Genomic DNA, 57,671 nt, shown 5'->3' with positions numbered 1-57,671 from the left:
CGGCGCGCGCTACCTGTTCCTCGGCCGTGACGATTACCCGCCGCTGCTCGCCGAGCTGTCGGACGCGCCGCCCGTCCTCACCATCCGCGGCGACCTGTCGCTCGCGTCGCGGGACACGGTGGCGATGGTGGGTGCGCGCAACGCTTCCGCCGCGTCGTGCCGCTTCGCACGCGGCCTGGCGCAGGAGGTCGCACAGGCGGGCGCGGTCGTCGTCTCGGGGCTGGCACGCGGGATCGACACCGCCGCGCATGAAGGTGCCGGCCGCGCGACGATCGGCGTCATTGCGGGCGGGATCGACGTCGCCTACCCGCCCGAGAATGCGCGACTGCAGGACCGCATCGCCGCAGACGCACTGCTGGTCGCCGAGATGCCGCCCGGCACCGAACCGCGCGCGCGCCACTTCCCGCATCGCAACCGCATCATCGCGGCGCTCTCGCTTGGCACCGTGGTGATCGAGGCAGCGCCGCGTTCGGGATCGCTCATCACCGCGAGACTCGCGGGCGAGGCGGGACGCGAGGTGATGGCGGTGCCCGGCCACCCGAGCGACCCGCGCGCGCAAGGGTGCAACGGCCTGATCCGCGACGGCGCGGTGCTGGTCCAGTCGGCCGCCGACGTGCTCGAGCAGATCCGCCCGATCGACCTGCGCGCGCGTGTCAGATCGCCCTTGAGCGGCTGGGGAGCGCCGCCGCCCGAGGACGCGAGCGAGGCCGAACGCCGTCGCGTCACCGGCCTGCTCGGTCCGGTGCCGGTCGGCGTCGACGAACTCGTCCGTCAGGCCGGGCTCGCCCCCGCGGTGGTGCAGATGGTGCTCCTCGAACTCGAACTCGGCGGACGGCTCGAACGCCACGCCGGCGGCCGCGTCAGCCTGTGCTGAGCGCCCGCGATACCGCGCCGCGCTGGGTCGGCTGGTGGTTTCGCGGCGCGGCGATCTACGGCGCGGTGGCGCTCCTTGCCAGCCTCGCCGCGCCCGGCGCGATCGTGCTGCCGCAACTCGCCTTCACGCTGACCGCGCTCGCCTTCCAGATCGTCTTCTGGATGGTCGGCAGCGATCCGGTGCGATACCGCCCGCTGATGCTCGCGGGCGTCGCGGAGAAGCTGGCGTTCGGCGTGCCCGCGCTCCTCCTCGCCGCCGGATCGACCACCGCGATCTTCGGCGCGATCGATCTCGCGCTCGGCGCGGGTTTCCTCGTCGCCTGGTTCGCGACGCCCGCACGCGCTGCTTGACGCCGCAGCGTTCGCCTCGCCACCCTCGCGCATACGTGTGAAGCTCCCTAGTTAGGCCCCAATGCAACTCGTCATCGTCGAATCGCCCGCCAAGGCGAAAACCATCGAAAAGTATCTCGGCGCCGATTATCGCGTGCTCGCGAGCTACGGCCACGTCCGCGACCTGCCGCCCAAGGACGGGTCGGTGAACCCCGACGAGGGGTTCGCGATGGAGTGGGAGAATTACGCCGACAAGGCCAAGCAGCTGAAGGCGATCGCCGACCTGTCGAAGACCGCCGACCGCCTGATCCTCGCCACCGACCCCGATCGCGAGGGTGAGGCGATCAGCTGGCACGTGCAGGAAGTGCTCGCCAAACGTCGCGCGCTGCCCAAGGCGGTCGAGCGCGTCACCTTCAACGCGATCACCAAACAGGCGGTGACCGAGGCGATGAAGGCGCCGCGCGCGCTCGATACCGACCTGATCGACGCGTATCGCGCGCGCCGCGCGCTCGACTATCTGGTCGGCTTCACGCTCTCGCCCGTGCTGTGGCGCAAGCTGCCCGGCGCCAAGTCCGCGGGTCGCGTCCAGTCGGTCGCGCTGCGGCTGATCGTCGAGCGCGAGCGCGAGATCGAGACGTTCGTCGCGCAGGAATATTGGTCGGTGACGGCAGCGCTGGAGCACGACGGCACGCCCTTCACCGCGCGGCTGTCGCAGTGGGAAGGGCGCAAGCTCGACCGGCTGTCGATCGGCACCGAGAGCGACGCCATGCGCGCCAAGGCCGATGTCGAGGCGGGTCGCTTCACCGTGCAATCGGTCGAGACGCGCCCGGCGACGCGCAACCCGCCGCCGCCGTTCACCACCTCGACGCTGCAGCAGGAGGCGGCGCGCAAGCTCGGCTTCTCCGCCGACCATACGATGCGGATCGCGCAGCAGCTCTACGAGGACGGCGCGATCACCTATATGCGCACCGACGGCGTGCAGATGGACGGCAGCGCGATTTCGGCCGCGCGCGGCGCGATCGCCAATCGCTATGACGGCAGCTACGTGCCCGACAAGCCGCGGCAGTATCAGGCCAAGGCCAAGAACGCGCAGGAAGCGCACGAGGCGATCCGCCCGACCGATTTTTCCAAGGATCGCGTCGGATCGGGCGACCACGCGCGCTTGTACGAACTGGTGTGGAAACGCGCACTCGCCAGCCAGATGGCATCGGCGCGGATGGAGCGCACCACGATCGAGTTCGCCGATGGCACCGGGCGCCACGTGCTGCGCGCCACCGGTCAGGTCGTGCTCTTCCCCGGCTATCTCGCGCTCTACGAAGAAGGGCAGGACGACAGCCAGGACGAGGATGCACGCCGTCTGCCGCGGATGCGTGAGGGCGACGCACCGGCCAAGAAGTCGGTCGACGCCGAGCAGCATTTTACCCAGCCGCTTCCGCGTTACTCGGAGGCGAGCCTGGTCAAGCGTATGGAGGAGCTCGGCATCGGTCGCCCCTCCACCTACGCGTCGATCATCAAGACGCTGAAGGACCGCGCCTATGTCCGGGTCGAGAAGAACCGCTTCTTCGCGGAGGAGAGCGGCCGGCTGGTGACGGCGTTCCTCGAGCGATTTTTCCCGCGCTACGTCGGCTACGACTACACCGCCGAGCTGGAGGAAGAACTCGACGACGTGTCGGGCGGCCGCGCGCAGTGGCAGGCGGTGCTGGAAAGCTTCTGGCGCGACTTCAAGCCGCGCACCGCCGAGGTGATGGAGCAGAAGCCGTCGGAGGTGACCGCCGAACTCGACACCTTCCTCGCGCCCTATCTGTTCCCCGACAAGGCGGACGGCAGCGATCCGCGCGCATGCCCCGCGTGCCAGGCGGGCAGTCTCGCGCTGCGCGGCGGGCGTTTCGGCGCGTTCATCGCCTGCTCCAACTATCCCGAATGCAAATACACCCGCCGCTTCGCGCAAGGCGGTGACGCCGCCGAGTCGACCGGGCCCGAGATGCTCGGCAAGGATCCGGAGACGGGTCTGGAGGTCGAGCGCAAGTCGGGTCGCTTCGGTCCGTACATCCAGCTCGGCGAAGGCAAGGAGGCGAAGCGCGCCTCGATCCCGAAGGACGTCGAACTCGACCTGGAGATGGCGCTGAAGCTCTTGAGCCTGCCGCGCACGATCGGGCAGCATCCCGAGACGGGGCAGGACATCACCGCGGCGATCGGGCGCTACGGGCCGTATCTGGCGCACGCGGGCAAGTATGCGCGGCTCTCCTCAACCGCGGACGTGTTCGAGACCGGCATGAACGCCGCGGTGGTGAAGCTCGCCGAGGCGGCAGCGGGCGGCGGGCGTCCGCAACGCGGCGCGGCGCGCGAGCCATTGAAGGTGCTGGGCGCACACCCGCGCACCGAAGCCGAGCTGAAGCTGATGGAAGGGCGCTACGGCCCCTATGTCACCGACGGCACCACCAACGCGACGCTGCCGAAGACGATCACGCCCGAGCAACTGACGCTGGAAGAGGCCGCGCAACTGATCGACGCGCGCGCCGCGATGGCACCGGCGAAGAAAAAGGCACCGGCGAAGAAGAAGGCCGCGCCGAAAAAGGCCGCGGCAAAGGCGGACGACGCGAAGCCCGCAGCGAAGGCGACGGCGAAGAAGCCGGCAGCGAAGAAAGCGGCGACCAAGAAGCCGGCCGCGAAGAAGGCGAGCATCTGAGCGAACGGGTGTCGGGCGGCCAAGGTCCGGCACCTACCCGCTGCCGTCATGCTGAACGCGTGTCAGCCTCCATTGCGCCCCACGCGGCTCCGTCACCACCGGCACGATGGTCCCTGAAACTAGTTCAGAGTGACGCCGGTGTTGGAAGAAGCGTGGGAGAGATGACGGGTGCCCCGCTTACGCCGCCCGGCGCTGGAGCACCGCGATCACGTCGCGCGCGGCGCGCTGCGCGGTCGCGATCTCGCGCGCGGTCATGTCTTCCGACACCTCGGCGCGCGCGCTGGGCGCCGCGTCATGGCCCCAGGCGGCGGCGAGGTTGAGCCACTTGTGCGCCTCGATCAGATCAAGTGCCGCACCCGACGTGCCGGTCGAGTAAGCGATCCCGACGTCATAGGCGGCGTGCGCATCGCCGGCGCGTGCCTTGGCGATCCGGCGGTCGAGCAGTGAAGGCGCATGTGAAAGAACGGTCATCGGTTTGCCCCCGATATCAGCGTTGATGCTGAACGAAGGCTATCACCCGATTCGGCTCACCAAATGGTTAACGCGTTAACGGTGATCGTTCAGCCATCCGTTGAACCAACCGGCTCGATCGCCAGATTGTCGATCAGCCGCGTCGCGCCCAGTCGCGCCGCCGCGAGCAATTGCCGCCGCCGCGCCGAATCGGGTTGCGGCCGAAGCGTTTCGGCATCCACCAGCGACACATAGTCGACGCTGAACCCGGCGGTGGCGAGATAGGCCGTCGCATCGGCCAGCGCCTTGTCGACCGGCGTGCCGCCCGTGATCGCGCGCGCCGCGATGCCGAGCGCACGTGGCAACGCCACCGCCTTCGCGCGCTCGTCGGCGTCGAGGTAGACGTTGCGGCTCGATAGCGCGAGCCCGTCGTCCTCGCGCTGCGTCGGTACGCCGGTGACCTCGATGGCGAAATCGAGATCGGCGACCATGCGCCGGATCACCGCCAGTTGCTGGAAATCCTTTTCGCCGAAATAGGCGCGCGTCGGCTGGACCTGATTGAACAGCTTGGCGACCACGGTCGCGACGCCGTCGAAATGGCCGGGGCGCGCCGCGCCGTCCAACCCTTCGCTGACGCCCGCGACCGAGATGGTGGTCGCGAACCCTTCAGGGTACATCGCCTCGACCGGGGGCAGCCACAGAAGGTCGCAGCCCGCCTCCGTCAGCATCGCGATGTCGCCCGTTTCCTTGCGCGGGTAGCGCGACAGGTCCTCGTTCGCGCCGAACTGCTTGGGATTGACGAAGATCGACGCGACCACGGTCGTCCCCGGCCGCCGCGCGGCCTCCACCAGCGCGATGTGCCCGGCGTGGAGCGCGCCCATCGTCGGCACCAGCGCGACCTCGCGCCCCGCGGCGCGCGCGGCAGCGACCGCGGCGCGCAATCCGCCGAGTTCCCGATACACGTCCACGCTTTAACCCCCTCGTATCCCTGCGCCGCGGCTTCTATGATGGCGCCAAACAGCAATCAATCAGGGAAGTCGCGCGTTGTCTGACCAGGCCGAGACGCACATCACCGGGCCGGCCGAGGCCGAGCCGTCCCCCGCCGCTCCGCCGGCGAAACCCGCGTCGGCGCCGGCCGCGGGGCCGCACGTCATCGTGTTCGCCAACGAGAAAGGCGGCACCGGCAAGTCGACCACCGCGGTCCACACCGCGGTCGCGCTCGCCACGCGCGGCGCACGCGTCGCGTGCATCGACCTCGACCATCGCCAGCGCACGTTGGGGCGTTACCTCGACAATCGCGCCGACACGGTGAAACGCACCGGACAGGCGCTGCCGATCCCCGATCACGCCACCGGCGACGGCCGCGCCGACGGCAATTTCGAGGATCTGTTCGCGCAATATAGCGACGGCTACGATTTCCTGGTGATCGACACGCCCGGCCGCGACGATCCGTGCGCGCGGACCGCCGCGGCGCTCGCCAACACGCTGGTCACGCCGATGAACGACAGTTTCGTCGATTTCGACCTGATCGGGCAGGTCGACGCGGAAACCTTTAAGGTGAAGCGGCCCAGCTTCTATTCCGAGCTGATCTGGGACGTGCGCAAGGCCCGCGCCAAGGCCGACGGGACGACGATCGACTGGGTCGTGCTGCGCAACCGCCTGGCTTACGTCGACGCGCGCAACATGCGCCGCGTGTCGGAGGCGCTCGACCAATTGTCGCGCCGCGTCGGCTTCCGCATCATTCCGGGGCTGGGCGAGCGCGTGATCTACCGCGAACTGTTCCCCGCCGGGCTGACGCTGCTCGACAACAAGTCGTTCGGCGGCATGGGGTTGAGCCACGTCGCCGCGCGGCAGGAATTGCGCGAGATGATGGCGGGCTTCGCACTGCCCGAGACCGCCAACGGTACGACCGCGTCGAGCGCCGCTGCGTGAAGTGGATCGTCGCCGCACTGGTGATCTGGGCGGTGTGGTGGCTGCTGAAGAAACCGCCGTCGCGCCGGCCGAGCGCGGTCGCGACGGCGCGCCGGACGCTGGGCGTCGGCGCCGACGCCGATGCCGACACGATCCGCGCCGCGCACCGGCGACTGATCGCCGAGCTTCATCCCGACCGCGGCGGTTCGGCGGAGGAGGCACGCCGCGTCAACGCCGCGCGCGACCTGCTGCTGCGGCGACAGGAAGCCGCGCGCTGACGGTTGGTCGCACGCGTCATTGCCGCTAGCGTCGGGCGGATGACGCACCGCTTCCACCCATCCATCCTGCGCGATTATGACATCCGCGGCACCGTCGGCGAGACGTTGGGCGAGGCGGACGCTTATGCGGTTGGACGCAGCTTCGCGACCCGGCTTCGCCGTGCCGGCGGGCGCCGTGTCGCAGTGGGGCGCGACGGACGTCTGTCCTCGCCCGCGCTGGAGGCAGCGCTGGTCGATGGGCTCACCGCCAGCGGGGTCGACGTCGTGCGGATCGGCCTCGGTCCATCGCCGATGCTCTATTACGCCGAAGCAACGCTGGAGGTCGACGCCGCCGTCCAGGTCACCGGCAGCCACAATCCGGCCGCCGACAACGGGTTCAAGCTCGTCCTGGCGCACGACAGCTTCTTTGGCGACGACGTGCGCGATCTGGCGCGGTTGGCGAAGGCGGGCGACTGGGAGCACGGTTCGGGCACCGTCAGCGACGCCGCCGTGATGGAGGATTACGTCGGCCGCCTGTTCGCAGGATATGCGGGCGGCAGCTTCCGCACCGGCTGGGACACCGGCAACGGCGCCGCGGGTCCGGTGATCGAGCGGCTGACGCAGCTGCTGCCAGGCGAGCATCACCTGCTCCATACCGCCGTCGACGGCACCTTTCCCCACCACCACCCCGACCCGACGATCCCCACCAACCTCGCCGACCTGATCGCGCTGGTGCGGCGCGAGCGGCTCGACTTAGGCTTCGCGTTCGACGGCGACGGCGACCGCATCGGCGCGGTCGACGCGCGCGGGCGGATCGTGTGGGGCGACCAGATCCTCGCCCTCCTGGCCGAGCCGCTGCTGCGCGAGCAGCCGGGCGCGTGCGTCGTCGCCGACGTGAAATCGAGCAACACGCTGTTCGACCGCGTCCGCGCGCTCGGCGGACGCGCGGTGATGGCGAAGTCGGGCCACAGCCAGATCAAGGCGCGGATGAAGGCGGAGCGCGCGGCGATCGGGGCCGAATTGTCGGGCCACATCTTCTTCGCGCACGATTATTACGGCTTCGACGATGCCGCTTACGCCGCGGTCCGGCTGATGCGCGCGATCCATCTGTCGGGTTGCTCGCTCGCCGAGCTGATCGACCGCTTGCCGCCGACCTGCGCCTCGCCCGAGCTGCGCGTGGCGGTGGCCGAGGATCGCCGCCTCGCGATCGTCGACGAGGTGCGCGCGCGTGTCCTGGCCCAAGGCGCAGCGGAGGGTGGGGACGTGGACGTGACCGACGGGCTGCGCGTCTCGACGCGCGACGGCTGGTGGCTGCTGCGCGCGTCGAACACGCAGGCCGCGGTCACGCTGCGCGCCGAGGCCGCGGACGAGGCAGGGCTGGAGCGGCTGCTCGCCGACATCGACCGACAGCTTGAGCAGAGCGGCGTGTCGCGCGGCTGAGCCGGGTTCACGCGCCGGCGGACACCATCCACGACAGGTCGATCGCGGCGAGCCGGTCGACGTATTTCGCCGCGCGCTTTAACCGCGTCTCGTCGGACAGCGTCACGCGCGTGCCGGTGCGCACGATCAGCCCCATGTCCTCCAACTGGCGCAGCATGCGGTTGACGTGCACCGCGGTCAGCCCGCTCGCGTCGCCGATCTCCTCCTGCGTCAGCGGCAGCGTGAAACCGCTCGCCACGTCCTCGCCGGTACGGCGTAGCCGGTCGCGCAGGTCGAGCAGCACCGCCGCGATCCGCGCCTGCGCCGAGGTGCGCCCCAGCCCCGCGAGCCGGTCGGTCATCGCCGCGCGCTCGGCCTGATCGATCGCGGTCAGCGCCAGCGCGAGCCGCGGGTGCCGCGCCAGCACGTCGGCGACCTGGGTGCGGTCGAACAGGCACACGACGCTCTCGCACAATGCCGCGACGCTCTCGGGCGAGTTGGAGTAAGCGAGCGCGGACGCGCCCGTCACGTCGCCCGGGAACAGGAAGCGCAGGATCTGCCGGCTGCCGTCGTCGGTCAGCACGTAGCTCATCAACATGCCGCTTTTCAACACGAACAGGTCGCTAGTGCGGTCGTTCTCGCGCACCAGCACCGCGCCGCGCCGAAGCGAGCGCGTGCGCCCCTGCAAGGCGGTCAGGGCTTCGCGCTCGGACAAGGACAACGGAAGAAACTCGTCGATTCGATCGACGAAGGAACGTACCCGCACGCAGTCGAAACCCCTTGTTATTCTTGCCGCTTATGAGCCACGCGGCGCCCCACGCATTAAAATCGATCAAGGGTGAGCAATCCTGTCGGTATTTCGCGCGGATCCTTAGACGTCGCCTGGTCGTAGACGCGCCCGATCGGTGCGCGACGCTTGGCGGCGGCGGGTCGGCGCGATAGATGAAGCGGGATGGACCGTATCCTTATTCGCGGCGGCAATCGGCTGTCGGGCAATCTCCCCATCTCGGGCGCGAAGAACGCCGCACTCACGCTGATGCCGTGCGCGATCCTGACCGACGAGCCGCTGACGCTGCGCAACCTGCCCCGGCTCGCCGACGTCGACGGCTTCGGCCACCTGCTCAACCAATTGGGCGCTTCGACCCGGATCGAGGGGTCGCGCCCCGACGAGTTCGGCCGCGTGATGACGATCCGCGCCGGGCAGCTCACCAGCGCGGAGGCGCCCTATGACATCGTGCGCAAGATGCGCGCGTCGATCCTGGTGCTCGGCCCCATTCTCGCGCGCGCGGGCGAAGCGCGCGTGTCGCTGCCCGGCGGCTGCGCGATCGGCAACCGCCCGATCGACCTCCATCTGAAAGCGCTGGAGGCGATCGGCGCGAAGCTGGAGATGAGCGCGGGCTATGTCACGGCTTCCGCACCCGGCGGACGGCTGTCGGGCGGCAGCTATCGCTTCCCGGTCGTCTCGGTCGGCGCGACCGAGAATGTCGTCATGGCCGCGGTGACCGCCGCCGGCCCGACCCGGATCGAGAATGCCGCGCGCGAGCCCGAGATCGTCGATCTGTGCCGCTGCCTCGTCGCGATGGGCGCGTCGATCCAGGGTATCGGGACCGAGACGCTGGAGATCGAGGGCGTGCGCGAGCTGCACGGGGCGACCTATTCGGTCATGCCCGACCGGATCGAGGCGGGCAGCTACGCGTGCGCCGCCGCGATTACCGGCGGCGACGTGACGCTGACCAACATCGGCGCGGACGAGATGGGCGCGACGCTGGACGCGCTGCGCGAGGCCGGCGTCGAGGTCGAGATCGGCCGCGGCACGATCCGCGTCGCCGCGCCGAACCGCCTGCGCCCGCTCAACATCACCACGGCGCCCTTCCCCGGCTTCGCGACCGACATGCAGGCGCAGTTCATGGCGATGCTGTGCCGCGCCGACGGCGCCAGCGTGCTGACCGAAACGATCTTCGAGAACCGCTACATGCACGTACCCGAGCTGGCGCGGATGGGGGCCGACATCCAGGTGCGCGGCCGCACCGCCGTCGTCCAGGGCGTCGACCGCCTCGTCGGCGCGCCGGTGATGGCGACCGACCTGCGCGCGTCGATGAGCCTCATCATCGCCGGCCTTGTCGCGGACGGCGAGACGCAGGTGAGCCGTATCTACCACCTCGACCGCGGTTACGAGCGGCTGGAGGAGAAGCTGTCGGCGGTCGGCGCCGATATCGAGCGCGTCGGCGACGGCTGAGGCAGTTTGGGGATCGACGGGCTAGGCCTCCGCCGGTTCCCACAATTCGATCGGATTACCCTCGGGATCGTGCAGGCGGGCAAAGCGCCCGATGCCTGCCTCGTCCCATTCGGCACGCGTCTCCACCGCGATGCCGGCATCGCGCAGTGCCGCAATCATCCGATCGATCGCGTCAACGCGGAAATTTAGCATCCACTGGCGATCCGCTGAGAAATAATCGCTGTCGGCAGGGAATGGCGCGAACACGACCGGGCCGCCGCCGGTGCGCCAGAACCACGGATCGGGCTTGGCGCGCGCGGACGCGATGTCCGCCGTCATGCAGCCCGCGCCGACGTTCAGGTGAGTCCGGTACCAATCGGACAACCGCTCCGGGTCGGCCGCCCGAAAGAAGATGCCGCCGATGCCCGTTACCGCCATCCCCGCCCCCTCGCGTCACCTGCCGCGCGGAAAGTGCGCTCGGGTCATCGCCGACGCAAGCGCGGAAAGGGTCGTGATCTAGTTCACACCGCCTGCGCCGCCGCCCAGCCGCTCGCCCACGCCCATTGGAAATTGTAGCCTCCCAGCCAGCCGGTCACGTCCACCGCCTCGCCGATCGCGTACAGGCCGGGCAGGTGGCGCGCTTCCATCGTTTTCGACGACAGACCCGCGGTAGCGATGCCGCCGACCGTCACCTCGGCCTTGGCGAACCCTTCGGTGCCGTTCGGGTGGAAGCGCCAGTCGGCGAGCCGACGCTCGGCATCTTCGAGCACGCGATCGGTCGCGGTCCCCAGTTCGGTGATGCCGATCATCTCGGCGAGCGCGTCGCTCAACCGTCCCGGCAGCGGCAGCACCGACGCGAGCGTGCTTCGCGGGCGCGCGCGCTTGGCCTCGCGCAGCCAGCCGGGCGCAGCACCCGGCACGAGGTCGATCGTGACCGCCTCGCCCGGACGCCAATAGGACGACACCTGCAGGATCGCGGGGCCGCTCAGGCCGCGGTGCGTGAACAAAGCCGCCTCGGCAAACGAAGCGCCGCGCCCCTTCGCGGGCAGCGAGCCCGCCACCACCGGCGTCGCGACACCCGACAGCGCGCGGAACAGCGCCTCCTCGCCCGGCAGCGTCAGCGGCACCAGCGCGGGGCGCGGCTCGACCACCTTCAACCCGAACCGTCGCGCCAGATCATAGGCGAAGCCAGTCGCGCCAAGCTTCGGGATCGACGGCCCGCCGGTCGCGATCACCAGCGAAGGCGCCACGTAGCGCCGCCCGTCGTGCTCGACCGTGTAGCGCGCGTCGGCATGGCCGATCTCGCCGAGCTGACCGCCCAGCCGCAACGTTACCGCGCCTTTGTCGCACTCGTCCAGCAGCATCGACACGATCTGCCGCGCGGAGCCGTCGCAGAACAACTGCCCCAGCGTCTTCTCGTGCCACGCGATCCCGTACCGCTCGACCAGCGCAAGGAAATCGGCCGCGGTGTAGCGGCCAAGCGCCGACTTGGCGAAATGCGGGTTGGTCGACACGTAGCGATCGGCCACCGCCTCGCGGTTGGTGAAATTGCACCGCCCACCGCCCGAGATGACGATTTTGCGCCCCGGCTCGTGCCCGTGGTCGAGCACGACGACGCGCCGACCGCGCTGTCCCGCCACGGCCGCGCACATCAGCCCGGCGCCACCGGCGCCGAGCACGATCGCATCGAATTGTTCCATGGCGCCCGCCTGCCACACATCGCGCGGCGAGGCGAGGCGGATCGCGTTCAGCCGATCGCCACTGCGGCGCGGTCGATCTCGGCGGTCGCCGCGGCATAGTCGGTGCAGCTACCCGACCAATTCTGGTACACGCGCCCGTTCGCTGCCTTGTACCAACTGCGACAATGCGGATCGGCCCACACCGTCTGCGCGAGCGTCTGCGCGATCGCGTCGTTGAAGCGCGCCTGCCCCTCCGCGGTGACGCGCACCGTGCGGGCCCCGTCGCTGTCCGCCGCCGCCAGCGCGCGCAGCATGAAGCCGACCTGCTGCTCGATCATGAAGCTGATCGAATTATGCCCCAGGTTCGTGTTGGGACCATAGAGCATGAACATGTTGGGGAAACCGTACGCCATGATCCCCAGATACGCCTCGGGCCCGTCGGACCATGCCTCGGCGAGCGTGCGGCCGCCCTCGCCCACCACCTCCATCGACCAGTTCCACGCCGTCGTTTCGAACCCGGTCGCGAAGATCAGCACGTCGAGGTCGTGAAAGCCGTCGGCGGTGCGCACGCCGCCCGCCTCGATCCGCGCGATCGCGCTCGTCTCCAGCGTGACGTTGTCGCGGCACAGCGCGGGATAGAAATCGTCGCAGATCAGGATGCGCTTGCACCCGATCGGGTAATCGGGGGTCAGCTTCGCGCGCAGCGCCGGATCGGCCACCTGCGCCTCGAGATGGTCGAGCGCGGTGCGGGTAAAGGCGGCGCGCCCCTCGGGCGTCCACTTGAACGCCTGCCAGAAAAACGTGTCGGCATTGTCGAAGATCATCGCCCGGCTCGCCGCACCCAGCCGCATCGCGACCTCCAGGTTGGTCGCCATCAGCGCCTTTGCCTCGGGCGTGACCGCGGTGTCGTTGCGCGGGATGATCCAATTGGGCGTGCGCTGGAACACGACGAGGTGCGCGGCCTGTCTGGCGACTTCGGGGATCAACTGCACCGCGCTCGCCGCCGATCCGACGACACCGACCCGTTTGCCGGTAAGATCGAGACCATCGGGCCATTCGGCGGCGTGGAAGGTCTGTCCGGCGAAGTCGCCCAGGCCCGCGATGTCGGGCAGTTGCGGGCGCGAGAGTTGCCCGAGCGCGGGGACGATCGCGTCGAATGTCTCGCGCGCACCGCATTCGGTCTCGACCGCCCAGGTCGCGCTTGCCTCGTCCCACACCGCGCGCGTGACGCCCTCGTTCAGCCGCAACACCTCAGCGAGCCCGAACTGTTCGACCAATGCCTCGGTATAGGCATGGATTTCGGGCCCGCGCGCGTAATGGTGGCTCCAGTGCGGGTTAGGAGCGAAGCTGAACTGGTAGAGGATCGCGGGCACGTCGCACGCGACCCCGGGATAGCGGTTGGCGCGCCACGTGCCGCCGACCGCGTCGGCATGCTCGAACAGCGTGACCAAATGGCCCGCCGCGCGCGCCTGGATCGCCGCGCATAGCCCGCCCATGCCGGCGCCGATCACCGCGATCCGCTTGGTCATGCTCGCTCTCCATCACCCGCGGTCTGCCGCCGCCCGATCAGGATGGCGGCAAACACGCGGGCGGGAAAGCGTTAAGTCACGCGGTTGTGCGTCAGATCGCCGCCAGCGCGTTGGCGAAGTCGGCAATCAGGTCGTCGGCATCCTCGACCCCGATCGAGATGCGCACCAGATTGTCGGTGATCCCCAGCGCCTGCTTGCGCTCGTCGGCGACCGACAGATGGGTCATGCCCGCCGGGTGGCTCGCCAGCGTCTCGGTCCCGCCGAGCGACACCGCGAGCTTCGCGATCTTGAGCGCGTCGAGGAAGCGGAACGCCTCGGCCTCGCCGCCTTTCAGGTAGAGCGAGAAGGTCGATCCGCCGCCGGTGCAGTTGCGGCGGTAGATGTCGGCCTGCCGCCCTTCCGGCCCCTCGGTGCTGCCCTCGGAGAGGAAGCCGAGATAGCCGACGCGCTCGACCTGCGGCTGGTCGCGCAGCCACGCGCACACCTTGGCCGCATTCTCACCCGCGCGGCTCATGCGCAGTTCCAGCGTTTCCAGGCTGCGCAGCAGCATCCACGCGGTGTTGGGGTCGCAGATCGTGCCAATCGTGTTGCGCATCGCGCGGATCGTGTTGATCTGCTCCTTCGACCCCAGCACGCCGCCCGCGACCAGATCGGAGTGCCCGCCGGCGTATTTGGTGAGCGAATAGACGACGATGTCGGCGCCGTGCTTCAGCGGCTGCGACCAGAGCGGCCCCAGGAAGGTGTTGTCGATCGCGATCGGCGGCTTGCTCGCATGGTCGGCGAACACCGCGTTGCGGCTCGCGGCGACCGCCTCGACGTCGACCAGCGCGTTGGTCGGATTGGCGGGGCTTTCGAGATAGATCAGCGCGACGTTTCCGCCCGCGGCGGCCTTCTGCATCACCGCGTCGATCTCCTCGCGCGTGGCGCCCGCGGGGAAGTCGAGCCAGTTGATCCCGAACTTGCCCAGCACGCGCGCGATCAGCGTCTCGGTTGCCGCGTAGAGCGGCCCCGAATGGACGATCGTGTCGCCGGGCTTGACCATCGACAGGAACAAGGTCGCGATCGCCGACATGCCGCTGGAGAAGGCGAGCGCGTCCTCCGCGCCTTCCCAGATGCCGAGCCGATCCTCGAGAATCTCCTGGTTCGGACCGTTGAAGCGCGAGTAGACGAGGCCTTCCGCACCGCCCGGCCGCTTGCCGGTCACGCCCTCGAAGTGCCGCTTGCCCGCCGCTGCATTGGGGAACACGAAGGTCGAGGTCAGGAAGACCGGCGGCTTCAACGACCCTTCCGACAAAGCGGGGTCGTAGCCGTGCCCCATCATCAGCGTTGCGGGCTTGAGCGTGCGCCCGCCGATCGCGTCCACCTCCGGCTTGGGGGAGATACGCTGTTCGACGCCGGTCATGTCGGCTTCGGTCTGGTCGGGCATTACGTTCCTCTCTCGCAGCGGCAGGCCGCTAGTGGCCGCCCGCTCAGGGTTTGGTGTACGGCGTGAAATCGCCGAGCGCGCAGCTGCCGGTCGTGATCCCCGGCGGCAGTTGCACCGTGGTCGCGATGTCGCCGCTGCACGCGCGGGTCTGATACTGCCGCGAGACGAGCGCGTCACCCTGTGCCACGCGTTCGCACCCGCCGTTGGTTTCGTTGACGTACACGAGCTTGTCGCTGATGCGGTAGATCAGCTTGTTGCCATAGGCGCTGAGTTGCGACTGGCGAAAGCGGGTGTCGATGCACGACTGCGGCTTGCCCGGCACCTTGCCCGCGATCAGTTTCTGGTAGGCGAGTTCGGGCGTGTCACGCTTGGCAAGCGCGGCGCCGCCCGCACCCAGCCCGACGCCCGCGACCAGCACTATCAACGGCAGTTTGCGCATCGCATCCACTCCTCGTCTGTTTGCTGCCAAACGCTTCTAACCGCGAAAAGAATCCTTGGCCTCGCGCAACCGCTTGAATTTGCCGGCATCGCCCGCGCGCATGAACGGATTGGTCGCCCCTTCCTCGGCGATGGTGGTCGGAACGGTCGGCTCGCCCGCGGCGCGCAGGCGGTCGACCTCGGCCATGCGCGCGACCAATGCCTCGTTGGCAGGCTCGACCGACAGCGCGAAGCGGCCGTTCGACTGCGTATATTCGTGCCCGCAATAGACGCGCGTCTCGCCGGGCAGGTCGGCGTAGCGGCGGAAATTGTCGAACATCTGCTCAGGGCTGCCCTCGAACAACCGCCCGCACCCGAGCGCGAACAAGGTGTCGCCAGTGAAGATCGCGGCGTCGTCGGCGAGGTAAAAGGCGATGTGCCCCGACGTGTGACCTGGCACGTGCATCACGCGCGCCTTGTGCGCACCGATCGACACCGTGTCGCCCTCGGTCACTCCGCGGTCGAGCGCGCCGATCTTCGCGCGCTCGGCCTCGGGACCGATCACCGTCGCGCCGGTCGCCGCGACGACGCCGGCATTGCCGCCGACGTGATCGGGGTGCCAGTGCGTCGTCCAGATCGCGTTGATCGTCCAGCCACGCGCGGCGGCGGCGTCGAGCACCGGCTGCGCCTCGCCCGGATCGACCACGATCGTCTCCCCACTGTCGGTGTCGTGAACCAGCCACGAATAATTGTCCGACAGGACGGGGACGCGGACGATCTCCAGCCCCGATGCGGGCGCGCCCGTCACCGTTACCAGCTCCCGGTGTTGGGCATCGACTTCCACGGCTCGGCGGGCGCTCGCGCACCGCCTTCCTGCAGCAGTTCGATCGAGATGCCGTCGGGCGACTTCACGAACGCCATGTAACCGTCGCGCGGAGGGCGGTGGACGATATGGCCCGCGTCCTGCACCCGCTGGCACGTCTCGTAGATGTCGTCGACGTAGTAAGCGAGGTGGCCGAAGTTGCGCCCGCCGGTGTATTCCTCCGGCGTCTCGCCCTCGTTCGGCCAATTGTAGGTCAGCTCCACCTCGGCGCGCGCGCGCTCACCCGGTGCGTTCATGTCCTCGGGCGTTGCGAGGAAGATCAGCGTGAAGCGACCCGCCTCATTTTCCATCCGGCGCACCTCCTTCAATCCCAGCACTTCGAAAAAGGCGATCGTCTTGTCGGGATCGGCGACGCGGATCATCGTGTGGAGGTATTTCACTTCTTCGGGTCTCCTGCGAACTGGGTGAGGGCGTTGGCGGCTGAACGCCCGGCGGGCGCATCGGGTGCCAGCCGCGCGGCTTCCTTCCACGCTGCCTGCGCACGCTCCGCCTCACCCGCCGCCGCGGCGATGTTGCCCGCCTCAAGCTGGACCGACGCGTCGTCGGCCGAGCGGCGGAGCGCCTGCGCGATGTCGAGTTTCGCGCGCGGCAGGTCGCCCATCCGCCGCGCCAGCGTCGCCGACAGCAGCCAGGCGAGCGGATCGTCCGCGGCATCCTTCACCGCCAGATCGAGGTCGACGCGCGCCGCCTTCATGTCGCCGGTCGCGACCAAGGCGCGCGCGCGGTCGAGATATGCCTCGCCGCGATTGAGGTCGGTCAACGTGCCTGCCGCGAGTGCGGCATCGAGCGCGGCGCGCGCCTTTGCCGCATCACCCGCAGCGAGCCAGGCGTTGCCCGCCTGCGCCCAATAATCCGCCGCACGCGCTTCCTTCGCCAGTTCGGCATTGCGTGCCGCCGCGGTGAAGGCGGTTGCCGCGCCGGCGTAATCGTCCTGACCCGCGAGCGCGACGCCGCGACACGCCTCGCCCGCGCGGCCGAGCGTGCGTGCGGCCTGCTCCGCGCCGGCGGGATCGGTGCGCGCCTGCGCGACGCAGGCGTCGAGTTGCTGCGCCGGCGACGTCGGGGGCGTGCCCGCGGCTTGCGCGGCGAACAGGGCGAGGAACAGGATCATGGCAGCACGTCCTCCACCGCGCGGATCAGCAGTGCGACGTCAGTGTCGCGCGACAGGCGGTGGTCGCCGTCCTTGACCAGCCACGTCTGAACGTCGCTTGACGCGAGCATCTCGGCCAGGCGGCAGGTGCGATGCCATGGCACGTCCACGTCCTTCTGCCCTTGCAGGAACCGCACCGGACAGGTGATGGCGATCTCGCCGAACATCAGCCGGTTGGCCTCGCCCGACTGCCAGAATCGCCGCGTATAGACGGTCGGCGCGGGGCCGTAGGGGTTGGGGCGCTCCAACCGCCCGTGCTGGAGCAGATACATCTTCTCGTCGGCCGAGAAGCCCCAGTCGGTGAAGTCGGGCGCGGGCGCGATGCCGACCAGCGCGTGGACGCGCTCGGGCCGGGCCTTTGCCGCCAGCAGCATGATCCACCCGCCCATCGACGACCCGACCAGCACCACCGGTCCCTCGACCGCGTCGTCGATCATGGCGAGCGCATCGTCGCGCCAGTCGGCGAGGCTCTGTTCCTCGAACTTGCCCTCCGACGCGCCGCAGCCGGCATAGTCGAAGCGCAGAAAGGCGCGGCCGTGCGCCTTTGCCCAGGCCTCCAGCGCGACTGCCTTGGTGCCGGTCATGTCGGACGCATAGCCCGGCAGGAACACGATCGCGGGCCCGCGCCCTTCGGTCAGGTGGTAGGCGAGCCGCGGCCGCTCGACGGCGTGAGGGGGGTGGTCGGACATGCCGCCAACATAGTCGCGCACGCGGTCACGCGCAAAATGCGGCGCGCCACGCTTGCCTGAAGAAGGCTCAGTCGCGCTGCCGCAGCATCTCCACCATATCGGCCGCGAGCAGGCTGAGCGTGTCGTCGCGCGCGCCCATGACGACGATGCGATCGCCCGCCCTCGCCTCCGCCACCAGATGCGCCGCCGCCGCCGCGCGATCGGGTATGTGGAGCGCCTGCCGCCCGCCGAGCGTCACGTCGCGGACGATGTCGGCGCTGGTCACCTCGCGGTTGGTGGTACCGCCGTGATAAACGGGGTCGGGCATGACGAGCAGGTCGTCCGCCGCCAACGCGCGCGCGAACATCGCGACGAGCTCGGTGCGCATCACCTTCAATGGCCCAAACCCGTGCGGCTGGAACAGGACGAGCAACCGGCCCGGAAAGGCGTGCAGCGTGTCGAGCGTCGCGGCGATCTTGTCGGGATTGTGCCCGAAATCGTCGATCACCGACACGCCCGCCGCCTCGCCGACGAGGTCGAAACGCCGGCGCAAGCCGGTGAACCGGGCCAACGCCGCGACTGCGTCCTCCAGCAACACCCCCGCCGCCTGCGCCGCACCCAGCGCCGCGAGCGCGTTCGACACGTTGTGCCGCCCGGGAACCTGTAGCGCGACGGGCAGCGTGCCGTCGGCGTGATGCAGCGTGAACGAAACCGCGAACGGCTCCTCGTGCACGTCGCGCGCGACCAGATCGCCCGCGCCCTCGACCGAGAAACGCGTCACCCGCGCCGCGGGCAGCGCCATGGCCAGCGCGGCGGCGTCCGCGTTGTCGGCATTGACCACCGCGTGACGCGCGTGGGCGATGAAGTCGCCGAACAGGCGGTTGAGCTCGTCGAGAGCCTTGTGGTCGAGGCTGACGTTGTTGAGCACCGCAATCGTTGGACGATAGAGCGCGATCGATCCGTCGCTCTCGTCCACCTCGCTCGCGTACGCCGCGCCCGCGCCGACCAGCGCGCTGGCGAACGGGCGGTCCGCGCTCGCGAAATCCTTCATCACCGCGCCGTTCATGATCGTCGGGTCGCGGCCGGTCCGGTGCAGGATCGTCGCGATCATGCCGGTGACGGTCGATTTGCCGCTGGTACCCGCGACACCGATGCCAAGCGGGCTGGCGTTGAACAACGCCGCGTTCAGTTCGGCGCGCGTCATCCGCGCGCAGCCGACGCGCGCCGCCGCGACCATGTCAGCGACCGTGTCCTCGACCGCGGCGGAGGCGACGACGATCTGCTCGGGCGCGACGACGCCGCTGCCGTCCTGCGCGAACAAGTCGATCCCGAGATCGCGCAGCGCATCGAACTTCGCCGGCACGCGTCCCTGATCGAGCCCGCGGTCCGAGCCTGCCACCACCGCGCCGCGTCCCGCAAGGATCATCGCCAGCGGCATCATCCCCGATCCGCCGATCCCGACCAGAAAGAAGCGCTTGCCGCGCACGTCGCTTGTTTGGCCGATAGGGCTCGCATTGCCGTCCTGCATGGAGACGCGCTATCGGCTCTCCGCATTGTTGGGGCAAGCCGAGGAGCAATAACGAACATGCGGATCGGCGTCGTCGCGGCCTCCAGCGTCGCCAACCCGGACGTGGTCGCGCCCGTCTCGGCGCTGGCGGCGATCGCGTATCCCGAGGTCGACCTCGTCTTTCACCCGCAATGCTTCGCGCAGGCCGGGCATTTCGCCGGATCGGATGCGGTGCGCGCCGCCGCCTTCGTCGAATATGCCAACGATCCGTCGATGTCGGCCGTCTGGTTCGTGCGCGGCGGCTACGGCTCGAACCGTATCCTGGCGGACGCATTGCCGCGGTTGAACGACGCCGCGCGCGCAAAGACGTATCTCGGCTATTCCGACGTCGGGTTCCTGCTCGCCGCACTCTACGCGCGGCGCATCGGCCATCCGGTGCACGGCCCGATGGCGAGCGACATCGGGCGCAAGGGCGGCGATCAGACGGTGGCGCGCGCGCTCGGCTGGATGGCGAGGCGCGATCGCGCGGCGCTCGAACCCGGGCTCGCGGGTCAGCCCTCGGTCGCGCTCAACCTGTCGATCCTGGCCGCGCTGATCGGCACGCCGTGGCTCCCTGATCTGGCCGATCACGTGCTGATCGTCGAGGAAGTGTCGGAGGCGATGTACGCGATCGACCGGATGCTGTTCACGATGGCAAACGCGACGCAGCTGCGCGGGATCGCGGGCGTGCGGCTGGGCGCGGTCACCGCGGTCAAGCCCAACGAACCCGATTGGGGGGAGACGCTGGAGGCGATGATGGAGCGCTGGTGCCGCGACATGCACGTGCCTTTCCTCGGCCGCGCCGAGGTCGGGCACACGCAGACCAACCGCGTGGTGCCGTTCGGCGTGGTCTAGGCGGTCTTCACCCGCGTCATCGCGGCGGCGGCGACCAGCATCGTCGCGGCGGCGAAGGCCATGGTGTAGATCGGCTCGCCCGGAAAGAAATGCTTGGTGATCGACCCCATCACGGTTGCGACCAGCAATTGCGGCACCACGACGAACACGTTGAACAGCCCCATGTAGATGCCGAGCTTGCGCTGCGGCAGCGACGAGGCGAGGATCGCATAGGGCATGGCGAGGATCGTCGACCAGGCGACGCCGATCCCCACTTCGCTCAGCAGCAGCCACTGGTGGTCGGGCACGACAAAGATGCTCGCGAATCCCGCCGCCCCGCACGCCAGGCCGACGATGTGCGTGCGCGCCAGCCCGATCCGCTTCGCCAGGAACGGGATCAGCACCAGCGCCGACACCGCCGCGACGCCGTTATAGGTCGCGAACAGCACGTCGACCCAGCTCGCACCCTCCTGGTATGCCGCGCTGCCCGCCTGGCTCGCGCCAAAGAAGCGCGCCGTCACCACCGGGGTCGTGTTAATCCACATGATGAACAACGCCGACCAGCTGAAGAACTGCACCAGCGCCAGCCGCTTCATGAGCGGGGGCATGCCGGCAAAATCGCCGACGATATGCCCGAGCATCCCCGCGCCCTGCCCGCCGCGCGCGCGCCGGACCGCGATCAGGCTGGCAAGTCCATAGGCGGCGAGCAGCCCACCGAGCAGGTAGACCTCCTTTTCCAGCCCCGTCGCGGCGACCAGCGCGACCACCGCCGCGCCGCTCGCGATCCAGGCGAGACACGCCGCGTCGCTGCGCGCGGCGAGAACGCGCATGACATGCGCCTCCTCGCCCGCCTCGGCCACGCCATCGAAGCGGGCGAGCTCGTCGGGCGAATATTCGCGCGTCGACACCACGGTCCAGATCACGCTGGCGAGCAGCGCGGCACCGCCGAACCAGAAGGCGTAGCGCACCGAATCGGGGATCGCGCCCACGCCCGCGACGTTCGACACCCCCAATCGCTCGAGCGCCCAGGGGAAGATCGAGCCCACCACCGCGCCCGCGCCGATGAAGGCGGTCTGCACGCCGTAGCCCGCGGCGTGCTGATCCTTGTCGAGCATGTCGCCGACAAAGGCGCGGAACGGCTCCATCGACACGTTCAATGACGCGTCGAGCACCCATAGCATGACCGCGGCGACCAGCAGCATCGGGCTTTCCGGCATGATCAGCAGCGCCATCGCGGCGAGCAACGCGCCGGCGAGAAAATACGGCCGCCGCCGCCCGAGCCGCCCGAGCCAGGTGCGGTCGCTCAGATGCCCGATCACCGGCTGGACGAGCAACCCGGTCAGCGGTGCCGCCACCCACAACGCGGGCAGATCGTCGAGGCTGGTGCCGAGCGACTGGAAGATCCGGCTCATGTTCGCGTTCTGCAGCGCGAAGCCGATCTGGATGCCGAAGAAACCGAACGAGATGTTGAGCAGCCCCGCGAGGCTCTGCCGCTTGCGCTGCGTGAGCGCGCCCTCCGCTTCAACCGCTGCCGCTACGCTGGCCATCCATTCTCTCCGTTACGGGCGCGCAAGCGCCGCGGCGTGGTCGCCGAAATTGAGCAAACAGCCGCCCAGCAGCCGGTCGATGCCGGCCATGTCGACCGGCGACGGCGCCGGCGTAAGCCGCGCATCGTCGGGGAAGGTGCCGTAGCCTGCGAACAATATTTCCCACGACAGCGGCGAATAATAATCTGCCAGGTTGCGCCGCATCACCTCGGCGGCGGTGTCGCGGCCGGTGAACCACGCGGTCATGATCGCCTTCAGGTCGTCCGACAGGTGATCGTTGGCGGCGTTGGCGCGCCAGAAGTCGGTGTCGCCGCGCTGGTTGAGCCGATAATGCGCGACGATGTAATCGCGCACGCCTTCGAAGCGCCGCGCGATCTCGGCGTTGAACGTGTCGCGGTGCTGGGGCCTGCCGGCGCCGTCGGCATAGGCCCGGATGAAACGCTCAACCGTTGTCTGTGTCAGGTGGAGCGCGGTCGCCTCCAGCGGCTCGATAAAGCCCTGCGCCAGCCCGATCGCGAGGCAGTTGGCGTGCCACGCATGTTCGACCCGCCCGACCTTCATCGTCAGGTGCCGCGCCGCGACATCGGCGTCGAGCAGCCCGAGGTGGCGGCGCAGCTCGATCTCTGCCGCGTCCGGCGACAGGTAATCGGACGCGTAGACGTACCCGTTGCCGGTGCGTGAGGTCAGCGGGATGCGCCAGGCCCAGCCGTTCGACAGCGCGGTCGCGGTCGTGTGCGCATCGAGCGGGGCGTCCGCCACCCGCGGCGTCGGCAACGTCACCGCGCGGTCGCAGAACAGGTTCGACGCGAAGGGCACGAAGCGCACGCCGAGCGCGCCCTGCGCGATCACCGAGCGGAACCCGCTCGCGTCGACGAAGATGTCGCCCGTCAGTCGCTCGCCGCTCGCGAGGACCAGCGCCGCGACGTCGCCGCCGTCACCCAGTTCAACCGTGTCGACGCGCGCCGCGACATGCGTGACGCCACGCGCCAGCGCATGGTCGCGCAGCACCGCGCCGACCTTGTGCGCGTCGAAATGATAGCCGTAGCCGACCTCGAACGGGAAATGCTCGGGCGCGAGCGGCGCGCGGTGCGCCTGGGCGAGCCGCGTGTTGAGAAAGAAAGGGTCGGGATGCGCATCGACCGCGCGGCCCGTCCGCCGCGCCAGCGCGCTGGCGTGGAAGGCGCCCGCGGTGTGCAGGTCGATCGCGCTCGCGAACGGGTGCAAGTAGCTGGCATAGCCCGCGCGCCTCGACCAGCCGTCGAAGCGGATGCCGGTCTTGTAGGTGGCGTCCGCCGCGGGCATCCACGCATCCTCGGCGATGCCGAGCCGCGCGAACAGCGCGCGAAGCTGCGGGGTCGATCCCTCGCCGACCCCGACGATGCCGATCTCGGGCGCCTCGACCACGGTCACGCGCGCCCGCGGCCATTCGCCCACGAACAGGCACGCCGCCATCCACCCCGCGGTGCCGCCGCCGAGCACGACGACGGTGGGGGAGAGAGGCGGCGCGCCGTCCATCAGCGACGGATACGCCCGCCCGGCGCCACGAAGCGGATCGCCTGCCCGCCGCCGGGCGCCAGCTTGATCGTCAGCGTGTCGCCGCCGCGCACCTTGATCGTCTCGATCTTGATCGAGTGGCGCGCCTCGGTCTTGTAGTCGGCGTCGTCACCGTCGCGGTACACCTGCGCGGTATAGGTCTTGCCGCGGTCGAGGAAGTCGGTCGCGACGGTCAGCGTGCGCGCATTCTCGTCGGTGATGCTGCCCAGATACCAGTCGTTCGACGCGCGATCCTTGCGCGCGACCGTCACGTAATCGCCGACCTCGCCGTTCAGCACGCGCGTGTCGGACCAGTCGACCGGCACGTCGCGGATGAACTGAAACGCGTCCATGTGCTTGGCGTAATTCTCCGGCGTATCCGCCGCCATCGTGACCGGCGAGTAGATCACGACATAGAGCGCGAGCTGCTTGGCTTCGGTGGATTCGAGCGGGCTGCCGTTCGATCCGGTCAGGCTCAGCACGCCGGGCGTGAAGTCCATCGGGCCGCCCAGCCACTGGGTGAAGAACATGTTCGCCTCGTGCTCGGGCGGGTTCTTGCCCGGCCAGGCGTTATATTCCATGCCGCGGCCGCCCTCGCGGCTGAGCCAGTTGGGGTAGGTGCGGCGCAGCCCCGTGTCCTTGACGGGTTCGTGGCTGTCGATCCCGACGCGGTATTTGGCGGCGGTGGTCACGACGCGGCTGTAATGGTTCACCATCCACTGCCCCTCGTGCCACTCGCGGTGCTTCGAGCCGTCGGGGTCGACGCGCTCGATCTCGCCCGCGTCGGTGACGTAACCGGTCTTGATCGCGGGGATGCCATGGTCCTGCGCGTATTTGAACGCGCGGTCGAGCTGCGCGTCATAATGGCTGACCGAGCCGCCGGTCTCGTTGTGGCCGATGATGTAGACGCCCTTCGACTTGGCATAACGCGCCAGTTCGGCGGCGTCGAAGTCGGGGGTCGGCTGATCGAACTGCATCCCCGTGCCGTCGCCAAACCAGTCGCCGTTCCAGCCGACGTTCCACCCCTCGACCAGCACGCCCGGAATCTTGTTGGCGGCAGCGAAGTCGATGTAGCTTTTCACGTTGGCGGTGGTCGCGCCGTGCTTGGGCCCCGTCGCCCAGGTCCAGTCGCCCTTGATCATGTTCCACCACACGCCGACGAACTTGCCCGGCTTGATCCATGACACGTCGCCCAGCTTGTTGGGCTCGTTCAGGTTCAATTCGATGTGGCTCATGTAGAGGCCGGGAGCATCGTCGGCGATGATGATGGTGCGCCACGGCGTCGCGAACGGCGCGTCGCGGCTGACCTTGGGCGCGCCCGATCCGGGGGTGAGCACCGCGCGCAGCGTGGTGGAGCCCGCGACCTTGGCGAGGTTCATCGCGGAATAATCGACCAGCGCCGCCTCGTGGATCGCGACGTGCGTGCCGTCGGTCAGCTTGGCGGTGAAGACGGTCTGCGCGGTGCCGACCGCGCTGATCGGGGTCTTGTTGTAGAGATATTCCTCGCGATTCCACTCGAACGCGGGCTTCCACCACGCGGTACCGTCTTCGGCGAGCGCGAACTGGGTCAGCTCCTCCGCGATATTGGCGTGGTGGAGATTGGGCTGGTCGGGGAAGGAGTAACGGAAACCGACGCCGTCGTCGAAGATGCGGAAGGTGACGACCATCTCGCGGTTGAGGTTCTTCGTCTCGCGCAGGCGGACGACCAGCTCGTTGTGATTGTCGCGGATCGTCTTCCACTCGCCGAACGGCTGCGTCCACGACGTGTCGCTCTTCGACTGCGAGGTCGAGACGAGCGCCAGACTGCGGTCGATCTTGCGCGCGTCGGTGAACAGGAAGCCAAGCGCGCTGGGCGCGATCACCGGCTTGCCGCGGCGCGCGATCGCGTAGGTCGCGCGCCCGTCGCCGTCGATCGCGACCGACACGGTGATCGAGCCGTCGGGCGAGCTGCCGCGCGCGACGACGTTGTCGCCAGGCGAGGGCACGCCCGCGCGCGTATCCTGCGCGAACGCGACCGCGGGGGTCAGCGCGGAGGTGGCGGCGGCGAGCGCCAGCAGCATGGTCTTCATCGAATTCAGTCCTTTCGCGCGATCAGCGCGCCATAGGGGGCAAGATCGGCACCGGTGACGCCGATCGAGCACAAGGGAGTGAGGTCGGCGGCATCCGCCCAGACCTGCGGCTCGGCCGACAGGTTGAAGGCGCAGACGATACGGTCGTTGTGGTAATTGCGCGCGAACACCAGCAGCGCGTCGTCGGCGTGGAGCACCTCGAAATTGCCGAGCCTGAGTGCTGCCTCGTCGCGGCGCAGCGCCAGCACGCGCCGCGTCCAGTGGAGCAGCGAGCCCGTATCCGCTTCCTGCACATCGACCGCGAGTGCACCGTGATCGTCGCCCAGCGGCAGCCACGGCTGGGCGGTCGAGAAGCCGAGCTGCGGCGCGTGTTGGCGCCACGGCATCGGCGTCCGCGCGCCGTCGCGGCTCAGCGTCAGCGGCCAGTTCGCGATCGCCTCCGGGTCCTGCAGCAGCTCGAACGGCACGTCGACCTGCGTCAGCCCCAGTTCCTCGCCGTAATAGAGGATCGGATTGCCGCGTAACGACCCCAGCAGCAGCATCTTCATGCGCGCGAAAGCGCCCCGAACCTCAGGCGCGTGCTCGGGCGCGCACCAGCGCGAGATCGCGCGCGGCGCGTCGTGGTTCTCGAACGCCCAGCTCGGCCAGCCGACACCGGCCTCGTCGGGCCATTTCGTCACCGCGTCGACCACGGCGTGCGGAGTCAGCGCGGGCGCGTAGAGGAAGTCGAAGCCGTAGGAGCTGTTCAAACGCCGGTCGTCGGCGGTGAACAGCTTGCGCTCGCGGTCGCTGTCGGGGCCGCCGACCTCGGCCACGGTGAAGCGGTCGTCATATTCGTCGAACACCGCGCGGATCCGCTCGATGAAAGCCGGGATGTCGGCGTGGCTCTGGTTGTAGCGATGCTCCTGGAAGTCGAACGGCCGTGTGCGCGCGCCATTGTCGGTCGCAGGCGGATTGTCCCGGAACGCCGGATCGTACATCAGGAAGTTGAGCGCATCGAGGCGGTAGCCGTCGGCGCCACGATCGAGCCAGAAACGCGCCACGTCGAGCAATGCCGCCTGCACTTGCCCGTTGTGGCCGTTGATCTGCGGCTGTTCCTTCAGGAAATTGTGCAGGTAATATTGCCCGCGCCGCGCGTCCCATGTCCAGGCCGGACCGCCGAACACCGACTGCCAGTTGGTCGGCGGGCTGCCGTCGGGCTTCGCGTCGCGCCACACGTACCAGTCGGCGTGCGCGCTCGTCCGGCTGCTGCGGCTGTCCTTGAACCACGGATGCTGGTCCGAGGTATGCGCCCACACCTGATCGAGCAGGACCTTCAACCCCAGCGCGTGCGCGCGCGCCACCAGCGCATCGAAATCGGCCAGCGTGCCGAACACGGGGTCGACGTCGCAGTAATCCGACACATCATAACCGAAATCGGCCATCGGCGAGGTGAAGAACGGCGAAATCCACACCGCGTCGACGCCGAGCGCGGCGACGTAATCGAGGTGCGCGGTGATCCCGGCGAGATCGCCGACGCCGTCGCCATTCGCGTCGGCGAAGCTGCGCGGATAGATCTGATAGATTACCGCGCCCTTCCACCAGGGGTCGGTCGTCTTGTTCGTCATCGTATCGGTCACCGCGTTCCCTCAAGCGCGCACACCGCGTAGCCGAACGCGGGCAAGGTGACACGCAGCGATCCGGGTGCGGCGACGCGCGCGGCGCACCCGCTGCCCGCGAGCACGCGCGCGGTGGCGGCGCCGGGCTCGACCTCGATCAGCCGATCGATCGCGGTGCCGCTCGTGTTGAAGGCGAGCAGCACCTCGGCCTGCGTCGTCGGATCGAAGCGCGAGATCGCGAGCAGCCCCGGCTTCTCCTCGCGTGCGCGCAGTACCTGTCGCCCGCGCGTCAGCGCCGGTGTCGCGACGCGGAGCCGCGCGAGTGCGGCGATCTGCTTGAACAGCGGATTGTCTTGCCCGAAATGCGCCGTTGCGGTGGTGGTCGTCGTACCGAGCAGGCGATTGTCAGCGTAGCTTGCCACGCGGCTGGCGAACATGTCCTCGCGCGCGTCCTGGTCGTTGCCGTCGCCGGTGAACCCCTGCTCGTCGCCCGAATAGACCGTGGGGACGCCGCGAAGCGACAGCAGCATGGCGTTGCCCAGCATCACGCGGCGCATCACCTCGCCGTCGCTCGCCTGCGGGAACGCCCGGCGGACGTAATAAGCGAACCGGCCGTTGTCGTGGTTGCTGACGAAGGTCGGCAATTGCTGCGCAGCATCCGCCCCGCCCTCGTAGAGCGGATCACCCTTGAACAGCACCTCGAACGCGTCGGTGCCGCGTTTGCCCGCCACCGTCTCGATCACTGCCTGACGGAAGGCGAAGTCGAGCACTGCGGGCAGCTTGTCGACGCGGGTGTGCTCGGCGAGCGCGCCGGCGTCGACCGAACCGTGCGAGACTTCACCGAAAATGTGGAAGTTCGGAATGCCCTTCGCCTTGGCGCGGGCGAGCATCGCGGGGACGAAGGCCTGCCAGAACTCGGGATTGACGTGGCGCGCGGTATCGATGCGGTAGCCGTCGACGCCGAACCGGTCGATCCAGCTGCCGAAGATGTCGATCATGCCCGAGACCACGCGCGGGTTCTCGGTCATCAGGTCATCGAGCCCGACGAAATCGCCCAGCGTCGAACTCTCGTTCTCGAACGTCGTGTTGCCGCGATTGTGGTACAGGCGGATGTCGTTCAGCCAGTCGGGCGATTTGGCGTGCTCGTCCCCCTTCGCCAGATAGGGCGTGTAGGCGTAGGTCGGGTCGGTCAGATGCGCGAAATTGTCCGCGGTCTGCACCGCGTCGCCCACGAAGGCGGCGTTGATCGCGGGGCCGTTCACCCCGCCGCGGCGCTGATAGGGGTAATCGGCGCGGCTGCGATAGGCGCAGGCGCCGCATTCGCGATACTGGATCACGTCCGCGGTGTGGTTGACGATGATGTCCATGTACACCTTGATCCCGCGCGCGTGCGCGGCATCGACCAGTGCCTTGAACTCGGCGTCGGTCCCCAGATGCGGGTCGACGTGGTTGAAATCGGTGATCCAGTAACCGTGGTAACCGGCGCTCTCCTGTCCTGGTGCGCCCTGGACAGGCTTGTTCTTGAAGATCGGGCCGACCCAGATCGCGGTCGCGCCGAGCGACTGAATGTACGGCAGGCGGCGCATCAGACCCTTCAGGTCGCCGCCGTGATAGAAGCCCTTTGACGTCGGATCATAGCCGGTGCGCAGGCGGTCACCGGTCAACCCGCCGCGATCGTTCTTGGGATCGGCATTGTCGAACCGGTCGGGTAGCGCGAAGTAGATCACCTCGTCCTGCGGCAGCCGCGCGCGCATCGCCTGCAGCGTCGCTGGCGCCGGTGCGACTTGCGCCAGCGCAGGGCTTCCGGCCGCAAGCGTCGTCGCCGCGAGCACCGCCTGTATCATCCTGCCCCGCATCGTCTTGTCCCCTCCCGGCTTGGGCGGCGGTTTGCGGTGCGCGCGGGCGAATGCCAAGCGCGCAGCATACGTATTCACACAGGCACCCGTCGCGCCTACACTGCCAGCAACAAATTGAGAGGATTGATCTTCGCCGTCATGGCGCGCTCCGCTTCCCCCTCCGGCTCCCGCTCTCCCGCGAGCGATCGCCCGACCTCGTTCGACATCGCCGAACTGGCGGGCGTGTCGCAGCCGACCGTGTCGCGCGCCTTGCGCGGGGACAAGACCGTCAGCGAGCGGACGCGGATGCGGATCGAGGCGATCGCGCAGCAGCTGAACTACAAGGTCGACCGCGCAGCCTCGTCGCTACGCCGCGGCGAGGTGAAGACGCTCGCGCTCCTGTTCTTCGAGGACCCGCTGCCCGACGGGTCGAACATCAACCCGTTCTTCCTCGCGATGCTCGGCTCGATCCTGAAGACGTGCAGCCAGCGCGGCTACGACCTCTTGACCTCGTTCCAGCGCTGGTCGGCGGACTGGCACGTCGATTATGAGGACACGCGGCGCGCCGACGGGCTGATCCTGCTCGGCTATGGCGATTGGGAGGATTACCGCGCGCGCGTCGAGCAATTGGTTGCGCAGGGCACGCGCTTCGTGCGCTGGGGTGCACCGAGCGGGGTCGGCACCACGATCGGGTGCGACAATGTTGCGGGCGGGCGCGCCGCGGGCGAGCATCTGATCGCGCGCGGGTGCCGCCGGGTCGCCTATATCGGCGAGGCGAGCCACCATTACCCCGAGTTCCGCGACCGCTACGCCGGTCTCGCCGACGCGTTACGCACGGCCGGCCTGCCGGTCGATCCAGGCCTGCACGTCGACGCATTGTCGGTCGAGCAGAAGGGGTACGAAGCGGTGCAGCGGCTGATCGCGCGCGATGTCGCGTTCGACGCGGTGTTCTGCGCCTCCGATCTGATCGCGCTCGGCGCCCTGCGTGCGCTGAGCGAAGCCGGACGATCGGTGCCCGGCGACGTGGCGCTGATCGGGTTCGACGATATTCCCGCCGCCAGCCACACACATCCGCCGCTGACGACGGTGGCGCAGGATTACGGCCGCGGCGGCGCCGAACTGGTCGACACGCTGATCCGGCAGATCGCGGGTGAGGTCACGCACGACCTGCTGCTGCCCTCGCGGCTGGTGGTGCGCGCCTCCGCCTAGGCCGGCACGCGTGCTGCGCAATGCTGCGCAACAAAGCTCACGTGCGACGGCATCTGTGCCGCCTCACGCGCGATCAACTGCCGCATCAGGTCGAGATATTCGTCATTGTCGGCGCGCGTCTCGGCGTCGGCGATCGGGTGATAGCCGCGCGGGATCACGCCCTGCCCGATCAGCACCTGGATCCACGCGACCTCGGTGAACAGCTCCTCGTGCTCGCGGGTCACGTGCGCCTGCTCGCGCCACACGTCCAACTTGTGGCGGAGCGTATCGGGCAGGTCGGCGGCGCGGCGTTCCTGCCAGAACGGCTCGTCGCGCGCGTTGGCCCAGTAATGCAGGATCAGGAAGTCGCGAATGCGCTCATATTCGAAGTCGGCCTGGGCGTTATATTCGTCGCGCTGCGCCTGCGCCGAGCCGCGGCCCGGCAGCATCTTGAGCAACCGCGCGATCGCGGTCTGGACAAGGTGGAGGCTGGTCGATTCGAGCGGCTCCATGAACCCCGACGCGAGCCCGACCGCGACGACGTTGCCGCGCCACATCTCCCGCCGCTTGCCGGTGGTGAAACGGATGGCACGCGGATCGGCCTCCGCCGCGCCGTCCAGATTGGCGAGCAGGTGCGCCGCCGCCTCGTCGTCGGACAGATGCGCGGAGGAATAGACAATGCCGTTGCCGGTGCGGTGCTGCAGCGGGATGCGCCACTGCCACCCGGCCCGGTGCGCGGTCGCGCGCGTGTACGGCGTGAATGCGGTCGCGCGCACGGACGGCACCGCCAGTGCGCGGTCGCACGGCAGCCAGCGTGTCCAGTCATCGTAACTGACGCCCATCGCCTCACCGATCAACAGGCCGCGAAACCCGGTGCAATCGACGAACAGGTCGCCCGCGATACGCGCGTCGCCGTCGAGCTGTAGCGCCGACACATCGCCACTCTCCCTGTCGCGTTCGACCGCGACGATGCGCCCTTCGACCCGCTCGACCCCACGCGTCTCGGCGAAACGGCGCAAAAGGCGGGCGTAGAGCGCCGCGTCGAAGTGGAACGCATACGGCATCGCCGGCAGCATCTGCGCGGTGCGCGCCGGGCCCCGCTGCATCTTCAAGCCGCGCGCCGCAACCTCATTGAGCGAGAAGCTGCCGAGCGGCGCGACCGATCCCTCTGCGTGCGCGCGCAGCCAGCGGTGATGAAAGCCGAGCAGTCCAGATTCGCGCCCGACATCGCCGAAGGCGTGCATGTAGCTTGCCCCCGGCCGGGTCCAGCCGGCGAACTCGATCCCGAGTTTGAACGTACCGCCGGTTGCGCGCAGGAACGCGTCCTCGTCCAATCCGAGCGCCTGGTTAAACAACTGGATCTGCGGGATCGTCGCTTCGCCGACGCCGATCGTGCCGATCGCCTCCGACTCGACCAACCGTATGCGATGAGCGTTCGACGGCAGAAAATGCGCGAAGGCGGCGGCGACCATCCAGCCTGCGCTGCCGCCGCCGGCGATGACGATATCGGTCTGGGTCATGCGGCATTCCTATCGCGCATCGCGCAGGCCGACAAAGAAAAGGCCGCCGGCATCAAACGATGCAGGCGGCCCGAGGTCACCGAAGTCGAGCCGGCATCAAAACTTGTAGCTGATCCCGACGTAATAATCGCGACCGTAGCGCTGATAGTCGATGACCTGCCGCTTATCGCCGGTGTTGTAGGTGATGAACGGACGATCGGTCAGGTTCTTGCCCTGCGCCAGGATCGACAGGCCGCGCAGCGGGCCATCCTGGAATTCGTAACCGATCTGCGCGTCGAGGATCGCCTCTTCCTTGGCGGTGCGGAACGTCGGGTTGGCTGACAGACCCGCGACCTCGGCGAGGAACGACGAGCGGTAGCGATAGTTGGCGCGCGCCTGAAAACCCCACTTCTCGAAATAGATCGTGCCGCTGCCGGTCCAGTCGGACAGGCCGGGCAGCGTGATCGGCGCGGGGTTGTTGGCGTAACGGATCGTCGAATCGGTGTAATTGCCCGTCACGAACGCGCCGAAGCCGTCGAGCGCCGGCGTGATCATGCGGAACGGCAGCGACAGCGTCGCCTCCGCACCCAGGATCTCACCGCGGCCGGAATTGTCCGGGCGGCTGATCGTGCCGATCTGCTGACCATTGGCGATGACCTGCTGCTGCTGCGCGGCAGTCAGCGAGCTGAGCAGCGGCGTGAAGTCGAACGGGATCACGGTCGCCGGGTTCACGAAGTCGTCGAGCTTCTTGAAATAGCCGGAAAGCGCCACGTACCCGCCGCCGCTGCCGAAATACTTCTCAACCGAGATGTCGATGTTGGTCGACTGGTAAGGACGCAGCGACGTGTTGCCACCGTTCGAGCTGAACACGGGGTTCGCGGCGAACGGGACGACGCCGATGTTGCCGGGGCTGACGCTGACGTCCTGCGTGACACGCTCCTGATCCAGACGCGGCCGCACCATCGTACGCGACGCACCCAGCTTGACGTAACCGCCATCGATCAGCTCGACCGAGAAGGTAGCCGACGGCAGCACGCGCCAGAACTTTGCCCCTTCGTTCGCCGGGGCGATCGTGACGACGCCGTTGTTCAAACCGGCAATCTGTCCGTCCGAGCTCTGGTCGGTGTATACCGCCTGGACGCCCAGCGCGCCCTTGAGCGCCTTGCCGCTTACCTCGCCATCGACGGTGAGCTTGGCGTAGCCGGTGTAGACGTTCTCGGTCACGGTGTTGTCGCGCACCAGCGAGCCCGGACGACCGTCAAACGCCGCGTTCAGCGAATTGTTGTACAGGTACAGCGGGTTGAGCGTCAGCATCGCCGGGATGCCGAGGTACGTCAGCGGGATGTTGTTGCCCAGCTGCGCTTCGGCGGGCACGTTCGCCACGGTGGGCGTGCCGCTCGCCAAGATGCAGTTGGTGCCCGCACCCTTGGGGCACAGGAAGAAGGACGAATATTCGCTGGTCTTCTCGCGGCGGCTGTAGTTGGCGCCGACTTCCCAGCCCTTCACCACGCTGCCCTCGAACTCGCCGTTCAGGCTGGCGCGCAGCGACTTCAAATCATCCTTGAACTTCGGACGATTGAGGAAGCCCGACTGGACGACCTGCTGCGTGCCGTTGTTGCCCCAGCCCTGCGGGTCGGTCAGCTTGAAGATGTTGGTGTTGGTGTAGTCGAGCGTCGGCTTGAACGAATAGGTGCCGTTGCCGTTCTGCGTGACGGTGACCGTGTCGGCCACGCCGCCCTTCGAGAAACCGGTGCCGGTGTTGGTTTCCAGCAGGAAGTCGGTGCGGGTCGCGCGGCTCCAGCTCGCGTCGACGTTGAAGTGCGTCGTCTCGCCAATTTTGAAGTCGTTGTTCCAGCCGAGCGAGATGTTGTCCGCCTTGCGCTGGTTATAGTCGTTGCGCTGCACCGCGTAAACGTTGGAGAAGGTGCCGGTGGTCACGAACCCGTTCGCGACCGTCGTGTTACCCAGAACGGTGCCGCCAGGATTGTCGGGCGTGCGCGCCTGGCCATCGAGCGGGAACTCAATCCCGCGCAGGTACTGCGTTTCCTTGAAGTTCGAGTAGAGCGCGTCGAAGGTCGAGTGGAAATTGTCGGACGGCTGCCATTCGAGCGTCGCGACCGCGCCGTAGCGCTCCAGCTCGTTCGACTGGACATAGGGCTTCGCTCCGCTCAGGCGATACGGGTCGGCTGCGGTACCTGCGCCGTTATAGCCCCAGGCATTGTAGCGCTCGTTCTGCGTCGGCGCCTTCGTGCCCGAAACGCCGATCGCGATGCCGAACGTGTCGTCCGCAAACTTGTCGACGTAGGTGGCGGAGCCACGATAGCCGTAGCGCGACAGCTCGGGGTTCAGGTTGTCGATGCCGTTCATCTGCCCGCGCGCGTTAATCGCGAACACGCGCTGCGACTGGTCGAGCGGACGCAGCATACGCAGGTCAACCGTGCCCGAGATACCGGCGGCGATCAGCGATGCGTCGGCCGACTTGTACACGTTGACGTTGCGGAAGAACTCCGACGGATATTGGTCGTATTCGACGCCGCGGTTGTCGCCGACGGTCACCTGCTCGCGCCCGTTCAAGAGCGTGGTCGAGAAATCGGGGCCGAGGCCGCGGATCGACAGGCGCTGGTCGCGGCCTTCGAGGCGCTGCGCGGTGACGCCCGGAATACGCGCCAGCGAATCGGCGATCGACACGTCGGGCAGCTTGCCCACGTCCTCGGCCGAGACCGAGTCGACGATCAGCGTCGAGCGGCGCTTGATGTCGGCCGACTTGGCGAGACCGGCGCGGATGCCGGTGACGACGATGTCGGTGCCCTCACCCACGCCGGTGTCGGTCGTGGTCGGGTCGGGGTTGGCGTTCGCATCCGGGGTGGGATCGGCGGGCGGGGTCGCCTGCGTCGCGGTGATCGCGCCGGTCGGGTTCGCGGTCGGCGCATTGGGGTCGGCGGGTGCCTCCTGCGCGAAGGCGGTGCCGCCGGCGAGCAGCATGACCCCGGCAATGGTGAGCGCACTGGTGCGCAGGCCAAGCTGCGCGCGAGCGGAAAACGACGATGAATGCGAAACGGACACGTGAACCTCCCCCAAGCCACACCTCCGCGCGCCACGCGCGAGGTGCTTATGCGGCGTGATAGATGTCGGTTAGGCCCGGTCGGGTCTTAGTCACAAGAAAGCCACATACGTATTCAGCCGCCTGTGGACATGGACGGCGTGCTCGCTGTGGCAGCGATGTCACACGCAGATGGTCAACCGCGCGCGTCGAGGAAGGTGTTGACCGTCAACCGCCCGTCATAGGGATCGGCGCTGAACGACATGCCCGCAGGGATGTCAGCGCAGTGAAGCGTGTTGGAGCGGTAAAGGATGGCGCGGTTGAAGCGGCCTTGATGGCGTGCGACCTGCTCGAACAGCGGCGATGTCGCATCGACATAGCCGGCGCCCGGCATCCCATGACGCGCCAGATCGTCGGCGAGCGCGGCGCGATAGGCGGGCAGCCGGGTGGCATCGATCGATTCGTACCCGGTCGAGCGCTGCCGATAGAAGGCGGTGCCGCTCGCTTCATCCTCCGACAGGTAATGGAGCAGCGCCAGGCGGGTCGGCGACACTTCGTCGAAATGCGGCAGCCGCTGGATCGGCGCGAGCGCATCCGGCGGTGTGGTCACGACCGAGTAGAAACTGTCGACCACGCTCAGGTCGGTGAGACCGAACACGTCGCGCGCGACCGGTGCGAGCGCGGCGACGAACGGGCGCAGCACGGCCTCGGGCACGACCGCGCGGACGCCGGGGTAATGGTCTCCGATCCGCGCGAAGGCGAGAAAGGTCGCATCCTCACGCAACCCGTGCGGATCGGGCGCGAATGCGTCGATCACGACAACGGGCTGTTCCTCGCTGCCGTGCGTCGTGACGCGAAGCTGCCACTGGTCGCTGATCGTCATGCGCGGCGCGATGCCACAAGCCGCGCCTTCACCCAAGCGGATGTGGCTCACGCAAGCTGATGCGGCTCACGCAAGCGCGTGCAGGCCCCATTGATCGTAACCGAAGCACCTGGTGCCAAGGTGGAAGCTATTCGCGTCGATCAGTTGCGGTTCGTCGCGCGCGCCGATGCCGCGCGCCATGTGATGCGGGATCGCGATGCGGGTCACCACGCCCCCGAACGGACTGGCGAGCGGTTCGGGCAGATCGACCAGCAGGTCGCGCGCGCCGAGCCGGGTGGCGACCTCCTCGTCAACGTCGGCGAACGTCAGCGTGCGGAACGGTTGCGACAGATCGAGCGCGATGCGGCGCGCACTCTCGGCCGCGGCATGGTCGCCGCCCGCGCGCTCGTTCGCGTGATTGCTCCACACGATGTCGCCTGCGATCACTGCGGCCAACGCCTCTGGGTGGAGCGCGCGTTCGACCAGCCGGCGGTTGTCGCGCGGAATGACGATCTCGGGTGTGTCCTCCAGCAGGCGAAGCGTCGCCTCGAGTTGCACGACGTTGGGGTAAACGCTGCCGAGCCCGTGGCGCGCGCCGTTCGTCTTGCCGAGCAGCGGCGACAGGTCGCGCTCGGGCGGGCGCAGCACGAGCACGCGCGCCTGCGCGAACGCACCGCGATCCTCGCGCGCGTGACGATGCAGCCGACCGATCCGCTGCAGCAGCACGTCGATCGGCGCCAGGTCGGTGACGAGGAAGTCGCTATCGATATCGAGCGACTGTTCCAGCGTCTGCGTGCCGACCAGCACCTGCCCGCGCGCCAGCCGGCCCTTGCCGAACGCGCGTTCGACTGCGGTGTCCAGCCGTTCGCGATCGTCGCGCGCGAAGCGGCCGTGGTGGAGCGTCGCGACGCGCTCGACCCGGAACGCAAGGTCGGGCGCGGTGTCGGCCACTGCCTGCACCACTGCCACTGCGCCGGCGACGCTGTTGCGCACCACCAGCACCGACGCACCTTCGCGCGCCGCTTGAACCGCGTGCGCGGCGATCGCGTCGGCGTCATGCATCAGCGCGGCGACGTCGACCGCGACGTGCTTGCCCGCGCGCGCCGCAGCCGTAGCGGGTCGGAGTGGCACGGCACTGCCCGACAGCGCGGGGTACGGCTGCGCTTCCGCCGCGGCGAGCGGTGGCGTGTCTGTGTGGAGCAAGCGGGCGCGGGCCGATGCGCCGAGCGTCGCCGACAGCAGCAACGCATGGCCGCCGACCGCGACGTGGTGGTCGAGCAACCGTGCGAGCAGTTCGGACATGTAGTGGTCCGACGCGTGGACCTCGTCGACCACCAGCAGGCTGCGCGACAGCATGCCGGCGCGGAACAGCGCGTGCTTGACCGGCAGGATACCGAGCAGCGCCTGGTCGATCGTGCCGACCGCGACACGCGCGGCAAGAAAATTGAGGCTCCGCTCCGCCGCCCAGCGCGCGTCGGGTGCGCCGCGACCGGCCGCATCGTCATCCCAGCGCACCGCGTAGCCGGGCAGCGCCTGCCCGTTCGCGTCGCCGGCGCGCAGATAGCCGGGCACCGCGAGCATCGCCTCGGGCGCGTTCTTGTGCCACACGCGCTTCAGCATCGCGTTGACGCGGGCGTGGAGTTGCACCGCGGCCGAGCGCGTCGGCAGCGCGAAGAACAGCCCGTCGACCTGCCCGCGCCGCCGGAGCTCGAGCCAGCGCCACAGCGCCGCCTCGGTCTTGCCCGATCCGGTCTCGGCCTCGATCAGCGCGACCGCGCCGAGATCGTCGCGCGCGGCGTCAGTCTGGAAGGCGTGCGGGGTGAAGCCGAACGCTTGCGCGAAATCGCCCGGAGGCGTGTCGAGTGGCAGGAACCCGCGGGCGTGCGCGGCGGCGCGGACCTGCTCGACGCGCAGCGGTTCGCGCGCCGAGCCGTGCGGTGCCCCGACCGGCAGACGGCGCGTGTCGGAACCGAGCCAGTCGGCGAGCGTCACCAGCCCGGCGAACAGCGCGACCAGCCGCGGCGCGTCGGGCAGCGGCGCGCCCGCCTGCCACGCCAGCGGCCAGCGCGCGCGAACCGCGTCGATTACCGGCACGACATGACGCGCGGGGTCATCGGCTTTGATCCACCAATGCTCATTGTGTCTGGTCCAGCGGCCGGTGTGCACCGCGGCGTCGACGTGAAACTCGGACAAAGGGCGGCCATGATGCGCCATCACGGCAGCCAAATATTCGCGTGCCTCCCAATCATGCACCATCGCGTTCAGCGTCCGCGCCGCCTCACCGCGGCTCAGCACCGAATGGTTGAGCAGCGCCGCGACCGGCCCCGTGTGGCTGACCTTGTCCCTGACCTTAGGATCGATCCGGGCTTGAAAGCCCCGGTTGGCCTTGCCGATGTCGTGCAGCGCCGCGAGCGCACACAGCCGCGCGATGTCCTGCGCGCTCAGCACGCGGCCCGCGGCAGCCGTGAGCGGCGCGCGCCACGCATCGACCACCACCTCCATCGCGGCGCCGATGTCGAGACAATGGTCGACCAGCGGCAATGCCGCGGCCAGCGCGCCGTCATCGTCGCGCGCCAGTTTTGCCCAGGGTTTGTCGTGCGTGATCGTCATGACACCCCTCCTGCACGTCTAACCTAACGCGCGCCGGCGCCTGATCGAACGTCATTGCTTACAGCTTGGCGCGCTAGCTGCTGCAAACCCGCAAACCACGTTGGACACCACCGAAGCGGATGCATCCCGGTTTGGCTTGGCGGCAGTGTTTGCGCACGCTGCGATGCGACGCACAGGGAGGAGTGGCGCATGACCGACGCGGGCAGCCGACTGCGCCACGCCCACGCCCGCACCACCGGGCATCGGCCAGTTCGTGTCGCTGCGCGGGCGCTTGTGGATGGTCGAGGCGCAGCCCGGCCATCCTCTCGAAGGACATCGGCTCGCCTGTATCGACGACGACGCGAGCGGCGAGGAAGCGCAGGTGCTGTGGGGCACGGAGGTCGACGCGCGCCTGCACGACGAAGAGGCATGGGCGTCGCTCGGCCAGCCGGGCGCGCGCGGCGGCGGCGACGCGGCGACCTTCTCCGCTTATCTGCGCACGGTGCGCTGGCGCACCGCGACCGCCGCCGAGCGCGACCTGTTTCAGGCGCCGTTCCGCGCCGGCATCCGGCTTGATCCCTACCAGCTACTGCCCCTGCGAAAGGCGCTGCGGTTGCCGCGCGTCAACTTGCTGATCGCGGACGACGTTGGCCTGGGCAAAACGGTGGAGGCCGGGCTGGTGCTGCGCGAGCTGCTGCTGCGCCGGCGCGTCGATTTTACCCTGGTACTCGCGCCGCCGTCGATGACGCAGCAATGGCGCGACGAGTTGCAGACCAAATTCGGGCTCAGTTTCGAGATCGTCGACGCCGACCATCTAGAGGCGCTCCGGCGGCGGCGCGGTTACGGTGCCAATCCCTGGGCCGCTGGATCACGCTTCATTCTGTCACACCGGCTGCTCGGCGACGAAACCTATGTCGCGGGCCTGCGCGACGTGCTGGAGGATTTCCGCGCACGCTCGCTGCTGATCCTCGACGAAGCGCATCAAGCAGCACCGGCGGGCAGCGGACGCTACGCGATCGAGAGCCAGTTCACGCGTGCCTTGCGCGACCTGTCCGAGCGTTTCGAGCACCGATTGTTCCTGTCGGCAACCCCGCACAACGGCCATTCCAACAGTTTCACGACCTTGCTCGAACTGCTTGATCCGCAGCGCTTCACGCGCGGCGTGCCCGTCCGCGCCGCCGACCTAGAACCGGTCATGGTGCGCCGGTTGAAAAGCGATCTGCGCGCGCTCGGCGAAGCCTTTCCCGAGCGGGTGGTCGAGGCGGTGCTGATCGACGACCTGCCCGCCGACGCGCCCGAACTGGTGCTCGCGGCGATGCTCGCCGATTACCGCTCGTTGCGCGAGCGGCGGATCGCGCGCGCCTCGGGTGCGCAGCGCGCGCGGGCGCGGCTCGCCTTTGTCGGATTACAACAGCGGCTGCTGTCATCGATCGCCGCTTTTGCGCGGACGTTGCGGGTCCATATCGCTGGGCTCGACCGCGCAATCGCGGGTGAGCGCGTCGGCCTCACCGCGGTGACGAGTAATTCCGAGACCAGGGCGGGGAGCGACGAACAGGCCGCGCTCGACCTGCTGGCGCAGCGCGACGCGGCTGCGGCCGAGGCGGCGGCGCTTGCCGGGGCGCGAGCCGCGTCGGCGGAGCAGCTGCGCGCCGAACGCGCGCACGCCGCGGCGATGCTCGAGATAGCGGAAGGCGCGCGCGGTGCGCCCGACGCGCGGGTGCGCTGGATCGTCGACTGGGCGCGCACGCACCTGCAGCAGCCCGACGGGCGCTGGCACGAGCGGCGGTTGATCCTGTTTACCGAATATGAGGACACGCGGCGCTGGTTGCAGCGACAGCTGCAGGTGCTGCTCGACCCCGACGACGCATGTGAGGCGGAGCGGATCGACAGCTTCACCGGCGTGACGACGCCCGAGCGGCGCGAGGCGATCAAGCGCGCGTTCAACGATCCTGCGGCACCCTTACGCATCCTGATCTGCACCGATGCCGCGCGCGAGGGGATCAATCTGCAGGCGCAATGCCATGATCTGATCCACGTCGATCTGCCGTGGAACCCGTCGCGGCTGGAACAGCGCAACGGCCGCATCGATCGTAAGCTGCAACCCAGCCCGGTCGTGTTCTGCCGTTATTTCAGCTACGCACAGCGACCCGAGGACGTCGTGCTGGGTGCGCTGGTGCGCAAGACCGAGCTGATCCGCCAGCAGCTCGGCTCCGCCGGGCAGGTGCTGGGTGCGCGGATCGCCGATCGGCTGGCGCAGGCGGGGATCGACCGCGGCGCGGCGCAGGCGCTGGCGGATCGGGTGCGCGACGAGGAGGCGGACGCGCGCGTGCGCGCCGCAATGCGCGACCTCGACGACGGCACGGAGGCGCGGCTGGCGCGGTTGCGGCGCGAGCAGGCCGATCTCGCCATCGCGCTGGAACAAGCGCGTGCGCGCGTCGGCGTCGATCCATCGGAACTGCAATCGGTCGTCGGGCTGGCGCTCGCGCAGGCGGGCGGTGCATGGCGCGAAGCCGCGACCTTCGGCGACACGCCCGTCCTCGCGCTCGACGAGCAGGCACCCGCCTTCGCGCACGATCCGAGCTGGTCGGTGATGCTGGACGAGTTGCGCGCACGGCCGATGCGCGGCGACGAGCGTGCGCGCGACTGGCGGCAGTCGCGCGACGCCGCGGTGCGCCGCATCAGCTTCGCACCCGCGATCCTGCCCGACGGGCGCGACGCGGGCGATGTCGTCCACCTGCACCTCGAACACCGGCTGGTGCGCCGGCTGCTCGGCCGCTTCATCTCCGCCGGGTTCCGCCACGGACTGGAGCGCGCCTGCGCCATCCGCACCGCGGCCACGCCGGCGCCGCGCGTCGTGCTGCTCGGCCGGTTGGCCCTCTACGGCGAAGGCGCGGCGCGGTTGCACGAGGAGATGGTGAGCGTCGCCGCCGACTGGCGCGATCGCAGCATCCATGATGCGCCCCTGCGCGCGCTGGCCGAGGGCCGCGACGCAGAGGCGCGCGTGCTCGATCACCTGCTCGCCGCGCTTCGCACCGCGCAGGACGCCGACCACGACATCGCCGAGCGCGCGACCGCCGCCGCCGCGCGTGACGTCGCCGACCTGCGACCGGTGCTGGAGGCGCGGGCCGCGCAGCGGGTCGAGCGCGTTGCGGGCGAGATCACGCGCCGCGCCGCCGCCGAGGCACGCGGGCTCGAAACACTACTGGAGGCGCGGATCGCCCGCATCCGGCGCGAGCGCGGGCAGGATGACGCGCAGCTCGCACTGTTGCTCGACCCCGCCGAAGCGCGGCAGCGCGCCGCCGACCGCCGCTCTTGGGCGCGCGCGGCGACGCGGCTCGACGACGAACTGGTGCGCGAACCCGAGCGGCTGCGGGCCGCCGCGCGCATCTGCGCGACACGGGTCGAGCCGATCGGCCTCGTCTATCTCTGGCCCGACGCATGAGCGGACCGGTTCCGGGCGGAGCGCACGACTGGATCGGTTATCTCCAGCCGGTCGGGCTCGTCGTCGCCCCCGCCGCGCTCGCGCGCATCGGGCTGTGGCCCGCGCCGCAAAGCGCGGTGGATGGCGAGGCGGTGGCGCACGCGATGCCGCAGGGCAAAGGCGGTCGGAGCGCAGGCGATTACTGGCCGCTGTTCCGCGACGTGCTCGGCTGGCCCGCCGGGCAGGTGGCGGGGGCACCGGACGGGCCGATGCTGCCCGAGGCATGCCGCTTCGCCTTTAGCGAACAGGACACATTGCTCGAACCCGATTGGGCGGTACTGGACGCGGATGGCGCGCCGCAATTGCTGGTGCGCGTCGAGCGTGACACGCTGGTGCTCGATCGTCGCGGCGCGCTCGAGGGGTGGGAAGCGACTGCGCAGCAGCGGTTCGAGCGATTGCTGCGCGAAACCGGCGTACTCGCCGGCGTGATCATCGGTGCGCGCGAGACCGGGCGATCGGCGCGCGAGGGGGATGAGCATGATGCGATCGAGCCGGTGCTGCGCCTGGTCGTCGCACCGCGCGGCGAAGCATCGGGGCACATTACCTGGCCGCTCACACCGCTCGCCACGACCGCGGGACGCGGCATGCTGGCGGGATTGAAGCTGCTGCTCGACGCCCACGCGCTGTTCACCGGGCCGCCGTCGCACCGCCTGCCCTCGATCCTGGCGGAAAGCCGCGCCGCGCAGGCCGACGTATCGTCGCGCCTGTCAGGTCAGGTGCTCGCCAGTCTGCACGAACTGCTGCGCGGATTGGATGCCGCTGCGCCGCAGCGCATCCGGGCGCTCGCCGCGCATCGGCCGCAGCATCTGTACGAGGGCGTGCTGACCGTGCTGCTGCGGCTGATCTTCATCCTCTACGCCGAGGATCGCGGGCTGATGCCGTCGGCGGCGGGCGGTGCTGCGGCGTCACTGTACGAGCAGGGATATGCGCTCGGCGGGCTGCACCTGCGGCTGCGCGACGATGCGGCGCTCTACCCCGACACGATCGACGACCGGCGCGGTGCCTGGGGTCGGCTGCTGGCGTTGTTCCGGCTGGTCGATCGTGGGCACGCATCGGGGTTCATGCAGGCGCGCGGCGGCACCTTGTTCAGTGAGCATGCCTTTCCCTTTCTGCTCGGGCGCGACGAGCCGGACGAGCTCGAGCAGGTGTTGCCGGTCAGCGACGGCTGCGTGCTGCGCGTGCTCGACAATCTGCTGATGCTCGGCGGGGAGCGCGTCGCGTACCGGGCGCTCAGCGTCGAGCAGATCGGTGCGGTCTATGAAACGGTGATGGGTTTCACCGCCATGTGCGCGGATGCGCCGATGCTCGCGATCCGCGCGGGCAAGGACAATCGCGTCCCCGTCTGGGTCGATCTGGTCGCCCTGGCACAGACGAAACCGGGCGAGCGCGAGAAGCTGCTGAAGGCGTGGACCGGGCGCGGCGCGTTCCCGGCCGCGGTCGCGCAAGCCTTGCGCGCGGCCGAAGGCGCGGATGCGGTCGCCGCCGCACTTTCGACTATCGCCGATCTGCGCGCCTGCCCGCGCCGCACGCCCGTGCCCACCGGTACGCCGGTGCTGCAGCCCACCGACGAGCGCCGTCGCACCGGCAGCCATTACACCCCGCGTGCCTTGACGCAGCCGATCGTCACCCACGCGCTCGCCCCCGCGTTCGCGCGGATCGGCCCCGATGCGCGCGCGGCGGACGTGCTCGACCTGAAGGTCTGCGATCCCGCCGCCGGATCGGGCGCGTTCCTGGTCGAGGCGTGCCGGCAATTGGGCGAGCGGCTGGTCACCGCCTGGGCACGCTGGCCGGCGCAGCGCCCGACGATCCCGGCGGACGAGGACGAGCTGCTGCATGCCAAGCGGCTGGTCGCGCAGCATTGCCTGCGCGGCGTCGATCGCAACCCGCTCGCGATCGACCTCGCCAAATTGTCGTTGTGGCTCGAAACGCTGGCGAGCGCGCACGAATTCACCTTTCTCGACGGCGTGCTGCGCGCGGGTGACAGCCTGGTCGGCTTGCCCAATCCGAAGATCGTCGCGGTGACCTGGGACAAGGTGTCGCAGCAGCATGGCTTCGTCGAGGCGATCGTGCGCGACGGCATCGACGCCGCGGCCGAGCTGCGCCGGTTGATGCGGGTGGAGGCGGAGATCGCGCCTTATGCCGCGCAGGAACGCCGCCACCGCGCCGCCGCAACCGCGCTGCGGCGCGCGCATCTGGTCGCCGACGCGGTGCTCCACGCCTTTTTCGCGGGCACGAGCAAGCGCGACCGCGACGCGCGGCTAGCCGAGGTGCAGCAATGCGTGCTCGCACCCAATGACGCGAGTTGGGCGCGGCTGGAGGCGTGGCAGGCGGCGCTCGGCAGCACCCCGATCGGCATCGCGAGCTTCCACTGGGAGCTGGAGTTCGAGGACGTGTTCAGCCGCCCCAATCCGGGGTTCGACGCGATCGTCGGCAATCCCCCGTTCGCGGGCAAGAACACCATCGCCGCGGGTCATGCCGCTGCCTACCCGGACTGGCTCAAGACGCTGCACGCGGGCGCGCACGGTAACGCCGATCTGTGCGCGCACTTCTTTCGTCGTGCATTCAGACTGCTGCGCCGCGGCGGCGCGTTCGGGCTGATCGCGACCAACACGATCCGCCAGGGCGATACGCGCGAGACGGGGCTTGCCCGCATCCTCGCCGACGGCGGCACGATCACGCGCGCGGTCAGCCGCCATCAATGGGAGGGCGATGCGGCCGTCGTCGTCGCGCAGGTGTTCGTACAGCGCGGCGAGCACGCGGGCGACGCGGTGCCGGTGCTCGACGGGCGACCGGTGCGACGGATCTCGGCATATCTGATGGAGGGAGAGCTGGATGCGTCGCCTGCTGCGCTGCGCGCGAACGCGGGGACGGCGTTCGCGGGTTACGAGCTCTACGGAATGGGCTTCACCTTTGATGATGCGAAAGCAGCCAAGGACCAAGTGTCCTCGATCGCCGCGATGATGACGCTAATTGATGAGAATCCACGCAACGCTGCAGTTATCCGACCCTATCTGGGGGGCGAAGAAGTAAACAATTCCCCGGTTCATTCGCCACATCGCTTCACCATCGATTTTGGAAACCGCCCGCTACGTCGCGCCTGCCGGGCTCATTGGGCATCGCTGTCGAGAGCCGAGCAAGAACGAGAACAATGCAGTGGTATCGCCGCACCCGATTTCGCCGACAGTGTTGCAGCAGACTGGCCCGCCTTGCTTTCCATTGTCGAGCATAAGGTGAAGCCGGAGCGAGACCGGCTAGGCGACAATGGTGTCGATCGCCGTCGCAAGCAGATGTGGTGGCAGTTTGGCGTTTCCGCCAAAAACCTTACAAACGCGCTTGGCGAATTGCCCCGCGGTCATTGTCTCGTCGTCAACCGCGGCGCCGCGCCTCACATCGCCTTTGCCAAAGTAAGCAAGGATTTTTGCCTCGGTAAAACCTTGGCTGTTTTCGCACTTTCCTCCGACGCTGCCTTTGCAACGCTGCAATCGCGCGTGCACGAAGTCTGGGCGCGCTTTTTCGCGTCGTCGATGAAAGACGACCTCCGCTACACCCCGTCCGACTGCTTCGAGACCTTCCCGCTGCCACCCGACTATGCCGATGCACCCGCGCTGGAGCAGGCGGGGCAGCGCTACCATGACGCGCGCGCCGCGTTGATGGTGGCGCGGAACCAGGGCATGACGCCGACCTACAATCGCTTCCACCGCGGGGACGACATCGCGGCGCTGCGCACGCTGCACGACGAGATGGACCGCGCGGTGCTCGCCGCCTACGGCTGGCACGACCTCGCCGAGGCTGCCGCGCCGGCGTTCCTCGATGCCGGGTGCGAGGACGATCACCGCTATCAGCGCCGGCTGTTCTGGCCCGCGCCCTTTCGCGACGCCGTGCTCGCGCGGCTGCTGCGCTTGAACGAGGAACGCGCGCGCATGGAGCAAATGCAATGAGCGCCGCGACCGTGCGTACCGAGCTGGTGCACCGCCTGCGCCGCAACCTGATCGGGCCGTCCGAGGCGGAGGACGCCGACCTCGCGTGCGAGCGGTTGCCGCCCGGCGAGAGCCCGGCGCGCTGGTACCTGTCGGGCTTCATCGCGCCGTCGGGCGAGCTGACGCACGAGCCCGCCTTTCCGGCCGATGCGGACACCGACGAGGTCGACGCATTTCTGCCTGAGATCGACGCGTGGAGCGTCGCGGGCGCGGCGGGCGCGCTCGACGAGGAGGGAGGGGAGGCCCCCGCCGCGCGCCGCCGCTTCCTACCGAGTGCGATCGGCCTGGCAACGATGATCGACCCCGACGTGCGTGCGCTGGAGGTGGAGGTCGGCTGGGGCGATTACGTGCCCGAACCGCCGCTGCCGCCCGAGCTGCTGGAGGCGGGCGGCGACCAGCGTGACGCGTCCATCAGCTGGCGGCGCGTGCCACGTCGCTGCACGCTGACGCTCGCGCTGCCAGCTGCCGAAGCGGGGATCGCGCGCGTCGCGCTGCCTGGATCGGGCGCGACGGCGCGCGGCGGTGGCGGGCTCGAGCTGGCGGTGCGCGCGCGGCCGTTCGCGTTGACGCTGGCGAGCGGAGCGGTGCGCGCGGTGCAGGTCGTCACCGTGTTCGTCGTCAACAAGCGCTCGGAGCCGCCGTCGCGCTACCGCGACCTCGCCTACGCCTATCAGGTTCGGCTCGACCTCACCTGCGCCGCGGGGTTCGTCGCGCAGGCCGATCTGTCGCGGGTCGCGCGCGACGATTGGGATGATCAGCTCGCCGATCTCCATTACCGCGACGCCGCCTCCTACGCCGCCGGGCTCGGCTGCGCGGCGACGCACCAGGTGGACGCCGATGGAGTCGTGCGCCGCATCCACACCACGCATCTGCCGCGCGCCGCGGTGGAGCGTACGGTCGCCGCCGCGGTGCCCGGTGCGACGTTCGCGATGGATCGCCTCGCCGCACTCGCCCACGACGATGCGGCAGGACTGCGCAGCGCGCTCGCGCCGCTGGTCGCGACCTATGCCGACTGGTCGAGCGCGCAAGCCGCCGGCGCGGCCGCGCCCGACATCGCGGAGGCGCCGCAGCGCGTGCGTACCGCGGAGGCGCTTATCGCCGCACAGGCCGAGGCGCGCGCGCGGATCGCCGCGGGGATCGCGCTGGTCACCGACGATGCACGCGTACGCACCGCGTTCGAGATCGCCAACCGCGCCGTTGCGGACGCGACCCGCGCGCGTCGCCCCACCGATACGGAGCCATCGTGGCGCCCGTTCCAGCTCGCCTTTATCCTGCTCAATGTGTCGGGCATGGCCGATCCGCGCCACGCCGATCGCGAGATCGCCGATCTGCTGTTCTTCCCGACTGGCGGCGGCAAGACCGAGGCGTATCTGGGACTCGCCGCCTTCACCATCGCGTTTCGGCGGCTGGGGGCAGCGGGGCTGCTCGGCGCGGGCGTGGCGGTGATCATGCGCTACACGCTGCGGCTGTTGACGCTCGATCAACTCGGCCGCGCTGCCGGGCTGGTGTGTGCGCTCGAGCTGCTGCGCACCGGGCCCGATTACCAGGATGCGAACGGCCGTCCGATGCTCGGCGACTGGCCAATCGAGATCGGACTGTGGGTCGGATCGGACGCGAGCCCCAACCGGCTCGGCCGGCGCGGCGACAAGAGCGAGGGCACCGCGGTACGCCGCGTGCGCGCCTATACCAGCGGACGCGACAGCCGCGCACCCGCGCCGATCAAGGCGTGTCCGTGGTGCGGCACCGCCTTTACGCCCCAGAGCTTCGCCTGCGTGCCGAACGCCGACGCGCCGACCAACCTGGAGCTGCGCTGCGTCAACCCCGCCTGCGCGTTCACGGGCGACCGTGCGCTGCCGATCGTCACCGTCGACGAGGCGATCTACCGCCGCCTGCCCGCATTCCTGATCGCCACGGTCGACAAGTTCGCGGCATTGCCGTGGAGTGGCCAGGCAGGCGCGTTCTTCGGCCACGTCGACCGCGCCGACGCGACCGGCTTCTACGGCGCGGCCGAACCGGGGGTCGGGCGTCCCCTGGACGAGGGGCACCGGCTCGCGCCGCCCGACCTCGTCATTCAGGACGAATTACACCTGATCTCAGGGCCGCTCGGCACGATCGCGGGCTTGTACGAGGCCGCAATCGACGCGCTCGCGACGCGGCACGGCGGCGGGCAGCGGGTGCGCCCCAAGATCGTCGCCTCGACCGCCACCGTGCGCCGCGCGCGCGACCAGATCGCGAGCCTGTTCGACCGTGCCGACACGCGCATCTTTCCACCGCCGGGCATCGACCGCCGCGACAGTTTCTTCGCGCTGACGCGGGCGGAGAGCGACGCCGACCCGGCGCGCTGGTACGTCGGGATTGCGGCGGCGGGGCGCGGGCCCAAATTGGTGTTCCTCCAGGCGCTCGTCACGCTGCTGGGTGGGGCGCAGGGGCTCACGCAGGAGGATAACGGCGCGAACGAGGGCGACACCGACGCGTACCTGACCGCCTTGTGCTTTTTCAACGCGCTGCGCGAACTGGGCGGCGCGCGCCGCATCGTGGAGGACGAGGTCGCCAACCGGCTGGCGCATTACGGCACGCGTCGCCGCCGCGCCGAGCCCGCCGACCAACCGTTCGGCGACCGCGCGCTCGGCGAGCCGGTCGAGCTCACCTCGCGCGTGTCGACCGATCAGGTCGCGGCGGCGAAGCGGCGGCTGGAGGCGCGGTTCGGCGCGGCGGTCGCGGGCAGCGTGGGCGGCGACGAGCCGGTCGATGTCGCGCTCGCCACCAACATGATTTCGGTTGGGCTCGACATCGACCGGCTCGGGCTGATGCTGGTGCAGGGACAGCCGAAGACCGCGGCCGAATATATCCAGGCGACCAGCCGCGTTGGGCGCAGCGCGGAGCGCCCCGGCCTGGTCGTCGTCGTGCTCAACGTCCATCGCCCGCGCGACCGGATGCATTTCGAGCAGTTCCGCCACTTCCACGACACCTTCTATCGCTCGGTCGAGGCGACCAGCGTCACGCCCTGGTCGCCGCGCGCGCTCGACCGCGCGCTTGCCGCAGTGGTGGTGGCGATCGCGCGCCACCTCGATCCGACGCTGACGCCGTCGGGCGCGGTCGACGCGCTGGGGCAGGCGCCCGAGACGCGCGCCGCGGTGATCCGCCACCTGGTCGAGCGTGCGCCCGCGACGATCGAGGGTGGTCGCGCGCGCCTTGCTGAGACGATCGCGCAACTGCTCGACGACTGGGTCACGATCGCCGCCGAACAGACCGCGGCGGGGGGCCGCTTCTCCTACGAGGATCGCCCGCAGCGCCTGCTCTACCCGCCGCTCGACCCGGTGATCGTCAATCTGCCGCCCGCGCAGCAGCGCTTCCAGGCCGGCTGGAGCATGCGCGACGTCGAGGCGAGCGTGCTGATCAAGCCGCGCGGCCCGGCGGGCGAGCGCGTCAGCGGTGCAGGAGACATGAGTTGAGCGCCAAACCCGTCACGCTGCGCGCATCGCAGCTCATCATCGGCTTTGGCCCCGGTGCGATGGTCGACCTGCCGACGCGCTCGGTCGTGATCGGCGGGCTCGACCTGTGGCACATGCGCGAGGCGGGCAGCTGGCGACCGATCGTCGAACCGCGCGCGGTCGCGGTGCTCGAAACGCTGCTTCGCGGCAACGGCCGGCTCGGCGAGGATCAGCGGCTCGGCCTGCGCACCCCGCCCGTCCACGACGATGCGCGACGCGAGAGCGGCGCGAGCGAGCCGCCGGGCGTCGAAGCGCGGATCTTTCCCGCCTGGTTCGTCGCGCGCGATGCGGAGGAAGCGGGCGAGGTGCGCCGCCGCCGGCTGGTGCGCTGGCGCGATCTAGACCCGCGCGGTCGCGCCGACTTCGTCGACGACGACGGGCGCCGCGTCGCCGTGACCCCGATCCGCTTCGTCGCGGGCTGTCGCAAGGGGCATCTCCAGGACATCGATTGGGGCTACACCGTTCATATCGGCGCGGAGGAGCGCTGCGTGCAGCCGCTCTGGCTGGAGGAACGTGGCACCTCGGGCGATCCGGCGTCGACCCGCGTCGTATGCGGCTGTGGCGCGTCGCTGTCGCTGAAGGACGCGCAGGCGAGCGGCATCCTGGGTGCGTGTCGCGGCCGGCGACCGTGGCTGCGCAGCGACGAGCCCGACGGGTGCCGCGAGAATCTGCGCTTCCTCAGCCGCACCGCGACCAACGCCTATTTCCCGCAAGTGCTGACCGTCATCTCGTTGCCCGCGGCCGAGGATGATCTGACCGCGCTGGTGGAGGAACATCTCGACGCGATCGATTGGGTCGAAACGGTGGTCGAGATGGGACTGGCGCGCCGCGCCAACCCCATCCTGCGCGCCGCGTTCGATGGCTGGAGCGACGCCGACGTGGTCGCGCGCGTCGCGCAGGTACGCGTGGCCGGTCGCCAGGCGCTGGCGCGCGCGCCCAAGGCGGCGGAGTTCGACCTGCTCGCCTCCGGGCTCGACGTGATCGGGTCCGACGCGCCCGACGCGCGGTTGCATGCGCGGACGCTGCGTCGCGCCGACTGGGACGGCAGCAACGGGGACGCGGCACGCGCGCGGCTCGCCCCGATCGAAGCCGTGGTCGCGGTTCACCGCTTGCGCGAGGTCGCCTGCCTGTACGGCTTCACCCGCTTCGAGGCCGCGCCGACCGCGATCGACGGCGACCTGGAGGAATTGCACATCGCGGTCGAAGGCGCCGCGCTCGCCACCGAGCTGGAGTGGCTACCCGCCGCCGAGCAGCTCGGCGAGGGGCTGTTCCTGCGCTTCTCGGCGCAGGCGATCCGCGACTGGCTCGCGCGGCCCGCGGTGCTGGCGCGCGGCGAGGCGCTGTACAGCGGGTGGGAACGCTGGCGTGCCAACCAGCCGTTCGGCGACAAGCTGCACTTCCCGCGACTGGCCTATTACGCGATCCACGGCTTCAGCCACGCGCTGATGAACGAGATCGCGCTCGACTGCGGCTATCCCGCGACCGCGCTGAAGGAGCGGCTTTACGCCATCGTCGACGAGGAGGGCGAACGCTTCGGCCTGCTGCTCTACACCGCCTCGACCGGCGCGCAGGGCACATTGGGCGGGCTGATCGCGGTGCTGCCGCGGCTGGGCGCGATCATCGAGCGCGCGCTCGACCGGCTGGCGCTCTGCTCGGGCGATCCGATCTGCGCCGAGCACAACCCCGACACCCACGCCGACGAGCGCGCGCTGAGCGGGGCCGCCTGCCACGCCTGCCTGCTGGTCGCGGAAACGAGCTGCGAGGCGCGCAACCTCTACCTTGACCGCGCCCTTACCGCACCGACCGTGCTGACCGGTGCGGCGGCGTTGTTCGGCACCGCCGCGTGAGTAACGCTCAAATTGTTGGCGGATGATGCGCGTGCAATTGTAAGTTGACGCGTGTTTTCTTTGGCGAACGAAGCAGGAACAGTTTTGACATCGCAACAATCAGGTGGCAGCTTCGCGTGATGAAGCCTTTGCATTCGAGCGATCATCCAAGCGGACGTGCGCCGACCAATTCGGCCGCAGCGGTATCGTCGGCGCTCGCATGCGGTCGTAGCACGTCATCAAAGCATCGGACCCAGGCGTGATGATCGGCTGGCGCGACGGCGATGGCGCGTCGCATAACGGCTCGCTGTTCGCCACCTTCGCCGCGCTCGCGCGTGGGGAGGCGTGGAGCTTTCCTGCGCTGCGCCCGCACCAGCGCGAGCCGTGGCACGCCTTTACGGTGCAGGTGGCCGCACTCGCGCTGATCAACGCGGAGCGCGACGATCTGCCGGGCGATGAGGCCGCGTGGCGCGATCTGCTGAACGCACTGACCCCCGACTGCCCCGAAGCCTGGATGCTCGTGGTCGACGATTGGACCAAGCCCGCGCTGCTGCAACCGCCGCTGGTCGCCGCGACCGATCGCGCCGCGTACAAGAACCGCCTACCCACGCCGGACGCGCTCGACATGCTCGTGACCGCGAAAAATCACGACGTGAAGCAGGAGCGAATGGCGCAGGGGCAAGAGCAGGAATGGCTCTTCGCACTCGTCACGTTGCAGACGAGTTCGGCATACGGCGGCGCAAAGACTTACGGTTCGAGCCGAATGAATGGTAAGACGGGTAGTCGGCTCATAGCACGCATTTTCCCATCTGGCGGGGCAGCAGCCGCGTTCCGACGAGATACGCATATACTTGTTCAGGCCGCCGCAGGCGAAGCATCTAAGAAGGCGCTGCTTTGGCTGGAGTCAAATGACGGCACTTCGTCACTGTCAATCAAGGATTTGGCACCAAGCCTTTACGTTGATACCGCGCGCCGTATTCGGATATCGAACACTCGAGGTAAATTGGAGGCATATTACGCGACCTCTAACGTTGCCCGCATCGCCGCAGATCTAGTGTCCGGCCTTACCGGTGATCCCTGGGCGCCAGTGAAAGAGACTGGTGATGCCAGTATAACGCCTAAACAAGAGACCTTCGGTTACAGGGGGTTTGCGCGTGTTCTGAAATCGAAGCTGCCCCTTCTTGCACAGACACATGTTAGCGATGATGTGACGCAACTCTCCATCAGCATGGCTGCGCTTGTTCGCCGTGGTGGCACCGATACGAACACCGAGGGATTGCACCGCCGCGAGGTACGGCTCACGCGGCTAGAGCAACTCGGCAATGAAGAGTCTGCCGCGCTCGACCGCGTCGGTGAGGTCGCTCAAAAGCGCGCGGGCGAGGCGAGCGAGGCCGGTCGGCGGCTCCGACGCGCACTGATCGCGCTAGTTCAGGGCGGACCCGATCAGGCGCGGCTCGACGATGAGGCGGCAAAGAAGAAAACCGAGCCGTGGCTGAAACGCTTCGACAAGGTGGTCGACGACGAATTCTTCGATGCGCCCTTCTGGTCGGAAGCCGCGCATGACGAGGGCAATCACCGGATGGTGTGGCGCACCCGGCTCGGCGCGATCGCGTCGGCGGTGTTCGATGACGCCGCGCGCGCGGCACCACGCACCGAGGTTCGCCGCATCCGCGCACATGCACGCGCGCGCGCGCTGCTCGACGGTCAGATGGTGAAGTGGATGAACGAGGTGCTGTATGGCGAGTAACCCGGCCGCTTCCGCCGATACCAAGGACCCGGTCGCCTCGATCGCAGGCCAGATCGTCTATCTGTCGACGGGTGACCGCGCGCAATTGCGCCGCATCTATCTGACCGGCAGGCACGAGGCAGACGGCGTGGTCATCCGACTGCTGCACCGCGCCGACGTGACGGTGCCGCACAGGCCCGAGGCGTTTCGACCGTGGCGGCTGCTCGCGCATTGCGCCGCGCTCCTGTCGGGTACCCCGGCGGCGCAAGCGCATGCGACGGGCAAGCGGCTGGGCACGGCGCTGCACACGATCGGCTTGTCGGAGAACCGACTGCTGCGGCTCACCGCCGTGCGCGGAGACGCGCTCGACGCGCAGGTGATCCGCGCGGTGCGGATGCTTGCGCAACACGGCGAGCGGCCGGTCAATTTGTGGACATTGTTTGATCTCGTCGGAAACGACGAGATGAGGGCGGAAGCCGCGCGCCTTCGTATCGCGCAGGATTATTACGCCGCCAAGGCGCGGTCGGACAAAGGGGATGACGAGTGACGACTGATGCAAGCAGCAGCGTGGTGCCTAAGTTCATCCAGATCCATTTCCTCGCGGCCTGGCCCGGCGCGCTGCTCAACCGCGACGATGCCGGGCTCGCCAAGCGGCTACCATTCGGCACTGCGGTGCGCACGCGCATCTCGTCGCAGTGCCTCAAACGCCATTGGCGCAAGGCCGACGACCGCCACGCGATCCACGAACTCGCCAAGCAGAACGGCGTCGAGGGCGTCCGCTCCAAGCTCGCGATCGAGCGCGAGGCAACGGGGCCGCTGCGCGCGCGGTTCGAGAAGGACATGGTCGACGCCGTCGAGGAGGCGTTCCTCATCAAATTCTACGGCAAGAATGCCAGGGACAAACAGCAGCGTCAGGCATTGCTGTTCGGCCGCCCGGAACTCGCGTGGTTGCGCGAGGAAGCGGAGCGCCTGCTATCCGAGAGCGCCAGCGCCGCCGGGGTCAAGGCGGCGGCGGAGCTCTGGGTCAAGGAACAGAAAAACAATCTGAACCAGTTGCGCGACCAGAATGCACTCGCCGCCTCGCTCGAAGCCGCGTTGTTCGGGCGCATGGTGACCAGCGACACGCGCGCCAACCGCGATGCCGCGATCCACGTCGCGCATGCCTTCACCGTCCACGCCGAACAGGCCGAGCTCGATTATTTCACCGTCGTCGACGATCTGCGCGACCGCGAACAGGGTGACGACGCCGGCGCTGCCGGCGTGTTCGATACCGAGCTCACCTCAGGCCTTTATTACGGCTATGTCGTGGTCGACGTACCGCTGCTCGTCTCCAACCTGACCGGCTGCGCACGCAGCGATTGGGCCGGCGAGCACGATCGCGCGCTCGCCGCGCAGGTGGTCGAGCACCTCGTCCACCTCGTCGCCGAGGTGTCGCCGGGCGCCAAGAAAGGCTCAACCGCGCCGTACAGCCGCGCCGAGCTGGTGCTGGTCGAGGCGGGCGACCGCCAGCCGCGCACGCTCGCCAACGCGTTCCGCGACGCGGTGGAACTGAACCCTCGCGATTCCAACGGTTCGCTTGGAAACCGTACCGCAGAAAAACTCGCCCGGCATCTCGCCGCGATGGACGCGATGTATGACACCGGCGAAGCGCGGGCCCACGCGGCGCTTCCCGACCTGTCGCTCGATCTGCCCGAGCTTCTGCAGCAAGCTATCCCGGGTAAGAGCCTGCGCGACCTCGCCGCCTGGGCGGGCACCGCCGTGCGCGACGCGAGCGTGCCGGCGTGAGGTACCTGCTGCTCGACCTCGACGCTCCGTTGATGAGCTTCGGCGGCGACGTGGTCGACGCGAACGGGGTGGCGCGCGACTTTCCCGCCAAATCGATGATCGCGGGGCTGTTCGCCAACGCGCTCGGCTGGGAGCGTTTCGATGTCGCTGCCCACGCGGCATTGCAGGCACGGTTGACGATCGGCTCGGCACGCGTGGCCGAAGGCGAGCGAATGCAGGACTTTCAGACCGCGAAGCTGGAGGCCGGTGACCGCGGCTGGACGACGCGCGGCCGGGTCGAAGGGCGCGCAGGCGGCGCCGACACCTACAAGTCGCCGCACATCCGCTACCGCGACATGGACGCCGACGCGCGCGTGCTGGTCGCGTGCCGGCTCTCGCCGGCCGATGCGGCGCCGACGCTCGACGATCTGGCGGCAGCGCTCACACGGCCCGAGCGGCCGCTGTTCATCGGGCGCAAGCCGTTCGTCCCGTCGCGCCCGCTGCTGCTCGGCGACGTCGAAGCCGGCACGATCCGCGACGCGCTGACGATCGGCCTCACCATGCTCGCCGATACGCCCCACCGCGACAGCGTGCGCGCGCAATGGCCCCATGGCGAGCCGACAGGCGACGCGCTGGCCCAGGCAGAGGCGGTGGAGGCGCAGGAAGACGCGCTCACCGACGAACGCTTCTGGCCCTCCGGCGTCCATGCGGGGCTGCGCCGCGTGTTCCACGGTCGGCTCCCCTGGCCGGTGAGCGAGGCGGCGGCGTGACGCTGCACCTCTTGCGGGTCGGCGTGAACATGACCGCGCTGCATCGCTTCGCGGTAGCGCGGCGGCTCGACGACGACGATCTGGGCTACGCGCTCCACGCCGCATCGATCGCGCGTTACGGCGCCGCCGCACCCCGCCCGTTCCGCTTCCTGCCCGACCATCCGCGCGGCAGCCACCTGCTCGGCTATCTCACTGATCCGGATGCGCTGTTCGACGCTGCCGCGCTGCCGCTCGCCGACGACCTGGTCGCCGATATCTTTACCGGCGCGCCGCAGGTGCAGGCGATGCCCGCGCACTGGCGTGAATGCGCGCGCTTCGGCTTCGAGCTGCGCGTGCGTCCCGTTGTCCGCTTCGGCAAACGTGCCCGCGCCGCGCGCGGCGAGCGCGATGGTACGTGGCAACCGCGCGCCGGCGAGATCGACGCCTATGTTGCAGCATGCGAACGCGCAGTCCTGGCCGAAGGCGACGTGGACACGATTGGACGCGAGAGCGTCTACACCGCCTGGCTCGATGAGCGCATCGCAGGCGCGGCCACGCTGGAGCAGGTGACCTTGCGCGATTTCCGCCGCACCCGCACACGCCGCAGCACACATGCCAACACGGGCGCGCGCACCCGCGCGATCGAGGGGCCGGACGCGCTGATGATTGGAACGCTCAGCGTCAGCGATCCCGCAGCCTTCGCCGACCTGCTCGCGCGCGGTGTTGGACGGCACGCGGGCTTCGGCTTCGGCATGCTGCTGCTCGCACCGGCGACGCGCGGCGGCTAGATGCTGTCGGGTCGCCTGGGACTGGAGCGTTCGCGCATCCCCCACGCCGACCGGCACGGCCTCGTGTGGCTCGACCGCGGTCGGTTGGAGGTGGAGAATGGCTGCCTGCGCTTCGTGACGACCGGCAGCGATGCGCTGGGCGCGGGCGATTATCAAATCCCCTATCACGCCATCTCGATCGTGCTGCTGGGCCCCGGATCGAGCGTGACGCACGATGCGCTCAGGCTGCTCGCCCGGCACGGCTGCGCACTCGCGGCGATCGGTGATGGCGCGGTGCGCTTCTACACCGCGCCGCCGTTGATGCCCGATACCTCGGCGCTGGCGCGCGCGCAGGTGCGGCGCTGGGCCGATCCGAAACAGCGGATGGAGGTGGCGCGCGCGATGTACGCGATGCGCTTCGGCGAGATCGTGCGCACGCGCGACATTGCGGTGCTGCGCGGGCAGGAAGGTGCGCGGATCAAGCGCGCCTATGTGCTCGCCGCCGAGCGGCACGGCATCCCCTGGGGCGGCCGGCGCTACGACCGCGAGAACCCGGAAGCGGGCGATCTCGCCAACCGGGCGATCAACCACGCCGGCGCGGCGATGACGGCGGCAGCGAGCGTCGCGGTCGCGGCCGTCGGTGCGATCCCGCAGCTCGGCTTCGTCCACGAGGATTCGGGTCAGAGCTTCGTGCTCGATATCGCCGACCTGTACCGGCACGACGTGCTGCTCGACATCGCCTTTTCCGCCGTGCGCGAAGCGCGCGGGCGGGGCGCCGCGCCGATCGAGCGGCTGGTGCGCAAGCGCGCGGCGCTGCTCTTTCGTCAGCGCAGTGTCATTCCCGGCATGATCGATCGCATCAAGACACTGTTACTTCCCGGCGGCGAGGATGCGGCGTTGCCTTCGGGTGACGAGGCCGGCGGCGACCCTTCGCCCCATTTGGCGCGCGCTGCGGCCGGCGGCCCTACCCCGGCAGCGCGCGATGATGTCGTGTCCGGTGCGAGCAACGGGCGAACATTCCCTAGGGCGACAAAGGGAGGCTCGTCGTGACCGGCGCGCCTTCCGCACCTCCAAGCGCGATCAGGCCCACTGCCGCCAGGCCATACCGCTGATGCCGCTTACCGTTGTCATCACCCGCGACGTCGAGGATCGCTACCGCGGGCTGCTCGGCTCGGCGATGCTCGAACTCGCCCCAGGCGTCTACGCGCAGCCGCGCATGAGCGCAGGCGTGCGTGGCCGCATTTGGGCCGTAGTGGAGGAATGGCACAACCGCCTACGCCGCGGCAGCATCGTCATGTGCTGGGCCGAACCCGCCTCGGCAGGCGGGCTCGGCCTGTCGACGCTCGGCGAACCGCCGAAGGAGGTGATAGCACACGACGGCCTCCTCCTCGTCCGCCGCGCGCTGTCGGGGGCGGTGGACGCGTCCGGGCGCTCCTGAACGAAGCGGCGCCTGGGGTTCTTTGACATTGTGCGGAATAACAATATGCTAGGTGGCAGAGTCTCCCCCGCACCCGCGGGGATCGACCCAGCCATTGCAGCGACGGCGTGTGATGAATGAGGTCTCCCCCGCACCCGCGGGGATCGACCCTGAGTCTTGCGCCTATAGATGACGCCCACGTGGTCTCCCCCGCACCCGCGGGGATCGACCCATTGCGGACGATTATCTTGAGACGCTAGATGGGTCTCCCCCGCACCCGCGGGGATCGACCCGAGTCATCGTTCTTCCGCGGCAAAGATGCGAAGTCTCCCCCGCACCCGCGGGGATCGACCCCACGTTCGTGAGGACGCCGCAACTTCGCGGCGGTCTCCCCCGCACCCGCGGGGATCGACCCGAGTCATCGTTCTTCCGCGGCAAAG

42 protein-coding genes and 1 CRISPR repeat array (1 of these 43 running past the window's edge) are annotated in these 57,671 nt (G+C 69.1%); of the genes, 20 read left to right on the top strand and 22 right to left on the bottom strand.

The features are described from left to right. From dprA to topA, 3 genes are all read left to right on the top strand, one after another. On the top strand, positions 1 to 874 hold the 3' portion of the coding sequence (gene dprA, locus Q0579_RS00210; RefSeq protein WP_298807929.1) for a DNA-processing protein DprA. 254 nt of this gene lie to the left of the window's left edge; only the last 874 of its 1,128 coding nucleotides appear in the window; its start codon lies off the left edge, out of view; it ends in the stop codon at positions 872 to 874. Beyond that, entirely contained in the window at positions 868 to 1,224 is a 357-nt protein-coding gene (locus tag Q0579_RS00205; protein ID WP_298807926.1) for a hypothetical protein, read from the top strand. Before dprA ends, Q0579_RS00205 begins: the two co-directional genes overlap by 7 nt. A 61-nt stretch (positions 1,225 to 1,285) precedes the next feature. After that, a complete protein-coding gene (gene topA / locus Q0579_RS00200; protein ID WP_298807924.1) occupies positions 1,286 to 3,889 on the top strand; it encodes a type I DNA topoisomerase in 2,604 nt (867 codons plus the stop codon). A 177-nt stretch (positions 3,890 to 4,066) separates the two neighbouring features. Here the strand turns inward: topA and Q0579_RS00195 are convergent, their stop codons facing one another. Both Q0579_RS00195 and panC read right to left on the bottom strand, forming a co-directional pair. Next, positions 4,067 to 4,360: a hypothetical protein gene (locus Q0579_RS00195; RefSeq protein WP_298807922.1), complete on the bottom strand. Its 294-nt coding sequence runs from the start codon at positions 4,358 to 4,360 to the stop codon at positions 4,067 to 4,069. An 89-nt stretch (positions 4,361 to 4,449) separates the two neighbouring features. Next, positions 4,450 to 5,307 carry a pantoate--beta-alanine ligase gene (gene panC / locus Q0579_RS00190; RefSeq protein WP_298807920.1) on the bottom strand — a complete coding sequence of 286 codons (858 nt, stop codon included), beginning with the start codon at positions 5,305 to 5,307 and terminating at the stop codon, positions 4,450 to 4,452. A gap of 184 nt (positions 5,308 to 5,491) precedes the next feature. Between panC and Q0579_RS00185 the strand changes: the two genes are divergently transcribed. Genes Q0579_RS00185 through pgmG form a run of 3 tightly spaced genes read left to right on the top strand, consistent with a single transcriptional unit; the run spans position 5,492 to position 7,947 of the window. After that, on the top strand, positions 5,492 to 6,271 hold the full coding sequence (locus Q0579_RS00185) for a division plane positioning ATPase MipZ (RefSeq protein ID WP_298807969.1): 780 nt from the start codon (positions 5,492 to 5,494) through the stop codon (positions 6,269 to 6,271). Then, positions 6,268 to 6,528 (top strand): DnaJ domain-containing protein, encoded by a 261-nt coding sequence (locus tag Q0579_RS00180; protein WP_298807918.1) that lies wholly within the window; start codon positions 6,268 to 6,270, stop codon positions 6,526 to 6,528. Before Q0579_RS00185 ends, Q0579_RS00180 begins: the two co-directional genes overlap by 4 nt. Positions 6,529 to 6,567: 39 nt before the next feature. Continuing rightward, positions 6,568 to 7,947, top strand: coding sequence for a phosphoglucomutase/phosphomannomutase PgmG (pgmG, locus tag Q0579_RS00175; RefSeq protein WP_298807915.1), 1,380 nt, complete (start codon positions 6,568 to 6,570; stop codon positions 7,945 to 7,947). Between the two features lie 7 nt (positions 7,948 to 7,954). Here the strand turns inward: pgmG and Q0579_RS00170 are convergent, their stop codons facing one another. After that, on the bottom strand, positions 7,955 to 8,692 hold the full coding sequence (locus tag Q0579_RS00170; protein WP_298807913.1) for a Crp/Fnr family transcriptional regulator: 738 nt from the start codon (positions 8,690 to 8,692) through the stop codon (positions 7,955 to 7,957). Between the two features lie 186 nt (positions 8,693 to 8,878). On the opposite strand from Q0579_RS00170, the gene murA reads away from it, so the two are divergent. Continuing rightward, positions 8,879 to 10,162 (top strand): UDP-N-acetylglucosamine 1-carboxyvinyltransferase, encoded by a 1,284-nt coding sequence (gene murA, locus Q0579_RS00165; RefSeq protein ID WP_298807910.1) that lies wholly within the window; start codon positions 8,879 to 8,881, stop codon positions 10,160 to 10,162. Between the two features lie 21 nt (positions 10,163 to 10,183). Here murA and Q0579_RS00160 read toward each other — a convergent pair whose 3' ends face one another. The 10 genes from Q0579_RS00160 to Q0579_RS00115 form a co-directional block, all read right to left on the bottom strand. Continuing rightward, positions 10,184 to 10,579 carry a VOC family protein gene (locus Q0579_RS00160; RefSeq protein ID WP_298807908.1) on the bottom strand — a complete coding sequence of 132 codons (396 nt, stop codon included), beginning with the start codon at positions 10,577 to 10,579 and terminating at the stop codon, positions 10,184 to 10,186. Between the two features lie 83 nt (positions 10,580 to 10,662). Beyond that, positions 10,663 to 11,841 (bottom strand): NAD(P)/FAD-dependent oxidoreductase, encoded by a 1,179-nt coding sequence (locus Q0579_RS00155; protein WP_298807905.1) that lies wholly within the window; start codon positions 11,839 to 11,841, stop codon positions 10,663 to 10,665. A 47-nt stretch (positions 11,842 to 11,888) separates the two neighbouring features. After that, the gene (locus Q0579_RS00150) at positions 11,889 to 13,349 is read right to left on the bottom strand and encodes an NAD(P)/FAD-dependent oxidoreductase (protein WP_298807902.1); all 1,461 of its coding nucleotides are present in this window, start codon (positions 13,347 to 13,349) and stop codon (positions 11,889 to 11,891) included. Between the two features lie 91 nt (positions 13,350 to 13,440). Next, the gene (locus Q0579_RS00145) at positions 13,441 to 14,775 is read right to left on the bottom strand and encodes a cystathionine gamma-synthase family protein (RefSeq protein ID WP_298807900.1); all 1,335 of its coding nucleotides are present in this window, start codon (positions 14,773 to 14,775) and stop codon (positions 13,441 to 13,443) included. Between the two features lie 43 nt (positions 14,776 to 14,818). After that, positions 14,819 to 15,214, bottom strand: coding sequence for a hypothetical protein (locus tag Q0579_RS00140; protein WP_298807898.1), 396 nt, complete (start codon positions 15,212 to 15,214; stop codon positions 14,819 to 14,821). 36 nt (positions 15,215 to 15,250) lie between these two features. Continuing rightward, the gene (gene gloB, locus Q0579_RS00135) at positions 15,251 to 16,000 is read right to left on the bottom strand and encodes a hydroxyacylglutathione hydrolase (protein WP_298807895.1); all 750 of its coding nucleotides are present in this window, start codon (positions 15,998 to 16,000) and stop codon (positions 15,251 to 15,253) included. Between the two features lie 2 nt (positions 16,001 to 16,002). Continuing rightward, positions 16,003 to 16,455, bottom strand: a complete 453-nt coding sequence (locus Q0579_RS00130) for a VOC family protein (protein WP_298807892.1) — start codon at positions 16,453 to 16,455, stop codon at positions 16,003 to 16,005. After that, on the bottom strand, positions 16,452 to 17,186 hold the full coding sequence (locus Q0579_RS00125; RefSeq protein ID WP_298807889.1) for a hypothetical protein: 735 nt from the start codon (positions 17,184 to 17,186) through the stop codon (positions 16,452 to 16,454). The genes Q0579_RS00130 and Q0579_RS00125 overlap by 4 nt, the downstream gene beginning before the upstream one ends. Continuing rightward, a complete protein-coding gene (locus tag Q0579_RS00120; protein WP_298807887.1) occupies positions 17,183 to 17,914 on the bottom strand; it encodes an alpha/beta hydrolase in 732 nt (243 codons plus the stop codon). The genes Q0579_RS00125 and Q0579_RS00120 overlap by 4 nt, the downstream gene beginning before the upstream one ends. Before the next feature lie 67 nt (positions 17,915 to 17,981). Next, on the bottom strand, positions 17,982 to 19,421 hold the full coding sequence (locus tag Q0579_RS00115) for a Mur ligase family protein (protein ID WP_298807884.1): 1,440 nt from the start codon (positions 19,419 to 19,421) through the stop codon (positions 17,982 to 17,984). 57 nt (positions 19,422 to 19,478) lie between these two features. On the opposite strand from Q0579_RS00115, the gene Q0579_RS00110 reads away from it, so the two are divergent. After that, entirely contained in the window at positions 19,479 to 20,294 is an 816-nt protein-coding gene (locus tag Q0579_RS00110; RefSeq protein WP_298807881.1) for an LD-carboxypeptidase, read from the top strand. Here the strand turns inward: Q0579_RS00110 and Q0579_RS00105 are convergent. Genes Q0579_RS00105 through Q0579_RS00085 form a run of 5 tightly spaced genes read right to left on the bottom strand, consistent with a single transcriptional unit; the run spans position 20,291 to position 28,864 of the window. Further along, complete coding sequence (locus Q0579_RS00105; protein ID WP_298807878.1) at positions 20,291 to 21,820, bottom strand: MFS transporter; 1,530 nt, start codon at positions 21,818 to 21,820, stop codon at positions 20,291 to 20,293. The two genes, Q0579_RS00110 and Q0579_RS00105, sit on opposite strands and share 4 nt — an antisense overlap. A gap of 12 nt (positions 21,821 to 21,832) precedes the next feature. Next, positions 21,833 to 23,335: a tryptophan halogenase family protein gene (locus Q0579_RS00100; protein ID WP_298807876.1), complete on the bottom strand. Its 1,503-nt coding sequence runs from the start codon at positions 23,333 to 23,335 to the stop codon at positions 21,833 to 21,835. Then, on the bottom strand, positions 23,335 to 25,422 hold the full coding sequence (locus Q0579_RS00095) for a glycoside hydrolase family 97 protein (RefSeq protein WP_298807873.1): 2,088 nt from the start codon (positions 25,420 to 25,422) through the stop codon (positions 23,335 to 23,337). Before Q0579_RS00095 ends, Q0579_RS00100 begins: the two co-directional genes overlap by 1 nt. A gap of 5 nt (positions 25,423 to 25,427) precedes the next feature. Next, positions 25,428 to 27,029: an alpha-glucosidase gene (locus Q0579_RS00090; RefSeq protein ID WP_298807967.1), complete on the bottom strand. Its 1,602-nt coding sequence runs from the start codon at positions 27,027 to 27,029 to the stop codon at positions 25,428 to 25,430. Between the two features lie 8 nt (positions 27,030 to 27,037). Then, the gene (locus tag Q0579_RS00085; RefSeq protein WP_298807872.1) at positions 27,038 to 28,864 is read right to left on the bottom strand and encodes an alpha-amylase family glycosyl hydrolase; all 1,827 of its coding nucleotides are present in this window, start codon (positions 28,862 to 28,864) and stop codon (positions 27,038 to 27,040) included. Positions 28,865 to 29,014: 150 nt separating this feature from the next. On the opposite strand from Q0579_RS00085, the gene Q0579_RS00080 reads away from it, so the two are divergent. Further along, entirely contained in the window at positions 29,015 to 30,064 is a 1,050-nt protein-coding gene (locus tag Q0579_RS00080; protein WP_298807871.1) for a LacI family DNA-binding transcriptional regulator, read from the top strand. Here Q0579_RS00080 and Q0579_RS00075 read toward each other — a convergent pair. The 4 genes from Q0579_RS00075 to cas3 all read right to left on the bottom strand — a co-directional run bounded on the left by Q0579_RS00075 (position 30,061) and on the right by cas3 (position 38,054). Continuing rightward, positions 30,061 to 31,563 carry a tryptophan halogenase family protein gene (locus Q0579_RS00075; protein ID WP_298807868.1) on the bottom strand — a complete coding sequence of 501 codons (1,503 nt, stop codon included), beginning with the start codon at positions 31,561 to 31,563 and terminating at the stop codon, positions 30,061 to 30,063. The genes Q0579_RS00080 and Q0579_RS00075 overlap by 4 nt on opposite strands. A 96-nt stretch (positions 31,564 to 31,659) precedes the next feature. Continuing rightward, positions 31,660 to 34,524, bottom strand: a complete 2,865-nt coding sequence (locus Q0579_RS00070; protein ID WP_298807965.1) for a TonB-dependent receptor — start codon at positions 34,522 to 34,524, stop codon at positions 31,660 to 31,662. 254 nt (positions 34,525 to 34,778) lie between these two features. After that, a complete protein-coding gene (locus tag Q0579_RS00065) occupies positions 34,779 to 35,465 on the bottom strand; it encodes a DUF6445 family protein (RefSeq protein WP_298807865.1) in 687 nt (228 codons plus the stop codon). Between the two features lie 66 nt (positions 35,466 to 35,531). Then, the gene (cas3, locus tag Q0579_RS00060) at positions 35,532 to 38,054 is read right to left on the bottom strand and encodes a CRISPR-associated helicase Cas3' (RefSeq protein ID WP_298807862.1); all 2,523 of its coding nucleotides are present in this window, start codon (positions 38,052 to 38,054) and stop codon (positions 35,532 to 35,534) included. 241 nt (positions 38,055 to 38,295) lie between these two features. On the opposite strand from cas3, the gene drmD reads away from it, so the two are divergent. From drmD to cas2e, 11 genes are all read left to right on the top strand, one after another. Continuing rightward, the gene (gene drmD, locus Q0579_RS00055; protein ID WP_298807964.1) at positions 38,296 to 41,475 is read left to right on the top strand and encodes a DISARM system SNF2-like helicase DrmD; all 3,180 of its coding nucleotides are present in this window, start codon (positions 38,296 to 38,298) and stop codon (positions 41,473 to 41,475) included. Then, complete coding sequence (locus tag Q0579_RS00050) at positions 41,472 to 45,452, top strand: DNA methyltransferase (protein ID WP_298807861.1); 3,981 nt, start codon at positions 41,472 to 41,474, stop codon at positions 45,450 to 45,452. The genes drmD and Q0579_RS00050 overlap by 4 nt, the downstream gene beginning before the upstream one ends. After that, positions 45,449 to 48,943 (top strand): DISARM system helicase DrmA, encoded by a 3,495-nt coding sequence (gene drmA / locus Q0579_RS00045; RefSeq protein ID WP_298807860.1) that lies wholly within the window; start codon positions 45,449 to 45,451, stop codon positions 48,941 to 48,943. Before Q0579_RS00050 ends, drmA begins: the two co-directional genes overlap by 4 nt. Next, entirely contained in the window at positions 48,940 to 50,829 is a 1,890-nt protein-coding gene (locus Q0579_RS00040) for a DUF1998 domain-containing protein (protein ID WP_298807858.1), read from the top strand. The genes drmA and Q0579_RS00040 overlap by 4 nt, the downstream gene beginning before the upstream one ends. 238 nt (positions 50,830 to 51,067) lie before the next feature. Then, positions 51,068 to 52,555 carry a hypothetical protein gene (locus tag Q0579_RS00035; protein WP_298807856.1) on the top strand — a complete coding sequence of 496 codons (1,488 nt, stop codon included), beginning with the start codon at positions 51,068 to 51,070 and terminating at the stop codon, positions 52,553 to 52,555. Further along, positions 52,545 to 53,081, top strand: coding sequence for a type I-E CRISPR-associated protein Cse2/CasB (gene casB / locus Q0579_RS00030; protein WP_298807853.1), 537 nt, complete (start codon positions 52,545 to 52,547; stop codon positions 53,079 to 53,081). The genes Q0579_RS00035 and casB overlap by 11 nt, the downstream gene beginning before the upstream one ends. Before the next feature lie 23 nt (positions 53,082 to 53,104). Beyond that, positions 53,105 to 54,319 carry a type I-E CRISPR-associated protein Cas7/Cse4/CasC gene (gene cas7e / locus Q0579_RS00025; protein ID WP_298807851.1) on the top strand — a complete coding sequence of 405 codons (1,215 nt, stop codon included), beginning with the start codon at positions 53,105 to 53,107 and terminating at the stop codon, positions 54,317 to 54,319. Further along, positions 54,316 to 55,068 (top strand): type I-E CRISPR-associated protein Cas5/CasD, encoded by a 753-nt coding sequence (gene cas5e / locus Q0579_RS00020; RefSeq protein WP_298807849.1) that lies wholly within the window; start codon positions 54,316 to 54,318, stop codon positions 55,066 to 55,068. The genes cas7e and cas5e overlap by 4 nt, the downstream gene beginning before the upstream one ends. Continuing rightward, positions 55,065 to 55,835, top strand: coding sequence for a type I-E CRISPR-associated protein Cas6/Cse3/CasE (locus Q0579_RS00015; protein ID WP_298807847.1), 771 nt, complete (start codon positions 55,065 to 55,067; stop codon positions 55,833 to 55,835). The genes cas5e and Q0579_RS00015 overlap by 4 nt, the downstream gene beginning before the upstream one ends. Further along, positions 55,836 to 56,864, top strand: coding sequence for a type I-E CRISPR-associated endonuclease Cas1e (gene cas1e, locus Q0579_RS00010; RefSeq protein WP_298807846.1), 1,029 nt, complete (start codon positions 55,836 to 55,838; stop codon positions 56,862 to 56,864). Positions 56,865 to 56,925: 61 nt separating this feature from the next. Next, positions 56,926 to 57,252 carry a type I-E CRISPR-associated endoribonuclease Cas2e gene (gene cas2e, locus Q0579_RS00005; RefSeq protein ID WP_298807842.1) on the top strand — a complete coding sequence of 109 codons (327 nt, stop codon included), beginning with the start codon at positions 56,926 to 56,928 and terminating at the stop codon, positions 57,250 to 57,252. Positions 57,253 to 57,312: 60 nt separating this feature from the next. Continuing rightward, positions 57,313 to 57,646: direct repeats of the CRISPR family, unit length 29 nt; unit sequence GTCTCCCCCGCACCCGCGGGGATCGACCC. Positions 57,647 to 57,671 lie beyond the last annotated feature (25 nt).

The sequence above is a fragment of the uncultured Sphingomonas sp. genome (assembly GCF_936927845.1).
In the GTDB taxonomy this organism is placed as follows: domain Bacteria; phylum Pseudomonadota; class Alphaproteobacteria; order Sphingomonadales; family Sphingomonadaceae; genus Sphingomonas.
This window is presented reverse-complemented; position numbering and strand designations above follow the sequence as displayed.

Bases quoted from the DNA above. Each gene is read 5' to 3' on its own strand.
- Q0579_RS00065 (WP_298807865.1), bottom strand. From the start codon at position 35,465: ATGACGATCAGCGACCAGTGGCAGCTTCGCGTCACGACGCACGGCAGC.
- Q0579_RS00050 (WP_298807861.1), top strand. From the start codon at position 41,472: ATGAGCGGACCGGTTCCGGGCGGAGCGCACGACTGGATCGGTTATCTC.
- pgmG (WP_298807915.1), top strand. From the start codon at position 6,568: ATGACGCACCGCTTCCACCCATCCATCCTGCGCGATTATGACATCCGC.
- Q0579_RS00160 (WP_298807908.1), bottom strand. From the start codon at position 10,579: ATGGCGGTAACGGGCATCGGCGGCATCTTCTTTCGGGCGGCCGACCCG.
- Q0579_RS00195 (WP_298807922.1), bottom strand. From the start codon at position 4,360: ATGACCGTTCTTTCACATGCGCCTTCACTGCTCGACCGCCGGATCGCC.
- Q0579_RS00145 (WP_298807900.1), bottom strand. From the start codon at position 14,775: ATGCCCGACCAGACCGAAGCCGACATGACCGGCGTCGAACAGCGTATC.
- murA (WP_298807910.1), top strand. From the start codon at position 8,879: ATGGACCGTATCCTTATTCGCGGCGGCAATCGGCTGTCGGGCAATCTC.
- Q0579_RS00070 (WP_298807965.1), bottom strand. From the start codon at position 34,524: ATGCTGCTCGCCGGCGGCACCGCCTTCGCGCAGGAGGCACCCGCCGAC.
- Q0579_RS00075 (WP_298807868.1), bottom strand. From the start codon at position 31,563: ATGACCCAGACCGATATCGTCATCGCCGGCGGCGGCAGCGCAGGCTGG.
- Q0579_RS00120 (WP_298807887.1), bottom strand. From the start codon at position 17,914: ATGTCCGACCACCCCCCTCACGCCGTCGAGCGGCCGCGGCTCGCCTAC.
- Q0579_RS00140 (WP_298807898.1), bottom strand. From the start codon at position 15,214: ATGCGCAAACTGCCGTTGATAGTGCTGGTCGCGGGCGTCGGGCTGGGT.
- cas2e (WP_298807842.1), top strand. From the start codon at position 56,926: ATGCCGCTTACCGTTGTCATCACCCGCGACGTCGAGGATCGCTACCGC.
- Q0579_RS00150 (WP_298807902.1), bottom strand. From the start codon at position 13,349: ATGACCAAGCGGATCGCGGTGATCGGCGCCGGCATGGGCGGGCTATGC.
- Q0579_RS00105 (WP_298807878.1), bottom strand. From the start codon at position 21,820: ATGGCCAGCGTAGCGGCAGCGGTTGAAGCGGAGGGCGCGCTCACGCAG.
- Q0579_RS00125 (WP_298807889.1), bottom strand. From the start codon at position 17,186: ATGATCCTGTTCCTCGCCCTGTTCGCCGCGCAAGCCGCGGGCACGCCC.
- Q0579_RS00115 (WP_298807884.1), bottom strand. From the start codon at position 19,421: ATGCAGGACGGCAATGCGAGCCCTATCGGCCAAACAAGCGACGTGCGC.
- topA (WP_298807924.1), top strand. From the start codon at position 1,286: ATGCAACTCGTCATCGTCGAATCGCCCGCCAAGGCGAAAACCATCGAA.
- Q0579_RS00110 (WP_298807881.1), top strand. From the start codon at position 19,479: ATGCGGATCGGCGTCGTCGCGGCCTCCAGCGTCGCCAACCCGGACGTG.
- drmA (WP_298807860.1), top strand. From the start codon at position 45,449: ATGAGCGCCGCGACCGTGCGTACCGAGCTGGTGCACCGCCTGCGCCGC.
- Q0579_RS00085 (WP_298807872.1), bottom strand. From the start codon at position 28,864: ATGATACAGGCGGTGCTCGCGGCGACGACGCTTGCGGCCGGAAGCCCT.
- Q0579_RS00090 (WP_298807967.1), bottom strand. From the start codon at position 27,029: ATGACGAACAAGACGACCGACCCCTGGTGGAAGGGCGCGGTAATCTAT.
- casB (WP_298807853.1), top strand. From the start codon at position 52,545: ATGGCGAGTAACCCGGCCGCTTCCGCCGATACCAAGGACCCGGTCGCC.
- Q0579_RS00095 (WP_298807873.1), bottom strand. From the start codon at position 25,422: ATGAAGACCATGCTGCTGGCGCTCGCCGCCGCCACCTCCGCGCTGACC.
- cas3 (WP_298807862.1), bottom strand. From the start codon at position 38,054: ATGACGATCACGCACGACAAACCCTGGGCAAAACTGGCGCGCGACGAT.
- Q0579_RS00155 (WP_298807905.1), bottom strand. From the start codon at position 11,841: ATGGAACAATTCGATGCGATCGTGCTCGGCGCCGGTGGCGCCGGGCTG.
- Q0579_RS00100 (WP_298807876.1), bottom strand. From the start codon at position 23,335: ATGGACGGCGCGCCGCCTCTCTCCCCCACCGTCGTCGTGCTCGGCGGC.
- cas1e (WP_298807846.1), top strand. From the start codon at position 55,836: ATGCTGTCGGGTCGCCTGGGACTGGAGCGTTCGCGCATCCCCCACGCC.
- Q0579_RS00080 (WP_298807871.1), top strand. From the start codon at position 29,015: ATGGCGCGCTCCGCTTCCCCCTCCGGCTCCCGCTCTCCCGCGAGCGAT.